Raw genomic sequence first — 56700 nt, forward strand, 5'->3', positions numbered from 1 at the left:
TCGTCGCCACCGCCGCCCTCAATCGTGTCCGCACCCGTGCCGCCGATGAGGATGTCATTGCCCTCGCCGCCGGAGAGCCAGTCATTGCCGTCGAGGCCGCTCAGCATGTCGTCGCCGTCACCGCCCGTCAGGACATTGGCCAGCGTGTTGCCCGTGCCGGTGAAGTCACCGGAGCCGTCGTAGGTCAGGTTCTCGACATGCCCACCCAGCGTATAGGCCGACAGCGTCGTGAACACCGTATCCGTGCCCGCCGACACCAGTTCCGTCACCACGTCACCGGTATTGTCGACATGGTAGCTGTCATTGCCGACGCCGCCCGCCATCGTGTCGGCGCCCGCCTCGCCATCGAGCAGGTCGTTGCCGATCCCGCCCACAAGGCTGTCATTGCCGAAACCGCCGTAAAGACGGTCATTGCCCGCCGCACCATCAAGCACATCCGCGCCGATACCGCCCGTCATCGTGTTGGCATCGGCACTGCCGACACCCTTGAAGGCTCCGGTGCCGACATAGGCCAGATTGTCGACATAGGCCGACAGCGTGTAGCTCGATGCCGTCACCCGCACCAGATCGGTGCCGCCGTTCACCGCTTCCGTGATCACGTCCTTCGCCGAATCGACAAAATAGGTATCGTCGCCCGCGCCGCCGCTCATCTGGTCGTTGCCGGTGCCACCGTCGAGGATGTCGTTTCCGTCGCCACCCAGCAGCGTGTCATCACCAGCAGCTGCGAGAAGGGTATCATCCCCGGCCAAGCCGCTAATCACATCGTTTCCGGCGCCAGCTTCAAGCCGGTTTGCCAGTATGTTGCCGGTAAGCCGGTCACTCCCGGCGCCAGTGATCGCATTTTCGATCCACGCACCGCGGGCAATCGAAATGTTCAATGTCATACTGTTGCCAGATGAGAAGGACCCCGGAGCCAGATTGACCACACTGGCAGCGCTCCAGCCGGACAGATTCAGTGTATCGTTGCCGTCGGCATCCCATATGCAGAGGATCGGGTTGCGATTCTGATTGAAATCGAAAATCGCGGCGACAGCCCCGGTGACATTGGAGCCGAAGCCATAGACGGTATCTCCGGTGCGCGTCGTCGTATCGGCGCCGTAAATGCTCTGAATGGCCATGATGTCATTCATCATGGGCGTCTGCGGACTGTAGAGCTTCTTGTCCGCACCGACCCAATCAGCCCAAGCCACAAGGCCCTCGCCATTCGCTTTTCCGCCCCCCCAAGACGGACCGAAGTAGGACATGATCGAGTAGACGGTCGAGTCCTGATAAGACGACGGCCTTGCTGCCGTACCGTTATAGTCGCCCATATGCTCTAGGCCGATCGCATGCCCGATTTCGTGGACGAAGGTGGCAAAGCCATGCGCCCCGATCGTCGGTGTCACAAGATCATCAGTGCCATATGCCGAGTCGTAGGTGCGGTTGAACCACACCGTTCCGACGCCAGGGTAGTAGGCATGAGCGTAATCGACGCCAAACGTTGCATTGCCGAACTCAATATCGCTCTCGTACCAGAAGCTGGCTGTATCGAGCTGCACGAAGCTTGGCGCGATCAACTCGTCCCAGAGGGTAAGCGCGAGCACTGCGGTCACCTGCTGGGTGGCATTCAGCGCCGAGAAACCGCCCTCGCTGTCACTAGGATAGACATACGTGCCCCAGACCGTGGTCGGGAACGAATAGGTGATGGTCGAACTGGTCCAGCGGTAACCCGAATTCAGCTGATCGATGACTTGTCGGTCGGTCCAGGAAGCGAGGGCCATAAATGTATTGTTCCAAAATCAATTGAGATCAACGGCTTCACGCACTGCAACAAAGTGCAGTCGACAGCCAAGAATTGCTTCGGAGACAAAGAAATGCAACCCTGATCACATCAGGGATAACAAATAAATCCATATAGCGAGGAAGAATGGCGCACCCGAAGAGATTCGAACTCCTGACCCCCAGATTCGTAGTCTGGTGCTCTATCCAGCTGAGCTACGGGTGCGTGCCAACTGACTGTCCGTCGGCGTGTGGCGATCCTCTAAAGCGGGACGATCAGGATTGCAAGCGCCCTTTTCGAAAAAAGAGTCATTTTCCTGTCATGCATGTCGCCGGGCAAGGTCAGGCGCGGGCGCGCCAGTCGTCCAGAGCCACTGGCCTGTCGGGGATTTCGACACGGAACATGGTGCCGGGGCCGGGCTTTTCCACAAGCGCAATTGTTCCACCATGGGCGATCACCAGTTCGCGCGCGATCGCCAGCCCGAGTCCCGTGCCGCCGGAGCGGGCCGAGCCGCGGAAGGCGGCAAACAGGTTTTCGCGCGCCTTGCGCGGCATGCCCGGCCCCGTGTCGTCAACGACGATCGCCACCACGGAGCCGGTACGCTGAGCCGACACGGTGATGCGCCGCACATGATCCGGATCGTCCGGCGTGAAGCTCGCAAGCGCCTGGACCGCGTTACGACAGATATTGTGAATGATCCGGAAGAGCTGCTCGCTGTCGGCATCCACCTCGATATCGACGCCGACGCTGTCAACGAATTCGATTTCGGCCTCCGGGCTCAGATGCAGGAGGTCTCTCACTTCCTGGCAGAGTTCGGACAGGAAGAAACGTCGGCGGCGCGGCTCTGCCTCGCTGGTCTGGCCATAGGAGAGAACCTCGCTGGTGTAGCCTACCGCCCGGTCGATGGTGCGCAGGAGCTTTGGCGCAAAGCTCTTGACGAGCGGGTCGTCGACATCGACCAGCCGGTCCGACATCAGCTGGGCCGAGGCCAGGATGTTGCGCATGTCATGATTGATCTTGGAGACGGCGAGCCCAAGGTCGGCAAGCGTCTTCTGCTGGCGAAGCGTCTTCTGCAACTGATCCTGCATGCGCGACAGATGACGTCCGGCGACGGCGATCTCGTCGTTGCCTAGGGTGTTGGGCAAAACACGTGTCGGGTCCTCCGGGTTTTCCGCAAAGACCTGCATGCTGCGAGCGAGCCGACGCACCGGCATGATCATCACCCGGTTGATCGCCAGGAACATCAGGAAGGCGGTGATCACCGATATGATCAGCGACACGACCAGAATGTTGCGCGCATAGCCAAGCATGGCCTTTCGCAACGGCCCCTCGTCCATGACGATTTCGACGATTACATCGGGATCCTCGCCAATCGGGCCATAGACCCGCAGCAGCCGGTCGCCGCCGAAGATCAGCGTGTAGAAGGCGTCGCGGATGGAACCCAGTTCTGAATAGTCCGCCAGATCGAAGGCGGCATCGACTTCGTTCGGCATCTCGGTGACGGCGAGCAGGCGCGACGTGCCGTCCTTGCGCAGTACGATCGCCTTGGTACCGGTGGTGGCGAGCGTATCTTCCTGAACGGCGCGCGGCAGTTCGAGCGGCTGCAGGCCATCGATCACCACGCCGGCAGCCGCCGCCGTATTCAGGCGGTCCTGCAGCCATCGCTGGCGCATAGTGGCGACCGAGGGCGCGAAGATCAGGATTTCGGCGAGCATGACGAAGGCGATCGTCAGCCAGAGAAGCTTGCCGGAGAGCCCCCGGATGCGGGACGGCATGGTGTAACCTCCGGAGAGGTCGGCCTGCAGATCGTTGTCCTGCCGGTCGTACATCAAGTCTCGTCCTGTCGTCCCTGTCCCCTGCCTGCCGATCCCGGTTGCCGAGGCATTTATCGAAGACCAGTCTATCGCAGTGCGGCAGCGCTTACCACGCTCAACGCACGAAGAAACATGAAAGTTTGGTCATGTAAACGAAGGAAAGCCTGTGGCGGATGTGTGCCGCCATACCATTTTTTCCAGGCAGTTGAAGGCATGTAACGCCTTCTGTCCCCGCTGATTGACTCGCGGCGCACCTGACACTATAAGCCGCGCACGTTCGGAAACAGGCGCCCGGCGGCGCTTACCCGTGCGACGAACCAAAACGCTGTTGCAATTTGCACATCCAAGAAGGGCCGCACACCGCGGTATTAAATAAATGTCGAAGCGTACTTTCCAGCCTTCCAAGCTTGTTCGCAAGCGCCGCCACGGCTTCCGTGCGCGTATGGCCACCAAGGGCGGCCGCCTTGTCCTCAACGCACGCCGCGGTCGCGGTCGCGCCAAGCTCTCGGCCTAAGGGCCGGATGAGCCCGACGAGATGACGGGCCCATGACGTCCACGGACTCCAAAAAACCTGTCGGCCGGCTGAAAAGCCGGCCCCAGTTCCTCGCCGTCAGGCACGGCGAAGCGCGCAAGGGTCGCACATTCCTGCTGGAAGTGCTTGATCACAACAATGATGCGCCGCCCCGCGTGGGCTTCACGGTCACCAAGAAACACGGCAATGCAGTGGAACGAAACCGCATGCGGCGCAGGCTGAAAGAAGCCGTGCGACTGAATGCGGCGTTTGCAATGCAGCCGGGACACGACTATGTCATTGTCGCCCGGCGCGAGGTGCTGGACATTCCGTTCGATCAATTGTCCCGGCAGTTGATCCACCGCATCGAAAACCGCCAGACGAACAACACCCGGTCCCACAAGACCGCTCCCAGGAAAGAGTGATGCAGAACAACCGCAACTATTTCATCGCGATTGCCTTATCGGTGGTGATCGTCCTCGCCTGGCAGTTCTTCTACATGAACCCGCGCATCGAGGCACAGCGCCTGGCGCAGGAAGCCCAGATCGCCCAGCAGCAGGCCCAGGCCGAGCAGCAGGCAACCAGTCCGGCGGCGACCGTGGAGGGAAGTCTGCCGGCGGGAGGAGCCGCCAATGCGGAAGCAAGCCGCGAAGCCGCCGTCGCCAAGACGGCGCGCGTTGCCATCGAGACCCAGGATCTGGCCGGCTCGATCAACCTGACCGGCGCCCGTCTCGACGATCTCAAGCTGAAGGAGTATCGCGAGACCGTCGATCCGACGAGCCCGATCGTCACGCTTTTCAATCCCGCCGAAACGCGGGATGCCTATTTCGCCGAACTCGGCTTTATCGGGGGCGAGAATGCCGGCTCGGTTCCGGGCCCCAATACCGTGTGGACTGCCCCGACCGATGCAAAGCTGACCGAGACGACGCCGGTCACGCTGACCTACACAAACGAAGCCGGCCTGACATTCAATCGCACGATCTCCGTCGACGAACATTACATGTTCACGATCGAGGACACGGTCGTGAACAACGGTACGGCCGCTGTGAGTGTTGCTCCCTATGGTCGCGTCACCCGCTACAACAAGCCTTCGACACCGTCGATCTTCGTTCTGCATGAAGGCTTCCTCGGCGTCCTTGGCACCGAAGGCAGTCTCGTCGAGCATGACTATAGCGACATCGAGGAAGCCGCGGTGACGAACGCCAAGGCAACCGGTGGCTGGCTCGGGATCACCGACAAGTACTGGGCTGCATCGCTCATCCCGCAGCAGACTCTGCCCTACGAGTCACGTTTCTCCTATTTCACCGATGGTCAGGCCCGCTTCCAGGCTGACTACAAGAACGATGCCGTCAGCATTCCGGCCGGCCAGAGCACCTCGGTCAAGACCCTGCTGTTCGCCGGTGCAAAGCAGGTTCCGGTCATCGATGCCTACGAGGCCAATCTGAACATCCCGAAGTTCGACCTGATGATCGACTGGGGCTGGTTCTACTTCATCACCAAGCCGATGTTCCACATGATGGACTACTTCTTCCATCTCGTCGGCAATTTCGGCGTGGCCATCCTGCTCACCACCATCGTCGTCAAGCTGCTGTTCTTCCCGCTTGCCAACAAGCAATACGCCTCCATGGCCAACATGAAGCGCGTTCAGCCGAAGCTCGAAGAGCTGAAGACCAAATTTGCCGACGACCGGATGGGCCTGCAGCAGGCTATGATGGCGCTCTACAAGGAAGAGAAGATCAATCCGGTCGCCGGCTGCTGGCCTGTCATCCTGCAGATCCCGGTCTTCTTCGCCCTCTACAAGGTCATCTACGTCACGATCGAAATGCGCCATGCGCCGTTCTTCGGCTGGATCCAGGACCTGTCCGCACCCGATCCGACGACCTTCATCAACCTGTTCGGCCTCCTGCCTTTCGAGGCACCGACCTTCCTGCATCTTGGTGTCTGGCCGATCATCATGGGCGTCACCATGTGGGTACAGATGCGCATGAACCCGACGCCGCCGGATCCGACCCAGGCCATGCTGTTCAACTGGATGCCCGTGATCTTCACCTTCATGCTCGGCACCTTCCCCGCCGGTCTGGTGATCTACTGGGCATGGAACAACACGCTGTCGGTTCTGCAGCAGTCGATCATCATGAAGCGCCACGGCGTCGAGATCGAACTCTTCACGAACATCGGCAAGCTGTTCCGGCGCAAACCCGCCCAGACCAAGTAAGCTCGAAAGCCCCGGTCCAGCCGGGGCTTTCTTTTTGTCGTCCGAGATAACATCATGACAAGCTCCCCATCCGCGACGACCCGTTCCTGGCTCGGCATCGCCCTCGTTCTCGGCGCCGCAGTCGCTTGGAGCTATGGCGGCGCGATCCAGCGCTTCATCGGGGTTACGGACGGCTGGACGATCGTCTTCTGGCGTTGCCTGTTTGCGGGGCTCTTTCTCCTCGCCTTCATGCTTGTCCGGGACCGCATCGACGGCACGATCCGTCTTTTCCGTGCCATGGGTTGGCCCGGTTTCTTCATCGCCGTCGGCTTCGCCCTTGTTTCCACCTTCTTCGTGCTGGCCGTGACGATGACGCCGGTCGCCAATGTCGTGCTGTTCATGGCGTCCATCCCGTTGTTTGCCGCACTTCTCGCCCGGATCGTTCTCGGAGAACCCATCACGCCGATCACCTGGGGCGCCATCGCTGCGGTGATCCTCGGCGTCGGCGTCATGGTCTCAGCCTCGATCGGCGAAGGCGGCTCGGTGCTCGGGCTAACGCTTGCCGCCGCCATCCCTGCGATCTTTGCCGGCATGACCGTGCTCACCCGCCGCTATCCCGGCATCCGGATGACACCGGCTGCCTGTGGCGGCTCGTTCATCGCATCCGCGATTGCCGCCACCCAAGCCGGCGCCTTTGCCGTCGGCGGGCAGGACCTTGCGCTTCTCTTCTGCTTCGGCGCGCTCAATCTCGGGCTCGGCATGGCGCTCTATGTCACCGGGGCGCGCATGATCCCCTCGGCGCTCGCCGCCCTCATCGGGACTGCCGAGATGATCCTCGCCCCGGTCTGGATGGTGATCCTGCACAACGAGATCCCCTCCGGTCGCACGATCCTCGGCGGCGCACTCGTCATGGCCGCCCTCTTCACCTATCTCATCAGCCACATGCGGCCTGCCCGCCCAGGCTCAAATCCGGCTGCGACTTGACTTTGCCGCGCAAAACCCGGATTTGACCCGTTCAAGAGAGGCCATTGCCATGCGCGACCCCAATCAGAGAAGTGACTATCCCTTGTTCGTCCGTCCGTGGATCTTCATCCGCGGCGTGCCATCGATGGAATTCCTGCCGCCGGAAGGTCCGCTCGAAGTCGCCTTTGCCGGCCGCTCGAATGTCGGCAAGTCGTCGCTGATCAATGCGCTGGTCGGCCAGGCCGGCCTTGCCCGCACGTCGAACACGCCCGGTCGCACCCAGGAACTCAATTACTTCGTGCCCGACGGCTTTTCCGGCCAGATCGGCGACCTGCCGCCCATGGCGCTGGTCGACATGCCCGGCTACGGCTATGCCCAGGCGCCCAAGGCACAGGTCGATGCCTGGACGAAACTGGTCTTCGATTACCTGCGCGGTCGCGCGACGCTGAAGCGCGTCTATGTGCTGATCGACAGCCGCCACGGCATCAAGGCGAATGACGACGAGGTTCTGACCCTGCTCGACAAGGCGGCCGTCTCCTATCAGATCGTGCTGACCAAGACCGACAAGATCAAGGAAGCCGGCGTGCCCAGGCTCATTGCCGAGACACTGGAAAAAATCAAGAAACATCCAGCTGCCTTCCCGGAGGTTCTCGCGACGTCTTCCGAAAAAGCAGACGGCCTCGAGCAATTGCGGGGCGCAATCACCGAGGCCGTCAAACTGGGCCAGTGACGCTTACGCGCCTGACCTGACATCCGGGGGCGTTGCCGCCCCGTCCGCCTTACATCTTCGGCAGGATCACCGCGTCGACCACGTGGATGACGCCGTTCGACTGCTTGACGTCGGCGATGGTCACGGTCGAGACGCCACCGTTCTCGTCGGTGAGCGTGACCTTGCCGTCGGCAGCCTTGGCCTTCAGCACGCAACCGCCAACGGTGGTCACATCGGCTTCACCGCCATTGTCGGAGATCATCTTGACCAGCGCCTCGGCCATGACATTGGCCGCGACAACGTGGCAGGTCAGGACCTTGGTCAGCTGTTCCTTGCTTTCCGGCTTCAGAAGCGTATCGACCGTGCCGGCCGGCAGCTTGGCAAAGGCGTCGTTGGTCGGGGCAAACACGGTGAACGGACCGGCGCCCGAGAGGGTTTCGACGAGGCCTGCTGCCTGGACGGCGGCGACGAGCGTCGTGTGATCCTTCGAGTTGACGGCGTTTTCGACGATGTTCTTGGTTTCGAGCATTTCACCACCGCCGACCATCGGATTGGCGGCATAGGCTGCGGCAGCGCCGGCCAGGATGGCTGCGGAGAATGCGAGCGGGCGAAGAGCGGTCTTGAACATTACGGTTTCCTCTTATCCTTGGTGTTCGCGATCGTGTCCCAGGTTTCGGGCGGGACATCGGGGGGCGTTCCTCAACGGGAACACCTCAAAGGACGGTGGGCCGTTCAATTAAGTTTCAGGCGGCTCGAAAAATTCGGCCGCCTGAAAATCAAACCTTTGATGTTATGAGATAGTTTATTCATCAGGGCCGTACTTCGCCGAGCGCCACCGGCGTGACGGCGAGGCGCCCGGAATTCCCGTCGTAACGGGCGTGCAGCGCGATCGCCTGATTCTCACCGGCAAGATCCGCCGTCAGCGCGACTTGAGGTTTCGGGCGGATGCGTTCGGCATAGTCGAACCCGACGAAGAGGCCGAGCGCCGCAATGGAGGCAAAACTTAAGCCCCGCCAGAGGATCAGCGAGTTCCACAGGCTGTCCTTGACGGCTGCGACGCTGGCCGGCGAGGCAAAAAGCCGATCCTCGATCCCGGAGAGCAAATGATCCGGGGCTGCGACTTCGGCGTAATCATCATTGAACTGGGTGAGATTTTCTTCCCAGCGCTTGACCATGGCGGCAAACGGCCTGTCGTGGCGCAGGCGCGCTTCGACCTTTTGTCGCTCGGTTCCGCCGAGGACGCCCAGGACATATTCGCCCGCGAGAACTTCGTCCCGCGACCGGTCTCCCTTGCTCTGGTCAGGCGTGCTCATCCATGCACTCTCTCAGTTTCAATAGGCTGCGCCGCAGCCATGTGCGCATCGTGTTCAGCGGAACGGCGAAATGATCCGCCAGCTCCTGATAGGACAGTCCCTCGACATAGGCCTGGCGAACCGCAAGCGCCCTGTCAGGATCCAATGCCTCCAGGCATGTGTCAATCCGGCCACCCTCGGATCGGAGCATCGCATGCTGCTCCGGATCCGGCGCCAGATCCGCCAGATCGATCGCCGCCTCGATGTCTTCCCCCTGCGGTCGACGCGCTCGGAGGCGATCGATGCAGTGGTAGCGAACGATGGCGCAAAGCCATGGATAGGCGTTGGCGCCGTCGCCCGTATAGCTGCCGGCCTTGTGCCAGATCTTGACGAACACATCCTGGAGCGCCTCTTCGGCCTCTCCCCTGTCTTTGAGCATACGGATGCAGATGGCGAAAAGTTTCGCCGAAATGCGACCATAGAGCAAGGAAAAGGCGTTCCGGTCCCGCAGGGCAACCCGGGCCAACAAACCGCCGATGTCGTCGCGTTCCATTCAGCCCCCTCACGCAGTCGGCCATGATATAGCGCGGCATCATCAGCGGACAATGCGACGAGAAGAAGAAGCTTGTCATGTGTCGCTTATATTGCCGCGCAATTATTCCCTCCGTCGCAGGGATGCGCTAAAAGGCCGCGATCCACAGTGAGGTTTCCCATGTCAGCTTCCGAAAGCGAAACGCAGGCTCGGCTTCTCGCCCAGGCCCTGCCCTTCATGCAGCGCTATGAAAACAAGACCATCGTCGTGAAATACGGCGGGCATGCCATGGGCAATCCCGAGCTCGGCAAGGCCTTTGCCGCCGATATCGCACTTCTGAAGCAGTCGGGCGTCAATCCGATCGTCGTGCATGGCGGCGGCCCGCAGATCGGCGCCATGCTCGCCAAGATGGGCATCGAATCACGCTTCGAAAACGGCCTTCGCGTCACCGACCAGAAGACGGTCGAGATCGTCGAAATGGTCTTGGCCGGGTCGATCAACAAGGAAATCGTCGCGCTGATCAACCAGACCGGCGAATGGGCGATCGGTCTTTGCGGCAAGGACGGCAACATGGTCTTTGCCGAAAAGGCGCAGAAGAAGGTCCGCGATCCCGACAGCAATATCGAGCGCGTGCTCGATCTCGGCTTCGTCGGCGAAGTTGTCGAAGTGGACCGCACGCTGCTCGACCTGCTAGCCCGGTCCGAAATGATCCCGGTCATCGCCCCCGTCGCCCCCGGCCGTGACGGCGCGACCTACAACATCAATGCGGACACCTTTGCCGGGGCCATTGCCGGTGCGCTCAATGCCTCGCGCCTGCTCTTCCTGACCGACGTACCGGGCGTGCTCGACAAGGACGGCAAGCTGATCAAGGAACTCTCGGTCGCCGAAGCGCATGCCCTGATCGCCGACGGCACGATTTCCGGCGGCATGATCCCGAAGGTCGAGACCTGCATCGAAGCCATCAAGGCCGGTGTCCAGGGCGTCGTCATCCTCAACGGCAAGACCGCCCATTCCGTGCTGCTTGAGCTCTTCACAGAGACGGGTGCGGGCACGCTGCTCGTTCCCTGAACTCGACAATCCAGGTCGCTGCCGGTCACTCGATCGGCAGCGGCCTTTCCAGCTTTTCGCTTCCTGGCGTCACCGTGCGCATGGAGAGAACGGCGATCAGCACGATCGCATAGGCGACAAAGTTGTAGATGAGGCCGAGCGCCAGACCCTCGGCATAAACGGCCTTGCCGCTAAGGCCTTCCGCCGCATTGCGCGCCAGATCAGAAAAGAAGATCTCGCTGACGATGGCAATTCCAAGTGCGCTGCCCACCTGCTGGATCGCCTGAAGCGCGCCTGATCCGCCGCCGGCATCCTGCGGCGGCACGCCAGCCAGGACGAGCTGGAACATCGGCGCAATCGCGATGCCCATGCCGAGCCCGCTGAGCAAGAACCAGGGCAGAAGCGCCATGCGGTCGATACTCTCGCCGACCGACTGGATCTCCGCCCGCAGCAGGCCCATACCGACGATAACCATCACCACGCCGACCACGACGCGTATGCGCGGGGTGATGTTGCCGAGACGACCTGAAATCAGCGAGGCGATGAAGATGCCGACGGAAAAGGGCACGGTGGTCATGCCCGATTGCAGGGGCGTCAGGCCATAACCCTGCTGCAGGAACATTGCGAGGATCAGGAAGAAGCCGGGCAAGGTTGAGAAGAAGGTCGCCGTCATCAGCGAGCCGATGACATAGTTACGGTTCTTCATCAGCGCGACCGGCAGAAGCTCCGGCGCCTTCAGCTGGTGCTGGCGCCGCTCCCAGAGGCCGAAGGCTACCCCAAATGGAATGGCCATGGCGAGCATCACGAAGCACCAGACGGGCCAGCCGAAGCCACGCCCCTCGATCAGCGGGAAGATGACGCAGAAGATAGTTGCGGCGGCGAGCGCTATCCCGCCGAAGTCGTTCTTGAGGCCGGGCTTGCCTGGAAGCGCGGGGATCAGCCTCCAGCCGAGCAGGATCGTGACAATCCCGACCGGGATATTGATGAGAAAGATCGGCCGCCAGCCGAGATCGAAAAGGTTGAGCGCAATCAGCCAGCCACCGAGGATCGGGCCTGATACGGCCGCGAGCCCGGCGCTCAACCCGAACAGCGAAAAGGCCGCCGCCCGTTCCTTCGGTGGAAACATCATCTGGGCAATCGCCAGCACCTGCGGCGTCATCACCGCGGCTCCCGCACCCTGCAGGAGACGGGCTGCCACCAGCCAGCGGATATCGGGCGCCAGGCCACACAGCAGCGATGCCGACGTGAAGGCCACGACGCCTGCCAGAAACACCTGCTTCTTGCCCCGGACATCGCCGAGGCGCCCGAACGGAAGCAGCCCGAGCGCAAAGACCAGCACATAACCGGCCACCACCCATTCGATCTGGCTCGAGGTCGCGCCAAGTTCGGATTGCAGGCTCGGCAGCGCCACATTGACGATGGTAACATCGAGCAGATTCATGAAGTTCGCCAACATCATCACCAGAAGCGCCGTCCAGCGTTTCGGGTATGGATGCGCGGCGTCGGCGCTGACCGTTGGTGTCGCGGGTGTCTTGGTGTGCACTTTTGTCTCCCCGCCCTCTGCGCGCTTGTGCCGTCCGGTGTATCGCGCAGCGGGATGGGTCGCAACGGGGCAAAGGGTGACCCCCATGGTGAAGCGGCGCGCGCGGGGTCCCATCTCCCCACCTGTGGGGGAGAAAGCGAAATCGAGGAATTAGCCCGATCAGGGCTAAACCTCAGATTTCGCAAGAGGGGGGCTCGGTAAGGTATTTCCAACCACACCAATCCCCTCACCGGGACAATCTGAAGTTTAGGCGGCTTTCGCTCGCCTAAGCCTTCGATTTTCCATCCTCTCCCGCAGGGGGAGAGGAAACTTGCCCTCACACCAGCACCAGCAACAGAACCCCGAACACGATCAACACACATCCGGCAATCTCGAGCCGGTTGATCCTCTCCTTGAAGAACAGCACTGACGACGCGAAGGTGAAGAGCATCTCGACCTGGGCGAGCGCCTTGACCACCGCCACCTGCTGCAGGGTCATCGCCGTGAACCAGCCGAAGGAGGCGGTGGCACCGACGAAGCCGACGAGGGCGCTGACTTTCCAGGCGGAACAGACGCGGGTGAGTTCCGCCCGGTCGCGCCAGGCCATCCAGACCAGCATCGACAGTGTCTGGATGGTGATGACAACGCAGAGCGTGTAGCCGGCCTGAACAAGTGCGTCGGGCACCGGAAGGCTCGGGGCGAGCGACAGCGAAGCGGTGCGGTAGGAGATCGCGGAGATGCCGAAGAAGAAGCCGGAGGCGAGGCCGATGAGGGCGGTGGGGCTTCCGACCGAGGTCAGCAGGCTTGCCGGCGTGAAGGTGGTGCGCGCAACCGAGATCAGCATCACGCCGAGGATCGAGACGAAGATGGCGGCTGCCGTGCCGAGGCTAATGGTTTCCCCGAAGAGGAGAAGAGCGATCAGCGCGGCCTGGGCCGGTTCGGTGCGGGAGTAAGCGGTTCCGACAGCGAAGTTTCGGAAGGAGAAGAGGTGGACCAACAGGAATGTTGCACTGATCTGCGCCAGCGCCCCGATGACGGCCCAGATTGCGAAGGTCAGGCCCGGGACCGGTAGTGGCCTTCCGAGGCCAAGATGCAGGATGGCGAGATAGAGGAAGGCGAAGGGCAGGCCGAAGCCGAAGCGGACAAAGGTCGCGCCTGTTGTGCCCATCCGGCCTTTCAGATGTTTTTGCAGCGTCGAACGCAGGTTCTGCAGGAAGGCACTGCCAATCGTGATGATGGCCCAGAGTTCCATGGGAGAGTGTCCAGAAAAGCCGCAGCGCGGGGATGTCGGCTTGCGGCGGAGTTGGGAAAGGGTGGCGGTTTGGCCATGAGCGCTTGGGGCGCGCGCGGGCCGGTTGGCTCAGCCCTGACGGTGGCGAATGGTGCCCGAGTGCACCGGATGGAAGCGCGCAGGCAGACGCTTGCGGTCCTGCAGGACCACGACCCGTTCCATTGCCGCAATCGACATCTTCTTTCCCATCTTTTCCAGATAACACTTCCCGAAGCAGCGACCAATGCTAATTAGAGGCCGAAGCGCATAGCGGCGGCCTGCATTCCGCAGCCGCCCAGCACTGCCCCAAGAGGACCTGATGAACAGCCCAGCCAAGATCCCCTCGCCCGCCGATTTTGCCCATGTGCGCGACTGGGTCTTCGACCTCGACAACACGCTCTATCCGCATCACATCAACCTTTTCGCACAGATCGACACGAACATGACCGCCTTCGTGTCCGAGCTTTTGCAGCTGGAGCCGGCCGAGGCGAAACTTCTGCAGAAGCGCTACTATCACGAACACGGAACGACGCTGGCAGGCCTGATGCTGCATCACAAGGTCGATCCGAACGCCTTTCTGGAACGCGCACATGCGATCGACTATTCGGCGCTTCTCCCCGACGAGGCGCTGGGCTCTGCGATCAAGCAGCTGCCGGGTCGCAAATTCATCTTCACCAATGGCACGGTGGCGCATGCGGAAGCGGCCGCCCGGGCACTCGGCATTCTCGACCATTTCGACGACATCTTCGATATCGTGGCCGCCGACTATGTGCCGAAGCCGGCGGGTGCCACCTACGACAAGTTCGCGAGCCTCAACCGGATCGACACGAAACATGCCGCGATGTTCGAGGATCTGCCGCGCAATCTGATGGTGCCGAAGGCGCTCGGCATGAAGACCGTGCTGCTGGTGCCGCGCAATCTGGGCACGGCGATCCTGGAAACCTGGGAGCGGGTCGAACATGTCGACGCAGAGACCGTCGATTATCTGACCGACGATCTCACCGGGTTCCTGCAGGCTCTCTTCCCTCAGCGCTCGTGAGCAAAAGCTTACGAAAGTTTCATGCAGCTTACCGAGAGTTAAGTAGGGCCTGAGCCTTGCCGCCGCTACGGTCATTCCATCGAAGCAGTTACTCGAAAGGATACCCGAATGAACGGCAAGACCCTGACGCTGGCCGCCGTGGCAGCCTCTCTCCTGATCGGCACGACCGCCGGCGGCGCGTTTGCGCAGGACCGCGGCGAGCGCCGTGGCGGCCCCGGCCGTGGCGGTCCGGAAGTGATGTTCGTGCAGATGCTGCAGCAGTATGACACGAACAAGGATGGCAAGATCAGCAAGGATGAGGCGACCGCCGCGAGCACCGCGCTCTTTGCCGCCGCCGACGCCGACAAGGATGGTGTGCTGACACCGGGTGAAATGCGCCAGCATCGTGAAGCCATGCGCGAAGAACGCAAGGCAGCTATGGAGGCCATGCGGGCGGAACGCCAGGCGGAGCGCGAAGCGGCGAAGGCCGATGCGCCGCCGCCACCCGGTGGCGCACCGCAGGAGCAGGCAATGAACGGCGACGGTCCCGGTCGGGATGGCCGAGGCCATGACGGCAAAGGACATGACGGCAAGCGCCATGGCTGGCATAACGAGCGCGCCGATCGCGGCGAGGATCGCGGTGGCCGAGACGGCATGCGCGGCGAGGGCCGGATGATGCGGGTGGCCGATACCGACGAAAACGGCCAGATCAGCCAGGCGGAAGCGACCGCCATGGCCGACAAGATGTTCACCCGGATGGACCGCAACAAGGATGGCGTCATCAGCGCCGACGACATGCCGAAGCGGCCGGTCATGTTCCGCTGATCGGAAGATCAGCACACCAGTGGAAGAAGCGAACGGCCCTTTATGGGGCCGTTTCGTCGTTCAGGTCGTAGAAGTCGGCGATGATCTTCCAGGCTTCTTCGGCTGTTTCGGCAAACTGGAAGAGGTCGAGATCCTCAGGCGCAATCGTGCCGAAGGCAGCGAGTGCTTCGAAATTGATGATATCCTCCCAGAAGGCACGGGAGAACAGGATCAGCGGGATCGGCGCCATGCGCTTGGTCTGGATCAGTGTCACCGTCTCGAAGAGTTCGTCCAGGGTGCCGAAGCCGCCGGGAAAGATCGTGATCGCCTTCGCCCGCATCAGGAAATGCATCTTGCGAATGGCGAAGTAGTGGAAGTTGAAGCTGAGCTCCGGCGTCACATAGGGGTTCGGCGCCTGCTCGTGCGGGAGCACGATGTTGAGGCCGACCGAGGGCGCGCCGACTTCAGACGCGCCACGGTTTCCGGCTTCCATGACGCCCGGGCCGCCACCGGTCACCACGACATATTCGTGGTAATCCATCTTCTTGGCCTGGGCCGAGCAGAGCTGGGCAAACTTGCGGGCCTCTTCGTAATAGATCGAGGCGTTTTCCAGGTTCTTCTTCTGAATGTCGTTCTTCGCTGCCCAGGCAGCCTGGCCTGGGGCAGGAATGCGCGCACCACCGAACATCACCACCGTCGACTTGATGTTGCGCTCGGTGAGGATCATCTCCGTTTTCAACAATTCGAGCTGAAGGCGAACGGGGCGGAGCTCCTCGCGGCAGAGGAATTCGTCATCGACATAAGCAAGCGTGTAGGAGGACGAAACTGATTGCGGGGTACGCGGAATGACCTCAGCCGTCTGCTTGTCGGTCGAGCTGTCCTTCAACGGATCCCAGGATCCGTCCTTGCGCCTGTGCTTGCCGTTCTTCCACCGTGCCATGCCTCTTCCTTTCCCAAGCCCAGAGCTCCGCCGGCTGTTTTCTTCCAGCCCTTTATGCGCTAGAGCTTTGCGCGAATTTTCGATCAGATCCTGATCGTTTCCATCCCCACGGTAGACAACGAAGTTTAAGGAATTCAGATGAGCGCCTCCGATCTTACCCAGCTCGAACACGTCATCGAAGCGGCTTTCGACAACCGCGATACGGTTTCGACCACCACCACGGGCGAGATCCGCGATGCGGTCGAAACGGCGCTCAACCTCCTGGACAGCGGCAAGGTTCGCGTCGCAGCCCGCGGCGAAGATGGCACCTGGACCGTGCATCAGTGGCTGAAGAAGGCCGTACTCCTCTCCTTCCGCCTGAACGACATGGAAGTCGTCAAGGGCGGCCCGGGCGCCTCGACCTGGTGGGACAAGGTGCCGTCGAAGTTTGAAGGCTGGGGCGAAAGCGAATTCCGCTCGGCCGGCTTCCGCGCCGTTCCCAATGCTGTCGTGCGCCGCTCGGCCTACGTTTCCAAGGGCGTCGTTCTGATGCCGTCCTTCGTCAATCTCGGCGCCTATGTCGGTGAGAACACCATGGTCGACACCTGGGCAACCGTCGGCTCCTGCGCCCAGATCGGTGCCAACGTGCATCTCTCCGGCGGTGTGGGCATCGGCGGCGTGCTCGAGCCGCTGCAGGCTGGCCCGACGATCATCGAGGACAATTGCTTCATCGGCGCGCGTTCGGAAGTCGTCGAAGGCTGCATCATCCGCGAAGGCTCTGTTCTCGGCATGGGCGTCTATATCGGCAAGTCGACCAAGATCGTCGATCGCGCCACCGGCGAAGTGATGTATGGCGAAGTGCCGCCCTATTCCGTCGTCGTCGCCGGCTCGATGCCCTCGGGCAATGCCGTCATGGCGAACGGTCTGCCGGCGCCGCATCTCTACTGCGCCGTCATCGTCAAGCGCGTCGATGAAAAGACCCGCTCGAAGACTGGCATCAACGAATTGCTGCGCGACTGATCCATCATGTCCGGACCGGGGCAGGAGACATCGGTCGGCTGGGCGCTCTTCCAATGGGACGGGCGCATCGGTCGGCGTGTCTTCATCCTCGGCTCGGCCTTCTGGATGATGGTGAATGCGGGCCTTGTCGCGCTCGCCACAGCGCGCGGTTCGGATGAAACGTTGACCATGGAACTGCTGTCGCTGTTCTTTGCCTCGATTGCACTCTCGATGGTGTCGCTGATCATGCTCGGCATCAAGCGGCTGCATGACATAGGCCTGCCGGGCATCGGGGCCGCGCTGCTCGTCATACCCGCCTTTTCACTGATCGTTTTCTTTCTTCTCTGTGTGTGGCCTTCGTCGGCCACATCCAATCGCTACGGCCCAGCGTCAAACGAGCGCGCCGGCTGAGCATCGTGCATGGGTGACAGGCCCGAGCGGATCGGCTAACACTCGCTGATCCTCAAGTTGCCCTTCCGGTCCTGAACCGGCATGCGGCCATTCCCGTATCAGTGTCCATGACCGCTACAAATCCCGTCGACGTTCTCCAGGCCCTCATCCGCTGCCCATCCGTCACGCCTGCCGAGGCCGGCGCGCTCGATGTGCTCGAAAACCTCCTGTCCCAGCTCGGCTTCACGGTCGACCGGATGGTGGCGAAGGACCAGGACACACCCGACATCGAAAACCTCTATGCGCGCGCCGGAACGGATGGACCGCATCTGATGTTTGCCGGCCATAGCGATGTCGTGCCCGTTGGTGCCGAGACGGACTGGAGCGCTGGCCCGTTCTCCGGCGATATCAGAGACGGCATGCTTTATGGCCGTGGCGCGGTCGACATGAAGGGCGGGATCGCCTGCTTCATCGCCGCCTATGCGCGACTGGTCGAAGCCGGCAAGGTACCGAAGGGCTCGGTCTCGCTGCTGATCACCGGCGACGAAGAGGGCCCTGCCGTAAATGGCACGGTCAAGCTGCTCGAATGGGCAGCGGAGCGTGGCGAACGCTGGGATGCCTGCCTGGTCGGCGAGCCGACCAATCCAGATAGCCTCGGCGACATGATCAAGATCGGCCGGCGCGGCTCAGTTTCGGGCACAGTGACGGTCAAGGGCGTGCAGGGTCACGCAGCCTATCCGCATCTTGCCGACAATCCGGTGCGCGGCGCGCTGTCGCTGGCGAAAAGCCTGATGTTCCCGGCCTTCGACACTGGCACGGAGAACTTCCAGCCGTCGAACCTCGAAGTCACCACCATCGACGTCGGCAATGCGGCGACGAACGTCATTCCGGCTTCGGCGCGCTTCAAGTTCAACATCCGCTTCAACGACGTCTGGACTGCCGATAGCGTGAAGGCAGAAATCATTCGCCGTCTCGATGCGGCTTCCGTTGATCCCGAGCTGCGGCCGGACCGGGCTGCGATCGGCTACGACATCATTTGGTCGGAACGGCCGAGCCATGTTTTCCTGACCCGCAACAATGCGCTGATTGCCTCACTGTCGGGCGCAATCGAGACGGTGACCGGCAAGACGCCGAAGCTCTCGACAACAGGCGGCACGTCGGATGCACGGTTCATCAAGGATTACTGCCCGGTCGTCGAATTCGGCCTGGTGGGGCAGACCATGCATATGGTCGACGAGCGGGTCGCCGTCTCGGATCTGGAAACGCTGACCGTGATCTACCAGACCTTCATCGAGCAGTGGTTCGCCCATGCCGACGCTTAAGGAGGTCGAGTTCTATCTCAAGGGCCTCTGGCTGCTGTTCAAGCAGGATCCATCAGGCTTTGCCTATCTCGACTTTACCGATCGGGGCGCGATGCGCTCCTTCTGGGCGATCCTCTGGGCGCTGCCCGCGATCCTGATCTCCTTTGCCTGGTGGCGCCTGCTCTATCTGCAGGGCCTGCCGGAGGGCACGGAGACGGGCGCCCTGTTCTTCTTCCGCCTGGCGCTGGTCGAGGCGTCCAACTGGCTTTTCCCGCTGATATTGCTCGGCATTCTGTGCTGGATGGTCGGGATCGGCGAGAAATACGCATCGATGGTCGTGGCGATCAACTGGCTCGCCGTGCCGGTATCCTATTCCTACGGCCTGCTGGTGCTGTTGATGATGTTCTTGCCAGCGCTTGCCGGTGTCGTGGCATTCCTGTGGCTCTTGTTGATGATCACGCTGATCGCGGCTCTTTTCCGCATCGTCAGGATGATCGTAGGCGACCAGTTGCTGATGGTCTCGACCATCATCATGGTGCTACTCGTGCCGTCGATGATCATCGCGGAAGTGCTGGAACGCTATCTCGGCGTCTATCCAGGCTGAAAATGCATCTCAGCCGCGGAACGGCTCGTCGCCTGGATAATCCACCCTCATGAAGAACAGCCCCTCGGGCGGCGCGACCGGTCCGCAGGCCGCACGGTCGCGGGCGTCGAGTGCTGCGCGCACATCTGACGGTGTCATCTTGCCCTCGCCCGCCAGCTTCAACGTGCCGGCGAAGGAGCGGATCTGGTTGTGCAGGAAGCTCTGGGCGGTTGCGCGGATCTCGATGAGTTCACCGGAGCACGTGACATCCAGGCGATCGAGCGTCCTCACCGGGCTCTTCGCCTGACAGTGGGCGGAACGGAAGGTGGTGAAGTCGTGGTGACCGACGAGCTGCTGGGCAGCTTCGTGCATGGCCTCGGGATCGAGCGGCTTCGGCACCCACCACGCGCGCTTGTCCTCCAGCGCCAGGCGCGCCGGACGGGTGATGATGCGGTAGAGATAATGGCGGCGGAGCGCCGAGAAGCGGGCGTCAAACTCGTCCGGCACCGCCTGGACATCGAGCACGGCGACCTGTTCGGATGCCATTGCCAGGTGGGCATTCAGCGCATTGCGCAGCTTGTGTGGCACCCAGTCGCGGGAGAGATCGGCATGGATCACCTGGCCCATGGCGTGCACGCCGGAATCGGTGCGGCCGGCACCCCGGATGACCACGGTCTCACTAGTCAACGACAGGATCGCCTGTTCGAGGGCGGCCTGGATGGAATGGCCGTTCTCCTGGCGCTGCCAGCCCACATAGGCCGAGCCATCATATTCGACGGTCATCCGAAAGCGGGGCATCAGGCGATCACCGTGCCCTTGGGTAAGGGCGTGCCGCGCAGGAATTCCTCCGCGCTCAACGCCTTGCCTCCGGCCTTCTGGAGACGCACGAGGCTGACCGCGCCCGCACCGCAGGCGATCGTCAGATGATCGTCAAGTGCCGTCCCCGGAGCGGCGAGCGTCCCCTCCCCTTGAACCAGATGCGAGGCAAGAAGCTTGACCCGCTCAAGCTTGCCGCCGACCTCAATCTCGGTCCAGGCGCCCGGAAAGGGAGAGAGGCCATGGATGTGGTTGTGGACCGCAGTGGCCGGGCGGGAGAAGTCTACACGGGTCTCGGCCTTGTCGATCTTGGCGGCATAAAGCACGCCCTCTTGCGCCTGAACGACCGTTTCCAGCGTACCGGCTTCGAGCCTCGCCATGGCCTCGACCATGGCTTCGGCGCCGACAATGCTCAAGGCGTCGTGCAGTTCGCCGGCAGTCATATCGGGGCCGATCGCGACCTTGCGGGTGAGCGCGACGGGGCCGGTGTCGAGGCCCTTGTCCATTTTCATCACCATCATGCCGGTTTCGGCATCGCCGGCCATGATGGCGCGCTGGATCGGTGCTGCACCCCGCCAGCGCGGCAGCAAAGAGGCATGGCCATTATAGGCCCCGAGCCGCGTGCCGTTGAGGATCGCCTCGGGCAACAGAAGGCCATAGGCGACGACGACGGCGACGTCGGCGCCCAAGGCGACGAAAGCTTCGCGATCGGCGGGATCACGGAAATTCAGAGGGTGACGAACCTCTATGCCGAGGTTTTCGGCCGCCTGATGAACCGGGGATTTCTGCAGGTCGAGGCCACGGCGACCACCGGGACGGGGCGGCTGCGAATAGGCCATGACAATCTGGTGGCCCGCCGCATGCAGCGCTTTCAGGGTCGCGACGGAAAAGTCCGGCGTGCCCATGAAGATGATGCGAAGTGCCATCGTGTCTGCCTTCAAGCGCGGGTTAAATGACGCCCAGAGCATTCCCGGCGAAAACGGAGACGCCGTCAATGCTCTATCATTTTGTTTTTACGCAATTCCGAACGCAAAACCGCTTCGCACTTTTGTTGGATTTGCTCGATATCAGATCTTCTGACGGGCGGCCTTGGTGAACCTCTTGATCACCATCTCGCGCTTCAGGCGGGAGATGTGATCGATGAAGAGCACGCCGTTCAAATGGTCGATCTCGTGCTGAAGGCAAGTGGCGAGCAGGCCGTCAGCCTCCGTCAGCTGTTCCTTGCCGTCACGACCGATCGACTTCACCGTGATTGCGGCCGGGCGTTCGACCTCGGCATAATAGTCCGGGATCGACAGGCAGCCTTCCTCATAGACCGAGCGCTCGTCGGAGCTTTTCAGGATCTCGGGATTGATGAAGACGAGCGGCTTTCGCCCCTCGTCCTCCTTCGACAGATCAATGACGAGAAGCCGGCGCGGCACGCCGACCTGTATTGCGGCCAGGCCGATGCCGGGCGCCTCGTACATGGTTTCGAGCATATCGTCGATGAACTGCTCAAGCTCGGCGTCAACGCGCTCGATGGGCGCGGACACCTGGCGCAGCAGGGGATCGGGCAGGATGATGAGAGGCTTGATGGTCATGGCCTCCCTTAGCGCAAGTTCCAGACGGAGGAAACGGAAAAAACGCTTCCGTTTCCTCGTTTCTAAGCCCGGTCAGGCGACGCGGCGCTCCATCTGGCGGCGCGCCGGTGGCGCGGCGTCGGCACGGGTGCGGATCTGTGACAACTGCTCGACGAGGCCCGCAACCTCGGCACGCAGGCGGCGCGTCTCGTCCGAGGTACGATCGACCATGTCGCTGTTCTCATGGGTCAGCAGATCCATGCTGCGGGTCGCCTGATTGACCTCGTTCACGCCGATCGCCTGGTCCTTGGCGGCGGTGGCGATGTCGGAGACGAAGGTGTCGATGGCATCGATGCGGGCGATGATATCGTTCAGCGCCTCGCCGGTGCCGGTGACGAGGCCGACGCCTGCCTTGACCTGATCGGAGCTCTGCGAAATCAGTTGCTTGATTTCCTTGGCGGCATCGGCGCTGCGCTGGGCAAGCTGACGAACTTCCTGGGCAACGACGGCGAAACCCTTGCCGGCATCACCGGCACGCGCGGCCTCGACGCCGGCATTCAACGCCAGCAGATTGGTCTGGAAAGCGATCTCGTCGATGACGCCGATGATCTTGGAGATCTCGGTCGATGACTTCTCGATCGCGCCCATGGCGGAGACGGCCTGTGAGACGACGGTTCCGGAGCTCTTTGCCTGCTGCTGGGTATCGCGGACGGCCAGCGAAGCGCGCTCGGCATTGGCTGCCGTCTGGCTGACGCTGACGGAGAGCTGTTGCAAGGCGGTCGAGCTTTGCTGGACACCGCCGGCCTGGCGGGTGGTGCGGCTGGCAAGCTCGCTGGATGCGTGGGCGATCGCATCGGTGCCGTTCAGGATTTCTTCCGAGGCGCGGCGGATCGCGGCGAAGGAGGTATTCAGGCGGTCGACCGTGTCGTTGTAATGGCCGGCCATCTCCTTGAAATTCTCTGGCAGGTCGGTGGTCATGCGGGCTTCGAAATCACCCTGGGCAAGCGATTCCAGGCCACGCCGCAGATGCTCCATGGCAATCGCCTGGTCAGCCTCGAAACGGGCGCGCTCCTCTTCGAGCGCCTTGCGCCTTGACTCAAGCTCTTCGAGATAGACGGAGATCGAATAGTCCATATCGAGCATGGCGGCCTTCACGACCGCTCGAAGCTTCTCGCCGAGCGAAATCGCATGCTGCTTGCCGAAGGGGAAAGGCCAATGCTTGACGAGGACGCCAGAGAGAAGCTCGCCGACCAGCATCGAATAGCCGCCGATATACCAGCGCGGCTCGAGACCGATCCGGGCATGGGCCTTGCCGACGGCGGTGACGCCCTTGACGTAGTTCTCGTCGAAATTGCCACCGGCGACCTTATCCCAGTGGCCGATCTGGGCGTTCTTTGCGCCGTTCATATGGGCGCCGTCGCGGAAGTGGCCGGCGATCTTTCCGGTCTTCGTCACCTTGGCGTAGAACTTGTCGAGCGCGCCACCCAGCACCTCCCTGATCGAAGGACGCAACTCGGCAAGCGTGCTGCGCGTCTTCTGATCGATCTCAAGAAATTCGAGACGTTCGGACAGATCGGTCTGGGATTTTGTGGTCATGATGCGACGCCGACTCTTGGTTTGACTGTTATCAATCAGAACTGTCACGGTTTGCTGAACAGATTCTAAACGCACGGCGACAAATGGTGCCGCCGTGCGGTGATCCCGTCGGTTTAGCCCGCCATGCGGTAGGCTGCCTGGCTGGCGTTTTGCGACCAGCCGCCTGATGTCTTGAAGCCGTGCAGGGCATGGACCAGCCGACCGGCCTCCTCGCGGAGTGTCGCCGTCTGGGCCGAGCTCTCCTCGACCATGGCGGCGTTGCGCTGCGTGATCTGGTCCATGGACTGAACGGAGGTGTTGACCTCGCGCAGGCCGCCCGACTGGTCGGCCGCAGCCGAGGCAATCTTGCTGACGATCTCGTTGATCTCGCCGATGCGGACGATGATCTTGCCGAGGGCATCGCCGGCATTGTTGACGAGGCCGACACCTGCCTCGACCTGGGTCGAACTCTGGGAAATCAGATTCTTGATCTCACGGGCGGCATTGGCGCAGCGCTGGGCGAGTTCACGGACTTCCTGGGCTACGACGGCAAAGCCGCGACCGGCCTCGCCGGCACGGGCCGCCTCGACCCCGGCGTTGAGAGCGAGAAGATTGGTCTGGAAGGCAATCTCGTCGATGACGCCGATGATCTTGGAGATCTCCTCGGAGGATTTCTCGATGGCACCCATGGCATCAACGGCCCGTGACACGACCTCTTCCGAGACGCGGGCCTCGGTCAGGGCGACGCCCACGACTTGGGATGCCTCCTTGGCGCCGTCGGCAGTCAGCGTGACGTTCTGGGTGAGCTCATGCAGGGCTGCCGTGCTCTCTTCGAGACCAGCGGCCTGCTGCTCGGTGCGCTGGGCGAGATCATCGGTGGCATCTGAGATGGCAGCCGTCGACTTGAAGATCTCGTCGGCGGAATGGCGCACGATGACGATGGTCGAACGCAGGGCTTCGACGGAGGCGTTGTAATCGGTTGCCATCTGGGCAAAGTTTGCCGGAAGATCGGTCGGCAGGCGGGAATCGAGATCACCGGCTGACAGTTTGGCGAGTGCGCCGCGCAGGGCGGCCAGTGCGGTCGCCTGCTCGGCCTCGGCCTGCAGCCGTGCATCCTCTGCAGCCTGACGCTGCTCAGCCAGAATCTGGAGGTAGACCGAGATGGAATAGTCCATGTCGAGCAGGGCGGCCTTGACCACCACCGAGATTTCCTCGGCGAGCTGTTCCGATTTCTGGCGGCCGAAGCGGCTCGGCCAGCGCTCGCGCGTGACCGCGTGCACAAGCTGTTCCAGAACCAGCGCATAGCCGCCGATATACCACCGAGGCTCAAGACCGATGCGGGCATGGGCCTTGCCGACCTTGGTGACGCCCTCGACATAGCTGTCGGTGAAGTCAGCGGTGCCAACGATGCCCCAATGGTCTTCCTGGCGCTTCTTGGCGCTCTTCATGTGATCATCGTTGCGGAAGAAGGCTGCCGTTTCCGGCACCTTGCGCACCTTTTCGTAGAAGATATCAAGCGCGCCGCCGATATTCTTGCGGATCAACGGACCAAGCCGGCGCAACGTTTCTCGTCCACGGTCGTCAAGCCCCAGAAAACGGAGGCGGTTCTTCAGATCTGAGTTCTCGTTTTGCGACACCATGTCCGGCATATCACTTTCCTGGCTCCAAACATCAGCGATCACTGATGGACGAATCTCAGGGAATTCTAAAATGGTAAAGGTTCGGTTGCCTCTTCGGAGCGTTTTTTAGCTTTTTCAGAGAAGGACCGAACGCCATGAACGGAAAACATCCATGTTTCCGCGCTTCTCTTGATTATCGTCATATACTAAAGGCGCGAAATAAAGTTGGTCGCGCAACCTCAGGGCATGGATTTGAGCGCGACCGTTCACTCTTTGATCTGTTGTCAATGTCCGAATCAGCTATCATCAATCCATGACGAATCTCGACATTTCGGCGGTGACCATCGGCTCAGTCACCCTTTCACCCGCCTTCCTGCTGGGGCTTGCGGCGGTGGTTCTGCTGCTCCCGATCCTCACCGTCGTGATCGTGGCGCTGAGGGCGGCGCGGGCGCGCGCCGAGATGCGGGAAGACGCTCTGCGGCGCGACGAAGCGGCGGAAGCAAGGCTCGCGGAACTCCTCAAGGCTCAGGCCGAGATGCAGGGACGGCTTGCGACCATGGCCGAAGTGTTCGGCAGCCGGCAGGCGGAGCTCAACCAGTCGATCAGCCAGCGGCTCGACGGCATGACGCACCGGCTCGGCGTGACGATTACCGAGCAGACCAAGTCGACGCATGACAACCTGCGCACGCTGCAGGAGCGGCTGGCCGTGATCGATGCGGCGCAGAACAATATCCAGTCGCTGGCGAAGGATGTGGTGGGCCTGCAGGCAATCCTTTCCAACAAGCAGACTCGTGGTGCCTTCGGGCAGTCGCGGATGGAGACGATCGTCGCCGACGGGCTGCCAATGGGCGCCTATGCTTTCCAGACGACGCTGTCGAACGGGTCGCGTCCCGACTGTACCATCCGGATGCCGAATAACTCGCCGCCACTCGTGGTCGATGCAAAGTTCCCGCTGGAGGCCTGGAACACAATCCGCGACACCGACAATTCGGACCACAAGAAGGCTGCGTCGCAACAGTTTCGCCGGGACATGGAGGTGCATATCCGTGACATCTCGGAGAAGTACCTGATCGCCGGTGAAACCCAGGACATGGCCTTCCTCTTCGTGCCGTCCGAGTCGATCTTCGCCGAGATCCACGAGAACTTCGAAGGCATCGTGCAGAAAGCGCACCGGCAGAAGGTAGTCATCGTCTCGCCCTCCCTGCTCATGCTATCGATCCAGGTGATCCAGGCGGTGCTGAAGGATCAGCGAATGCGCGAGCAGGCGCATCTGATCCAGGGCGAAGTGATCCGACTGATGGAGGACCTCGGCCGCCTCGACGACCGGACGCGCAAACTGCAGAGCCACTTTCTCGCGGCCCAGAAGGACGTCGAGCAGATCCTCACCTCCTCGGACAAGCTGGCCAAGCGCGGCGCCAAGATCGAGGCGATGGAGTTCGAGGCCCCCGGCGGACGCGTGGACAGCGAGGAGGTTCCCTCCCGGGCCGTGGAAAACCGGACAGGCCTGCTCAAGCTCAGAGTTGTTGACGAGGACTGAGCCCCTGGTCCAAAAGGACGGAGAACCCTAGGGAGGCCCCTCGCTCATGATCACCGTCTTCGGCTCCATCAACATGGATCTCGTCGCCACCACGCCCCGCCTTCCGAAACCGGGCGAAACCGTCCCGGGCACAGGCTTTGCCACAGCGGCCGGCGGCAAGGGGGCAAACCAGGCACTGGCCGCGCGGCGTGCCGGCGCGAGCGTCCGGATGGTGGGCGCGGTGGGTCGCGACGAATTCGCCGCCCCTGCCCTCGACCTGCTCGAGAAGGCCGGAACGGATCTTTCCGGCGTCGCGCGCATGGACGGACCGACGGGCACGGCGCTGATCCTGGTCGGTGGAGATGGCGAGAACATGATCGCGGTGGTCCCGGGTGCAAACGGCACGGTGAGCCCGGACCAGGCCCGGGCGGCGCTTGCCGAGACTGCGGTCAACAACATCCTGATGCTGCAGCTCGAAGTGCCCGTGGCGTCCGTGAAGGCTGCACTGGAGAGTGCCAGGAAGCATGGCGTGCGCACCGTGCTGAACACAGCGCCTCTGATCGAGGAGGCGGCAGCGCTGGCGCAGCTTGCCGATATCGTCATCGCCAACGAAACAGAATTCGTGCGTCTGGTCGGCCGCGACAGCCTGAGCGCCGAGCTCAGAGAAGACATGCTGCTCGATATGCACAGGAAGACCGGCCAGGTGCTGATCATCACACTCGGAGCGGACGGAGTGGTTGCTGCCGAAGGCGGCACCCTGCATCGTACCCAGGGGCTGAAGATCGAGCCGGTGGACACCGTGGGTGCAGGCGACACCTTCTGCGGCTACCTCGCCGCCAGCCTCGATGCCGGCCTGCCATTCGACAAAGCGCTGCGACGCGCGGCCGTCGCCGGTTCCCTCGCCTGCCTCAAGGCCGGGGCGCAACCGTCAATCCCCACCGCCTCCGAGGTCGACACTGCCCTTTGACCGGACACGGTGGCAAAAGGGCTTCATAGGCCATTAATCAATGCTCAATAAGCTCACCCTCAACAGGGTGTGCGATTGCGTGCCCGGCCGCGCCATGAGGGCGCGGAAGGTGTGCTCCTGCGTCCAGATCCTCACTTGCCGAGGCTCCCATGTTCGCCTTCTTTTCCCGATCGATTGCCGCAAAGCTTCTCGTGGTCACCGGTATCGCCATCGGTCTCGTGCTGTTTCTCTCGAACCTCGTCCTGATTTCCCAGACGCGTGACCGCGTTCATTCGCTGACGATGGAACAGGCAGATGCGGAAGCCAAATCGATCGCACGCGAAATCGCCGGCGACATCGGTGAACTGGCGAGTGCAGCGCGCACCATGTCCGGCGTGATCGGACGCGGCCATGAGGGCAAGTCGCTGGATCGCATGGGCATCACCAATGTGCTCAAGGCGAACCTGGAGCAGAACCCCTTTGCCTTCGGCAGCTGGATGGCGGAAGAGCCCCGCGCAATCGACGGCCAGAAGGACGACATCAAGGGCAAAACGGACCTTTCGGCCAATGACGATGGCGACTTCACGCCCTACTGGTCGAAGAACAAGGATGGCGCGATCCAGTTCTCCACCTTCCGTGCCGACTATCCGGCCGAATGGTACGCACTGGCCGCCAAGAGCGGCAAGGGGGCGATCACCGCACCCTACTTGGCCGAAGGAACCGACGTACCCACAACGATGAGCTCGATCGCCTATCCCGTCTTCTCCGGCGGCAAGATGATCGGCGTGACCGGGGTCGACATTTCGCTGTTGTCGCTGTCCGACAAGCTCAAGGCATTGAAGCCGTTCGAGACAGGACGCGTGCTTCTGGTCGCCCAGGGGGCGCAATGGCTCGTCGCTCCGACGGACGATCTGCTGATGAAACCCTATGAGGTGGAAGGCACCGAGGCTCTGAAGACCGCCCTGTCCAGCGGCACAGGAAGCGTCGTACCGGATCTCGCAAACGATGCCGGTGAAGGCTTCGACCGCCTCATCTACCCATTTGCCGTTCCCGGCGTGAACACCACCTGGGCCGTTATCATCGACATCCCGCATGCCGCGATCAACGCGCCGGTCGAGGCCCAGACCATGATGATGATCGTGGGCGGCGTGATCGTGCTCGGCGCCGTGATGATCGCGCTGTTCCTTGCCGTGCGCTCGCTGGCGCAGCGCCCGCTGCATGGCCTCGTGGGCGATGTCGAACGCATGACCAAGGGCGATTATGCAAGCGATGTTTCCAACCAGCATCGACATGACGAGATCGGCCTTGTGGCCAAGGCCCTGGACGGCTTCCGGCACAAGCTGGCCGATAGCCACACGGTGGCCGCGGAAGCGGACGCCCAGCGCAAGGCTGCCGAAGGCGAACGCCGCCGCAACGAAGAGGAACGCAACGCCTCGGCTTCGGTGCAACAGCATGTGGTCACCGCGCTTGGCAGCGGTCTGGCCCAGCTTTCGCATGGAAACCTGGCCTATCGCATCGCTGACGAGTTCCCGGGCGAATACGCTGCGCTGAAACGGGATTTCAACGATGCCGTGGCAAGCCTCGAACAGGCGATTGCCTCGGTAAACGGCAGCGTGGTCAACATCGCGGCCGGCACCAGCGAAATCTCGGAGAGTGCGGCAGATCTTTCCAAGCGCACCGAGCAGCAGGCAGCGAGCCTGGAGGAGACGGCTGCGGCTCTGAACGAGCTTACCGAGCAGGTCAATTCCAGCGCCGACAATGCAGGGACGGCCGCGAACACGGTCTCCGTCGCGGTCAAGGATGCGGAAAAATCCGGCGAAGTCGTGCAGAGGGCTGTCGCCTCCATGCATGGCATCGAACAGTCGTCGCAGGAAATCTCCCGCATCATCGGCGTGATCGACGAGATCGCCTTCCAGACGAACCTTCTCGCCCTTAATGCAGGGGTCGAGGCGGCGCGTGCCGGTGAAGCCGGCAAGGGCTTCGCGGTTGTCGCACAGGAAGTGCGCGAACTGGCGCAGCGCTCGGCCACGGCGGCGAAGGAAATCAAGGCACTGATCAATGCTTCGGCCGCGCAGGTCAAGGACGGGGTGGAACTCGTCGGCCAGGCCGGGCAGACGCTCGAAAAGATCTCCCAGCAGGTCATGCAGATCAACGGCCTGATCCGGCAGATCTCGGCTTCGGCCAGCGAGCAGGCTTCGGGCCTGAAGGAGGTCAATTCCGCCGTCAACCAGATGGACCAGGTGACACAGCAGAACGCGGCCATGGTGGAAGAGACCACTGCGGCGAGCATGGCGCTGCGCAACGAATCCGACACGCTGCGCGGTCTCGTGGCGAAGTTCCAGGTCGGCGGCGCCTCGGCTCCGGCTTCTGCCCTGCGGGCAACCGCCGAGACGATGCGCGGCGCGATATCCCGGCCGGCGCCGAGTGTGCGGGCACCAGCCCATGCGCCGACCCATGCGCCGGCTCCGCGGAAGGTGGCGGCAGCAGGCGGCAGTTCCGCCGCCGGCGGAGACAATTGGGAAGAATTCTGAGCAGACAGGCGCCAGACGCCTCTGAATTGGGGGGCGCTGCGATGCAGCGGCCCCCAATCTTTTTTGCCTAGAGGCGTGCCAAACGTTCGATCAACAGGTCGAAGAAGCCATCGGCATCGACATGACGCATGACGGTCGCGTTCGGCTGGCGGCCGGAGACGCGCCACCAGTCGACCACCGTCATGCCAACTGTCAGTTCCGACTGCAGCTCGATCTCGACGTTGCAATGGCGCCCACTGAAGAGCTCCGGCTTCAAGAGGTAGGCGACAACAGTAGGATCATGCAGCGGTCCGCCGTCGGAGCCATACTTCTCCTCGTCGAAGCGCTCGAAGAATTGCAGCCATTCCACCATGGCCCTGGCCGGCTTCGTGCCGATCTCCGCGATGCGGGCAACTCGGGCCTTGGTGGTCATCAGCTGGTGCGTGACGTCAAGCGGCATCATGGTGACAGGTATGCCCGAGGCAAAGACGGCGGCGGCGGCATGCGGATCGACGTAGATGTTGAACTCGGCAGCGGGCGTGATGTTGCCGCCTTCGAAGAAGCCGCCGCCCATCATCACCAATTCCTTGACGCGCGGGGCAATGTCCGGTGCCTTTTCGAGTGCAAGGCCGATATTGGTGAGCGGGCCGAGCGTGCAGAGCGTGACGGTGCCAGCCGGCTCGTTGCGCAGCGTCTCGATGATGAAGTCGACGGCATGCTGGCCCTCGACCGCCATTGTCGGTTCCGGGAGCACAGCCCCATCGAGACCGGTCTTGCCGTGGACGTGTTCGGCGGTGACGAGCGGACGCACCATCGGGCGATCGGCACCCTCGAAGACCCGACGGCCGGTTTCGCCACAGAGCTCGCAGACGACACGGGCATTGCGGCTGGTCAGCCGCAGCGGCACATTGCCGGCGACCGTGGTGATGCCGAGAAGCTCGACGTCGTCAGGGCTTGCGAAGGCGAGCATGAGGGCGGCGGCATCGTCCTGACCGGGGTCGGTGTCGATGATGATCTTGCGGGGTTCTGTCATGGGGCGATCCTACAGTCGAAAGGCGGAGGCTTGGAACGCGCCTCGGCTTTTGTCAAGCAAGAGAGTGCTTGTCGGTCGTGATGAGATTTCCCATATAGTTGCCGAGAGGACGGCTCTCCCGAGGGCCGGACAAGGGACCGAAATGACGCGCAACAGACTGCCCACGGAAGCCTTCATCATCACGTTTGACACCAGCGACGGTGGCGCCTTCCGGCGCCCGCGGGGCAGCGACGGCTATCCACCCTACGACATCGAGAGATTGCCCCCACAAAGGGGCGTGGAACGGCTGCGGGTGACACTCGCCGTCGCCGGTTTCGACGAAAGCGAGTTGGATGTCAGCGTCGAGGCCAACCAATTGGTGATCCGGGGCAAGCAGGCAGAACGGGAAGAGGCCGACTATCTGTTTCGCGGTATCGCCTCGCGGCAGTTCCAGCGCGTCTTCGCCATCGAAGACGGCATGGAGGTGACCGGGGCCTCGCTGCGCAACGGGTTGCTTTCCATCGAGATCATCCGCCACGATCCGGTGCATCTGGTAAGGAAAATTAACATCTCCACCGCAGAATGAACGTTGCGGCAATGTTCGGCCGCCTCTCCCTCATTCGCGGAGGATCGGAATGTTACTGAAAGAAGCCTCAGCCCGCCTGACGAAATCCGAACTGGCGCATCTTGGCGCCGGGGAAGTGGGCTATATCCGCAAGATGAAATCGGACGAAGTCTCGCGATGCTTTCCGGAAGCACCGGAAATCGATCCTACCCTTGATCTCTGGGCCCTGTTTGCCGCAGACGGTACGCCCATTCTGCTGACCGACAACCGGTCCAGCACCTTCTTCAAGGCAGCAGAAGACGATCTGAAGACAGTCTCGCTGCACTGAACGGTGCAGCGTATCCTTCGCATCGGCGAGCCGATGCGAATCAGCGCTTGCGGAAAGTCAGATAGGCCGAAGAGCGGCCTTCGCGCCGGGCCTTGGCCTCGTAGCGTGTTCCCGGCCAGCCTTCATAGGGCGTGAGCCAGTCGGCAGCATTGCGGGCCGTCCATTCGAACCCACCATGATCACGGCAGTGCTGCAGCGTCCAGTTGACATAGGTGTCGATGTCGGAGGCAAAGCAGAAGAGACCGCCCGGCTTTAGCACCTTGTGAAAGCGCTCGAGGTTCACCTGGGAAACGAAACGGCGCTTCCAGTGGCGCTTCTTCGGCCAGGGATCGGCGTAGAGGAGGTCGATCTGGTCAATCTGGCCTTCCGGCAGCCAGTCGAGCAGCTGGGTGGCGTCGTCGTCATAAACCCTGATGTTCTGCAGTCCCTCTGCCTCGACGACCGCGAGCAGCTTTGCCATGGAATTGACGAAGGGCTCGACGCCGATGAAGCCCGTCGAGGGATTGGTGCGGGCGCGGTGAACGAGATGCTCACCGCCCCCGAAGCCGATTTCGAGGCGAATCTTGTCGACGGGCACGGGGAAGAGCGATTTCAGGTCTGCAGGGGTGGTCGAGGCCAAGTCGACCTTCAACTCGGGCAGGATGGTTTCCATGCGCCCGACCTGCTGCTCGCGCAACGGTTTGCCCTTGCGTCGACCGAAGAAGGCTTCGGTCGACCTCGTCTTGCGTTCCGCGTCCGTCATTTCACCTTCAAGCCTTGAGCGCATCCTTGAGCGGCTTGACCAGATCGAGCTTCTCCCAGGAGAAGGAGCCGTCGCGGCCAGCCTTGCGGCCGAAATGGCCATAGGCCGAGGTCTTAGCATAGATCGGCTTGTTCAGGTCAAGATGGCGACGGATGCCCGATGGGGACAAATCCATCGTCTTGCGGATGGCAGCCTCGACCTGGTCTTCCGTGATCGTGCCGGTGCCATGCAGATCGACATAGATCGACAGCGGCTGGGCGATGCCGATCGCATAGGAGATCTGGATGGTGCAGCGTTCGGCAAGACCGGCGGCCACGACGTTCTTGGCGAGGTAGCGGGCAGCATAAGCGGCGGAGCGGTCGACCTTGGTCGTGTCCTTGCCGGAGAAGGCACCACCGCCATGGGGGGCGGCACCGCCATAGGTGTCGACGATGATCTTGCGGCCGGTAAGGCCTGCGTCGCCATCCGGGCCACCGATGACAAACTTGCCGGTCGGGTTGATGTACCAGTTGCAGTCGTCGGCGATATTCAGCTCACCCAGCGCTTCGCGGATGAAGGGCTCGACGACCTGACGGACCTTCTTCGAATCCCAGCTGTCATCAAGATGCTGGGTGGAGAGGACGATGGACGTCACTTCAGCAGGCTTGCCGTCGACATAACGGACAGTGACCTGGCTCTTGGCGTCTGGGCCGAGCTTGCCGACTTCGCCCTCACCCTTCTTGCGGGCGGCAGAGAGGAGCTGCAGGATCTTGTGCGAGTAGTAGATCGGCGCCGGCATCAGGTCCGGCGTTTCCTTGCAGGCATAACCGAACATGATGCCCTGGTCGCCGGCGCCCTCGCTGTTGGAACTGTCGGCGGCCTTGTCGACACCCTGGGCAATATGGGCAGACTGCGAGTGCAGCAGCACGTCGATCTTGGCGGTCTTCCAGTGGAAACCGTCCTGCTCATAGCCGATGTCGCGGATGGCCTTGCGCGCGGCGGCCTTGAATTTTGCGGGGTTGATGACCTCATTGCCATTCTTGTCGGTCTTCATCAGGCTGGGCGGAAGACGAACTTCACCGGCGATGACGACGCGATTGGTGGTGGCAAGGGTTTCACAGGCGATGCGCACGGTCCAGGGATCGACCCCGGTCTTGGCCGCTTCACGATAGACCAGATCGACGATCTCGTCGGAAATGCGGTCACAAACCTTGTCCGGGTGACCTTCGGATACGGATTCGCTGGTAAAGAGATAGTTCGCACGCATCGGGATTCCCCTCAAAGAATGAATGGAGGCATCGTTACTCAGTTCGAGATTCAATGACAAGCACACAACCACATAAATATATCTTTATGTGAGTAAACTTTTCCCACTGCAGGCATAAAAAAAGCGGCCCTGCGGCCGCTCTCTTGGTCAGGACTGCGATCCGGTCACTCGGCGTCCGCTTCGGCGGCAAGTGCCTTGACGAGATCGACGATCTTGCGGCGCACCTTGGGATCACCGATCTTGACGAAGGCGCGGTTCAGCTGCAGGCCCTCGGACGAGGACAGGAAGTCGACAACGTAGTTGGAGCTGGAAGCTTCCGCCATACCGCTGGCGTTGGACGCGTTTTCGCCCGGGGCGTCTTCGAAGAAGAAGGACACCGGAACGGTCAGAATATTCGAGATATTCTGCAGCCGGCTGGCGCCAACGCGGTTGGTGCCCTTTTCGTATTTCTGGATCTGCTGGAATGTGATTCCGAGGCTCTCACCAAGCTTCTCCTGGCTCATGCCAAGCATCGTACGACGAAGGCGAATCCGGCTACCGACATGGATGTCAATGGGGTTCGGCTTCTTCTTGTTCTCGATCATTAATGTCGTCCTGACAAATTGTTGGCGTTCCGACCATAACCCCATGCCCGCCCAACCATAACGATACGTTGTACTCGCCGTAGATGATCTTCCAGCATACTTGCAGATTACCGGTCGCGGCCACTATGCAATTTTAGGGGTTTTTGGTCAATTCTTCCGCCTAATAAAACCCAGACTAGAAACCGCTGCCAGGAAAGTCAGAGTTCCCAGCACCAACCAAAAGTTTAAATCACGATTGAAACCGTTCCATATTGGCACAGTTTCAACACCAACAGTTGCATCCAGGGCCCCAACGGTGTTCAAAGACAGGCCATCAATAATCTGCCCGAAGGGATTAATGGCGGCCGAAATGCCGTTGTTGGCGGCCCGGATCAGCGGAACACCGGTCTCCACGGCCCGCAACCGGGCCTGCAGGAAGTGCTGGTAGGGGCCGGGCGTCGCTCCGAACCAGGCGTCGTTCGTGACGTTCAGGAGCAGGTTTGCCCCACCAAGATCAGTGGGAATTTCTGCCGGGAAGATCGCCTCGTAGCAAATCAGGGGATAGAAGCCGATGCCCGAGGGTAGCTTCAGCGCCGTTCTGCTCGCTGCGGCAGTGAAGCCTCCCGGCAGACTGATCAGCTCCTCGATGCCGAACCGACGCAGTAAAGTTTCGAAAGGGACATATTCGCCGAAGGGTGTGAGGTGAACCTTGTCGCTGGCGCCAAGGATCTGGCCCTTGTCGTCGATCATGTAGACCGAGTTGTAGTAGAGCGGCGGCTGACCCGCGCCACGCTCCTCGGCCCTGACGGCGCCGGTCAGGAGGATTTGGCCATCTTGCAGGACATCGCCGATGCGCACGAGCGCATCGGGGTTCTCCGTCAGAATGAAGGGGACCGAGGTCTCCGGCCAGACGATCACGTCAGGCCTCGGCCTGCCCTCTTCGGTCGGCGCCGCCGTCAAGGCGAGATGCTTTTCAAAAATGCCGATGCGATCGGTGTTTTCCAGCTTCTGCGACTGGTCGATCGAGGGCTGTACAAGCCGGAAGGTAACGGTCTTCCCGCCCTCGGGCGGCGGGTCGAGATAGAGACGCCAGGCCCCATAGCCGAAATGCGCCGAGAGCAGCAGGCCTGACAGCAGGAGACCCGGCAGGGCACCCTTCCGGGTTCCGAGCAGGGCAGGAGAGGCAAAGACAAAGACGGCAAGCGCCGAGATCGCCAGAATGCCAAGCACATGGCTTGACTGCATCATCAGCGGGATGGGCATGGCGGCATAACCAATGGCATTCCAGGGAAAGCCGGTGGCCACGATGCTGCGGAGCCATTCGGCAAAACCGAAGCCCGCGGCAAGGGCCGCTACACGGCCCATGCCATCCGACCAGAGAAGGCGGGAAAGCGCGGTTGCGAACCCATAAAAGAGGGCGAGGACGGCGGGCAGGCCGAGCACGGCGAGCGGCAGAGCCCAGGCGAACTCCTCGGCTTCCAGCAACAGGGCATTGCCCAGCCACCACAGGCCGCAGACGAAATAGCCAAAGCCGAACCACCAACCGATCCAGAAGGAGGACGACAAGCCGGCTCTGCCCGTCTCGGCATTTCCCGTGGCGCCGTCGAGCAGCCAGACGAGCAAGGTGAAGGAGACGAACATCGCCGCGAATATGCCGAAGGGCGGCAGGGCCAAGGCCCCGATCGCTCCTGCGAGAACAGCGAGGCCGGCACGCCTCACGCCCCACAGCAGCAGGATCCTCGCTGCCAATGCCTGCATAACCACCCCTCAGAATCGCGAATCAACAGCCGGCAGTCTCCCAAAAAACAGGGGCTGTGTCGCGTTTTTACCGGGGATGACAGGAACCGTTCAGGCCGTGGTCTGTTCCGCCGTGTCGGGCTGCTCTCGGGCGGCGTCGTTTGCCGGTTCGGCCACCGCTGCAGGTGCAGATTTTGCCTGACGTGGCTTCGCCGGTGACTTCGAGCGGCTCTTCGCGGGCGCGCTCGCACTCTCCGAAGCCGTCTTGACCTTGGTCTCGACCTCGGGATCGCTTCTGACCTCGGGCTCTCCCTTGACCGTCGAGCGGCGGCGAGCGGCTGCACGCTTTCGCGTGACGCGGACGCGCTTGATGCGGCGGGGGTCGGCGTCGAGGATGTGGAACTCGAAGCCGGACAGGGCCTGTACGACTTCGCCACGGGCAGGAATGCGGCCGAGCGCAGAGAAGATCAGGCCACCCAGCGTATCGACGTCCTCGAGACGATCCTTGATATCGAAATCAGGGCCAATCGCCTCGGCGATCTCCTCAAGCTCGACGCGCGCGTCGGCGACGATCACGTCGTCTGAGACGCGGCTGAACATGACTTCTTCATCGTCGTGCTCATCATCGATGTCACCGATGACCATCTCGACGATGTCTTCGTGGCTCACCAGACCGTCGGTGCCGCCATACTCATCGATGACCAGAGCCATCTGCGTACGGGCGGCCTGCATGCGGGTCATCAGGTCAGAGGCCAGCATCGAAGGGGGGACGAAGAGGATGGAGCGGATGATACCGGCTTCGGCGACCGTCTTGCTGAGGTCGATGCGGGCGAGATCGAAGTCCATCTTGGGCTTTGCTGGCGACTTTTCGACCTTTTCCGTCTTCTCGGCACCATTCGGGGCCACAGCGGGCTTGGCAACCCGCTTGCGGCTGCGGGCCTGCTTGGTGACATAGGACAGGAGGTCGCGGATGTGGACCATGCCGCGCGGGTCATCCAGCGTCTCGGCGTATACCGGCATACGCGAGCGGCCGGAGACATCGAAGATGGTCATGAGTTCACCTATGGTGACGCTCTGATCGACCGCCTCGATATCGACGCGCGGGACCATGATGTCCTCGACGCGCACTTCCCGGAAGCGCAGGATGTTGTGAAGCATCGCCCGCTCTTCGGGCGTGAAGGCCTCGCCCAAGCTCGCATCGGCTTTCAGCGCGACGGTTAAGTCCTCGCGCAGGCTGGTGGAGGAGGAAGGCTTCAGGATACGGCCCAGGCGGGCCCAGAAGGAGGGTTGTTGTCGGGCCGAGCTTTCCGCTCGGGAAGGACTACTGCCCTCTTCGGAAGACGCTCCCTCGTTACCCTCTTTGGCCTCGGGGGCCGTTCTCGTCGCAAAATCGGTCATTGTTCCAAACTATCAGATCGGGTCGTGTCCCGCATAGGGGTCAGATAGGCCAAGTTCCGCCAGAATGCGAGTCTCCAGCGATTCCATTTTCTCTGCATCGTCAATTTCGATGTGATCGTAGCCGAAGAGATGCAGGAATCCGTGGACCATCAAATGGGTCAGATGGTCCTCGAAACTCTTGTCGAGTTCGACTGCCTCGCGCTCGACTGTCTCTCGCGCGATGATGATGTCGCCAAGCATCGGACCGGGCATCTTGCCCGGTGTCATCGGGAAGGCGGGGAAGGACAGCACGTTGGTCGGCTTGTCCTTGTTGCGCCATTCGGCATTGATCTCGCGGATCATGTCGTCATCACCGAAGACGAGCGAGACCTCTGTCGGCTGCTTCGGGAAGGGCTGGCCTTCCTTCGCCGCCATATAGGTTTCGGCCACGCCGAGAACGCGAAGGGCCAAAGCCTCCAGCGCGGTCTCGTCTGCCCAACCGTCTGCCTCGACGGCGATCTGTATGTCCAACTGGCTCATCGTTTGATCGCAGATCGGGCTCAGTGCTCGCTCTGCTCGCTCTCGTCCTGTACCTTGTACTTGGCGTCATAGGCCTGCACGATGCGTCCGACAAGCGGGTGGCGCACCACATCCGTATCCTTGAAGCGCACGACCGACACGCCCTCCACGCCCTTCAGTACCTGCAAGGCCTCGACGAGGCCCGAGGTTACGCCGCGCGGCAGGTCGACCTGGCTTGGGTCACCGGTGATGATCATGCGGCCGTTTTCGCCAAGACGGGTCAGGAACATCTTCATCTGCATGGATGTGGTGTTCTGTGCCTCGTCTAGGATTATGGCAGCATTGGCGAGCGTGCGACCGCGCATGAAGGCGAGCGGTGCGATTTCGATGACGCCGGCCGTGATCGCGCGTTCGACCTTGTCGCCGGGGATCATGTCGTAGAGCGCGTCATAGAGCGGGCGGAGATACGGATCGACCTTTTCCTTCATGTCGCCGGGCAGGAAGCCCAGGCGCTCACCGGCTTCCACGGCTGGACGGGACAGGATGATCTTGTCGACGATGCCGCGTTCCAGAAGCTGGGCCGCATGGGCAACCGCGAGATAGGTCTTGCCGGTGCCGGCGGGCCCGACGCCGAAGACCAGCTCGGAACGCTCCAGAGCGCGCATATAGGCGTCCTGGGTCGGGGTGCGGGCGGCGATCGTCTTCTTGCGGGTGGAGATCTGCGCCATGGAGAGCTTGGCCTTGCGTTCCAGCGTCGGCAGCGTGAGCTGGTCGTCGGCGGCCACTGCCATGCGGATTGCGCCCTCGACATCGGAGGCTTCGACCGAGCCGCCGCTCTGGAGACGGGCATAGAGGAAATCGAGCGCACGGCGGGCCTGGTTGGTCGCCTGGAGTTCGCCTGTGATGGCAACGGAATTGCCGCGGGCATGGGCCTCGATCTGGAGTCGCTGCTCAAGCAGTTTCAGATGCTGGTCGAATTGTCCGAAGAGCTCGCTCGCAAGCCTGTTGTTCTCGAACGTCAAGATGAAGTGATTGGCGTCGGTCGCAGGGTTGCGGACATTGCGCGAGGGTGAAGAAACCACTTCTGTTGCGTTCAAGCGATCAGGCTCCTGTTGCGATCAGGTTCAGGCCCTCACTCTAACCCTCTGCCACCTCGGCAAACAAGCTGTTTGGGCCGGCTGCGGTGATTCGTACCTGTATAATGTCACCGATTTGCGATGACATTGCATCAACATTCACAGACTGCAGCCAAGGCGAGCGTCCAATCAGCTGTCCCGGCATGCGGCCCGGCTTCTCCAGGAGCAGATCCATGGTCTTGCCGACCATCGACTGCATGAAGGCCTGCTGCTGCTCGAGCAACAGCGCCTGGAGCCGCGCCAGGCGTTCTGTCTTCACATCCTCGGCCACGTGATCGGGCAGATCGGCACCGGGTGTTCCGGGACGTGTCGAATACTTAAACGAATAAGCCTGCGCGTAGTTCACTTCGCGCACGAGGGCCATCGTGTCTTCGAAATCCTGATCGGTCTCGCCGGGGAAACCGACGATGAAATCGCCCGAAAGGGCGATATCGGGACGGACGGAGCGGATGCGCTCGATAAGGGCGACATATTCGGACGCCTTGTGGCGGCGGTTCATCGCCTTCAGGATCCGGTCGGAGCCAGCCTGCACCGGCAGATGCAGATAGGGCATCAGCATACGCAGGTCGCGATGGGCTTCGATCAGGCGATCGTCCATGTCGCGCGGGTGGCTGGTGGTGTAGCGCAAGCGGGCAAGGCCCGGGATTTCAGCCAGCTTGTAGAGGAGGTCGCCAAGGCCGATCGCCCTGCCCTTCTCGTCTTCGCCATGCCAGGCATTGACGTTCTGGCCGAGCAAGGTCAGCTCGCGTACGCCTGAAACAACCAGGCGACGGGCTTCCGTCAGAAGCTGGGAGAGCGGGCGGGAGACTTCCGAGCCACGGGTATAGGGCACTACGCAGAAGGTGCAGAACTTGTCGCAGCCTTCCTGAACCGTGAGGAAAGCGGTGACCGAGCGCGGCTTGCCGATGACCTTTGTCGGATCCGGCAGGTGCTCGAACTTGTCTTCAAGCGCATATTCGGTATCGACCACGCGCTCTCCGGCGCGGGCCTTGTGCAGGGCCTGCGGCAGGCGGTGATAGGTCTGCGGGCCGATGACCACGTCGACGGCAGGCTCGCGGCGGGAGATTTCCTCGCCTTCAGCCTGGGCCACACAGCCGGCAACGCCGATCATGAATTCCTTGCCTTCCGCCGCACGCACCTTCTTGTGCTCGCGCAGGCGGCCCAGCGCTGAATAGACCTTTTCGGCAGCCTTTTCGCGGATATGGCAGGTGTTGAGCAGGACGAGATCGGCCTCTTCCATGACCTCGGTCGGGGCATAACCATCTGCCGCCAGGGCATCAGCCATGCGTCCGCTGTCATAGACGTTCATCTGGCAGCCATAGGTCTTGATGAAGACCTTGCGCGTGTTGGCGCCCGGCGCCGGGGTATCGGTGAGGCTCGCGGTTTCCTGGGTCATGGCGCGCTATTTAGTGGTTTTCGGCCCGTGATTAAACTGAAAAATTGCCGGAGGCTTCTAGCGACCATGTCGGCCGCGAAGATGGGCGAGCAGCATGGCGCGCAACTGTTCCTCTGTGCGGATGGCGAGCGTCTTGCGGCTGTCGCCCTTTTTGAACTCCACCGTCTCGCCAAAGGTGACATCGACATCGAGCGCGCCGGCGCGCAACACGCCGATCAGGTGCTCCATGAGGCCCGTATCGCCTGGCCAGCCGGCGATCGGACGATAGTAGCGGCCCATCGGCATGCCCTGGACACGGGTATAGGCGATGGCGACGGGCTGGACGTGGACGACACCATCCTCATCGTTCGGCAAAGCAGCGGCAGCGGCGCCGAAGAGCGAAGACTTGATGCCGAGAATTCGATTGCCGTCTGATGTCGTGCCTTCCGGGAAGAGCACGACGATTTCGCCATCCGCCATGCGAGCGGCGATCTCGTTGACCTGCTCGCCGGTGCGCCGCTTTTCTTCGCGCACCACGAAGATCGTCTTCTGCAGCCTGGCCAGGAAACCGAAGACCGGCCAGGAGGCGACTTCGGTCTTGGCGATGAAGGCGACGTCGGCCAGCGAGCCGAGGACGAGGATGTCCTTCCACGAGGCGTGGTTGGCGGCGATCATCAGCGGACGGCGCGTTTCAAGCGTGCCGTGGACATGCACGCGAACGCCGAGGAACCGGAGCGCCAAGCGATGCCAGTAGCGCGGCAGGCGGCGGCGGAGTGGCCAATCGAAACGCAGTGCGAGAAGCTGAACGGGGATCATCAGGCCGGAGACGACCAGCAGCACCAGGAGGAAAAAGCCAACCCTCAGCCAGTTGATCACGCGGGCCTCACAGGCGTGGCGGGCATTGGCTCACTTCTCGTCTTTCGACAGCGGGATGCCATAGAGCTCGAGGCGATGGCCGACGAGTCGGAAGCCGTGTTCGCGGGCAATGCGCTCCTGGAGCGCTTCGATTTCCGGCGAATGGAATTCGACCACGGTGCCGGTCTTCAGGTCGATCAGGTGATCGTGGTGCTCTTCCGGGACGGTCTCGTAGCGCGAGCGTCCATCGCGGAAATCGTGGCGCTCGATGATGCCGGCATCTTCGAACAGCTTGACGGTGCGGTAGACGGTCGAGATCGAAATCTTGGCGTCGATCTTGGAGGAACGACGATAGAGTTCTTCCACATCGGGGTGATCGTCGGAGTCATCCAGGATGCGGGCAATGACGCGGCGCTGCTCGGTCATGCGCATGCCCCGTTCGGCGCAGAGCGTTTCCAGCGATTTCAGGGCGTCATTCATAGGCTCAGCATATCCGCAGATGGTCGGTTCGTCCAACGGACCGGTTAGCGAAGATCGCGACGCATGACAAGCGCGGAGGACCGGCGACCATTTTCATCGGTGTAATAGGCCGGACGCTCGCCGGCCTTCTCGAAGCCGAGCTTGCGGTAAAGGCCAAGGGCTGCGTGGTTGCCATCATCGACTTCGAGGAACATGGATTCGCCACCCCTGCCCTTTGCCTCGCGCAGGGCCGCCTGCATGAGCCGCCAGCCGAGACCGAAGCGGGCGACCTTCTCACCGACGGCAATCGTCAGGATCTCAGCCTCGCCGGCCACTTCTCGGGAGAGGACAAAGCCGGCCAGAGGTGCCTTGAAGATCAGCGTGTTGGTCTGCCAGGCGGCAAAGCCGAAGCTGTTGGGCTGGAGCAGCAGGCTGAGGAACTCACCATCGCCCCAGGCGCGCGGGAAGCGCTGGCCATGCAGTTCGGCGACTGCACGGCAATGGTCCGAGGTCATGGGGACGATTTCGAATTCGGGCTGGCGGTAGAACAGGCTGTCGCGCATGTCAGGCTCTCGATACGGCAAACCCGGTCTGCGGTTTCGCATCCGGTCCGCGCAGATAAAGCGGCTTCGGCTTGCCCTGAGCTTTCGCCGTTGCTGAAATGCGGGCGACGATCTCGATGGGATAGTGATCGGGACCGGTTTCGGCATTCCGGTCTGCGGCGAGCGAGGAGGCGGAGCCGACGAGGACGGTCCCGGCAACAGCGGCGCGGGCGAGGTAATCGTCGAGTTCGAGCAGCAGCGGCTCACCAACGGGAACGCCGGCCTCGAAGCCCTGGGCATAGACTTCGTCGCGATGGGCGTTGATGGCGGCGAGAACAGGTTTATCAGTTCCGGATGTGGTCTGTGCCAGCACTTCCAGTGTCGAGACGCCGACGCATTCCACGCCGAGCGCAAGAGCCAAGCCACGTGCTGCGGCGACGCCGACGCGGATGCCGGTGAAAGAGCCGGGGCCGACGGTTACGCCGATGCGGCCGATATCGGTGAGCGAGAGGTTGGCCTCGACCAGCGCCTCGTCAATCATCGCCATCAGGCGCTCGGCATGGCCGCGGCCGATGGTTTCGCTGACGCGGCCGAGCAGCTTGCCACTGCCGGAATCAAAAACGGCGGCTGCGCAGTCCACACCCGCCGTGTCGATCGCAAGAACGATCATGTCGTCTCCAGTCCGGTCCAATCAGACCGCTTCGACTTCCTGCACTTCCGGAACGAAGTGGCTGAGCAGGTTCTGCACGCCGTGCTTCAGGGTTGCCGTCGAAGACGGGCAGCCGGCACAGGAGCCCTTCATGTTCAAGAACACCTTGCCGTCCTTGAAGCCGCGGAAGGTAATGTCGCCGCCATCCTGGGCAACGGCCGGGCGGACGCGGGTTTCGAGCAGTTCCTTGATGGTGGCAACGATGGTTTCGTCGCCGGCATCGAAGAATTCTTCGTCACCATCGACCTGCGCCGAGGTGGAGGCCGAGCCCATAACCGGGGCGCCGCTCATGAAATGCTCCATGATCGTACCGAGGATAGCAGGCTTCAGGTGCTGCCATTCCGGGCCATCCTTGGAGACGGTGACGAAATCGTAGCCGAAGAAGACGCCGGTGACGCCGGGGATGGCGAAGATGCGCGCGGCGAGCGGCGAAGCGCTGGCGCTTGCTTCGTCGCGGAATTCGGCGGTGCCGGTTTCCATGACCACCTTGCCGGGGAGGAATTTCAGGGTCGCCGGGTTCGGCGTGGCTTCGGTCTGGATGAACATATTGGCCTCCGGGCGGCGAAGACGCCGCTAAAGATTAGAATGTTTCAAAAATAGACCCTGTGGGTCGCATCTTCAAGACGCGATCGACAGGATGTTGAAATTAGCAGAGCGCGTCGATTTCCTCATTGGTCAGCGTGTCCGGCAGGACTGTGACCGGGATCGGGAAGGCGGCACCCCGTCCGGCGATCATCGAGACCAGCGGGCCCGGGCCTTCCTTTGTAGAGCCGGCGGCGAGAACCAGGATCGCGATGTCGCGGTCTTCCTCGATCAGGCCATTGATCTCGGCAAAGGAACCGCCTTCGCGGATGACGATCTCCGGCTCGATGCCGATCGTATCGCGGACGGTCTGCGCGGCCTTGGCCATGATGGCTTCCGCCTCTTCGCGGGCCTCGGCCCGCATGATCTCCTCGACGCCCAGCCATTGCTGGAAGTCACCATCGGGGATCACGTAGATCAGCACCAGTCCGCCATTGGAATTCTTGGCGCGGCGGCCGGCATAATGAACCGCGCGCGAGCATTCCGGGGTGTTGTCGATCACCGCCATGAACTTGCGGCGGTGACCTTCAAGACGTGACAGACGCGCTGAAACCATGGAGAACCCCGCCGCTGAAAATGGAGCCTGATGTCATGGACAGGCCCGCTGAAGGCCTGCCCACGGGATGACCTTATCGCACGAAGCCGATGATGTCGCGGACTTCGTTCATGGTCTTTTCGGCACGCGTGCGGGCACGCTCACCGCCGTCGCGAAGGACGGCATCGATGTGGCCGGGATCTTCCATGAGACGGCGCATCTCGGCATTGATCGGGGCCAGAACCTCAACCGCGAGATCGATCAGCGCCGGCTTGAAGACCGAGAACTGCTGGCCGCCGAATTCGGAAAGCACATCCGCCTTCGACTTGTCGGCGAGTGCGGCGAAGATGCCGACGAGGTTGTCGGCTTCCGGGCGCCCCTTGAGGCCATCGACTTCGCTCGGCAATGCATCCGGATCGGTCTTGGCCTTGCGGATCTTCTTCGAGATCGCGTCCTGGTCGTCCATCAGGTTGATGCGCGAGAGATCGGAGGGATCCGACTTCGACATCTTCTTGGTACCGTCCTTGAGGCTCATGACGCGCGGGGCCGGACCATCGATCAACGGTTCGACCATCGGGAAATAGGCATGCACGGGCTCTTCACCGACCTTGATGTCGATGCCGAGGCCCGTCGGGCGGATCTTCTCGTTGAAGTCCATGTTGAACTTCATCGCGATGTCGCGGGCGAGTTCCAGGTGCTGCTTCTGGTCTTCGCCAACCGGCACATGGGTCGCACGGTAGACGAGGATGTCGGCGGCCATCAGGCTCGGATAGGCGTAGAGACCGAGCGAGGCCTGTTCGCGGTCCTTGCCGGCCTTGTCCTTGAACTGCGTCATGCGGTTCATCCAGCCGATACGGGCGACGCAGTTGAAGATCCAGGCGAGTTCCGCATGCTGCGGGACCTGCGACTGGTTGAAGACGATGTGCTTCTTGGGGTCGATGCCGGCGGCGAGGAAGGCGGCGGTGATCGAGCGGATCTGGGTCGCCATGTCCTCGTGGACCAGCTGGGCCGTCAGTGCATGCAGGTCGACGACGCAGTAGATGCAGTCGTTGTTCTCCTGCAGCGCGACGAATTTTCTGATCGCACCGAGATAATTGCCGAGATGGAGGTTGCCGGTGGGCTGAACGCCGGAGAATACCAGCGGCTTGAACTCAGTCATGGTTGTCCTCAACAGGCTGGTGGAGGGCCCGATCTTTTGATCGTGTCGGTCACGGCTTATGCACGGCGGGCGGGGTGCAATCAAGCGCTCACTTCGACGGACGCGAGCGTTCAACTGCGCGCCGGCTCGATCAGGTCCCAGAGATTGCCGTAGAGGTCCTCGAAGACGGCGACTGTTCCATAGGGCTCGTGGCGCGGTGCCTCGCGGAAGAGGACGCCTGCGCTCGAAAAGCGGGCATGGTCGCGGGAGAAATCGTCGGTTCGCAGGAAGAAGCCGACACGGCCTCCGGTCTGATTGCCGATGGCCGCGCGCTGGGCCGCATCATTTGCCTCGGCGAGCAGGAGCGATGCACCGTCGCCGCCCCTCGGACGAACCACCAGCCAGCGCTTGCCATCAGGCATTGCCGTGTCTTCCACGCAGTCGAAGCCGAGGGTGTCGCAATAGAAGGTCTTGGCACGATCATAACTGTCGACAACCAGGCTGACGAGAAAGAGGCTGTTTCGGCTCATGAAATCGCACTTTCGGTTCGATGTGTGACTAAGAGGCTTTCGATGTCACGCATAAGGAAATTTCCTCCCAGAATCGAGGGGTTTAGGGAATGAATTCGCGAGGTGCGGGAACGCACAATTCACGGCCGGACGAGCCGCTGAAGACCAAAAGTGAGCAAAGCGCACCAAAATCGCCACATTCTCCGGAATAAAAACCCGCCGCAAGCGATCTGGATCGCTCATAAGAACAATCCCATTCCAGAAGGTCACTCATGCGCACTTTGTTTCGCGTCGCGCTCGGCTGCGTTCTTTCGATCTGTCTTCTCTCTCCCGTGGAGGCCGTCGAAAAGAAGAAGCAACACTTTTTCATGAAGCACGACACCGCTGTCGCCTACACGCTGCAGCGCGTCAGCGTCAAAGCCACTTGCTTCCCTGATGAGCTGAAGGGCATCCTCGCCCATATTGCAAAGAAGACCGGCAAGAAGCCGATCGTCACGTCCGGTCATCGTCCGCGCTCCGGCCGTTCGCAGCATAGCCACTGTTATGCGGCCGATATCCGGGTTCCCGGCGTTTCCGAAAAGACGATCGTTGCCGCAGCGGCCAGTGCCCCGGGCATTGGCGGCATCGGTCGCTATTGCAACGGCATCGTGCATGTCGATATCGGGCCGAAGCGCCGCTGGACCTATTGCTGATCACCTTCGCCGCCTGACGCGGCCTGGTCTTCCGTCGATTTTGCCTTCCGCTTGAGGTTGCGGCGGATCATGCCGATATCGGCGCCACCGATCAAAAAGGCGATGGCGAAATAGACCGGCATGGCAATGGCAATCAGGCCACCGAGTGCGAGCAGTTGATCGAACAGCGGACTCTGCGGTGAGAGCCAGGCGGCCCAGCGTTGCGACAGGTAAACGAGCAGGCCTGCCATGATGGCGGATGCGATGATCAGGCGCAGCGTTCGGGTTATCAGTGCGCGCTCGACAGCGAGATGGCCGCGCCAGAGCAGAACCGAAAACAACAGGATGGCATTGATCCAGCCGGCCGAGGCTTCGGCAATGGCAATGCCGCTTTCCTCGAAAATCGGAAAAAGCGTGATGGCAAGGCCAGTGTTGAGCGCCACCGAAACCATGGTGAAGCGCATCGGTGTCTTGGTGTCCTCGCGGGCGTAATAACCCGGCTGCAGGGCCTTGATCAGCACGAAGCCGGGCAGGCCAATGCCATAAATGGCGAGGATAGAGGCGACGACGGCGGTATTCTGCTCGGAAAAGGCACCGCGCTCGTAGAGCACGCGGATGACTTCGTCAGAGAGGACCCAGATGGCGGCAGCGGCCGGCAGCGTCAGGAAGAGGACAAACTCGATCGAACGATTCTGGAGGGTGCCAGCCTCCTTCATGTGCCCGCCCTTGAGCGCGCGCGCCAGCTCCGGCAGGAGCACGACGGCCACGGCGATACCGACGACGCCGAGCGGCAGCTGGTAGATGCGATCAGCATATTGCAGGGCCGAGATCGCGCCTTCCTTGGTGGAGGCGATCGCCTGACCGATCAGCTGATTGATCTGGGTGATACCACCGGTCACGGCAGCAGGCACGGCCAGCACCAGCAGGCGCTTGACGTTCGGGGTGAAGCGCGGACGTTTGAAGCCGATGCGGATGCCGGCATGGCGGACGCCGAGATAGACGACGGCCATCTGCAACAGACCGGCACCGAGTACGGACCATGAGAGCGCCCAGGCCGTGGCGGCGGGATCGGCACCGGTCCACAGCGCCCAGCCGAGCGCGCCGATCATCAGCACATTGAGGAAAACCGGGGCGATGGCGGCTGCGAAGAAGTGATGCAGCGAGTTCAGCATGCCGCTCAGCATGGCAGTCAGCGACATGCACATCAGATAGGGGAACATGACGATTGCAAGCCGCACCGTCAGGTCGAACTTTTCCGGATCGTCGGCAAAGCCCGGCGCAATGATCCATTCAACGAGCAACGGCATTGCAAGCTGCATGCCGATGGTGAGGATCATCAGCACCGAGAAGAGAACGCCGAAGACTTCCTCCGAAAAACGCTTGGCGCCGTCGAGCCCGTTCGCCTCGATCTCCTTGGCGAAGAGCGGCACGAAGGCCGCGTTGAAGGCGCCCTCGGCAAAGAGGCGGCGGAAGAGATTGGGGAAGCGGAAGGCGGCATAGAAGACGTCGGCGACGGGGCCAGTGCCCAGCGCCGCCGCCATCAGGGTTTCCCGAGCGAAGCCGAAGATGCGGCTACCGAGCGTGGCGCCGCCGACGGTCATGAATTTCTTGACGAGGCTCATTCCTCAGGCCCGTGCCTTCTTCGCCACCGGGGCAGCGCGCGGTGGCTGTGCGATGATGCCGGACGGCATGTTGTCGCGCAATTCATCCGGCTGGTCGACCATGACCGATTTCAGACGATTGGCAACATTGGCCTGACGATTCTCATTGGTGATTTTCTGACCGACGAGATCGGTGACATAGAAGGTGTCGATGACCTTTTCACCGAAAGTGGTGATGCGGGCCGAATGGATGTCGAGCGAGAGATCCGACAGAACCGCCGTGATCTCTGCCAGAAGACCGATACGGTCGAGGCATTCGATCTCGATGACGGTGAACTTGTTCGACAGGGCATTCGACAGACGGACATCCGGCTGGACCGGGAAGGTCTTGTTCTTCTTCTTGCCCTTAGAGCGGGTGGCGATGACTTCGGGCAGGCGCTTGCGGCCTGACAGGACGTCCTCGATCATCTTGGAGATGGTGGCCCCCCGGCGCATCTCGTCCTCGTCAATCGGGAATTCGCGGTTGATCAGGATCGTATCGAGCGCCCGGCCGTCTGATGTCGTGAAGATCTGCGCGTCAGCGATGTTGGCGCCGGCAGCGGCACAGGCACCGGCGATGATCGAGAGCAGGCGCGGATGGTCGGGCGAGAGCACGGTGATCTCGGTGATCGCATGGAACTGGTGGGTACGCACCATGGTGGCGAGCGCCTGATCGGCCTTGTCAGCCTGGCGGATGAAATGCGCGTGGCGGATCTGGTCTTCGAGGTCGACGGAAAGCAGGTAGGGCTCGTAGTGGAGCTTGGTATAGGTGCGCTGGTCCTTCTGGCTCCAGCCTTCGAGCGCCTTGGTGAGCTGTTCGGCGGCGTGCTTTGCGCGGTCCTTGCGGGAGACCTGGGAGAAGCCACCCGAGAGCAGGAGTTCGGTCTCGTAATAAAGCGTGCGGAGAAGCTGGCCCTTCCAGCCGTTCCAGACACCGGGGCCAACGGCGCGGATATCACAGATCGTCAGGATCAGCAGCATCTTCAGGCGGTCGAGGGACTGTACCTTTTCGGCAAAGTCGGTGATCGTCTTGCGGTCGTGCAGGTCACGCGTCTGGGCGACCATGGACATCAGGAGATGCTGGTCAATCAGCCAGGCAACCATTTCGGTCTGCTTCGGCGAGAGGCCGAGACGCGGGCAGAGCTTGCGTGCCACCTTGGCGCCGGCGACGGAGTGATCCTCCTGGCGGCCCTTGGCGATATCGTGCAGGAGGATTGCGACATAGAGGGTCTGCCGATCCTCAATTTCCGGCATCAGCTTGTTGGCGAGCGGATGCGCCTCCTCGGCCTTGCCCTTGTCGATTTCCGACAGGACCTCCACCGTGCGCAGCAGGTGCTCGTCAACGGTGTAGTGATGATACATGTTGAACTGCATCATCGAGACGATCTTGCCGAATTCGGGAATGAAACGACCGAGGACGCCGGCTTCGTTCATGCGACGCAAGATGAAGCCCGGATCCTTGCGCGAGGTGAGGATCGACAGGAAGAGGCGGTTTGCCTCCTCGCTCTCGCGGAAATCATTGTCGATCAGCGACAGCGAACGGGTAACGGCTTTCAATGCGTCGGGGTGGAATTCCAGGCCATTCAGATCCGCCACATGGAAGAGGCGCATGATCGACATCGGATCCTTCTTGAAGACGCCGGGATCGGCAAGCGCGATGCGACCACGGTCATCAATGAATTCGCTGGCGCCGGCAATCTTGCGCGGGCGGTTGGCGAAACGGCCGATCATGCCGCCGATGCCCGGGGCGGCCTTGGCCTGCTGGTCTTCAAGGGCCGCCGAGAAGATGCGGGTCAGATCGCCGACGTCCTTGGCGACAAGGAAATAGTGCTTCATGAAGCGTTCGACAGCGGAGAGACCCGGGCGGGCTTGGTAACCCAGGCTTTTGGCGATCTCCGGCTGGATGTCGAAATAAAGCCGTTCTTCCGGCTTGCCGGTCAGGTAATGCATGTGGCAGCGGACGGCCCAGAGGAAATCGTCGGCCTTTTGGAACAGGCGCCATTCCTGGCGGGAAAGCACGCCGAGGCGCACAAGCTCGCCGGTGTCGCGGATATGGTAGTTATACTTGGCGATCCAGAACAGGGTCTGCAGATCGCGCAGGCCGCCCTTGCCTTCCTTGACATTCGGCTCGACCAGATAGCGGCTGTCGCCGGCCTTGCGGTGGCGCTCGTCGCGCTCTGCAAGTTTCGCTGCAATGAATTCGGGGGCGGTGTTGGTGGTCACCTCGTGGTCAAAGCGGTGCTGCAGGTCGGTGACCAGCGTTTCGGCACCACAGAGGAACCGCGTTTCGAGGATCGCGGTGCGGATCGTCATGTCGGATTTCGACAGGTTGATGCATTCCTCGACGGTGCGGGTGGCATGGCCGACCTTGAAGCCGATGTCCCAGAGCAGATAAAGGACGAATTCAACCGCCTTGTGCATGGTGGGCGCGGCCTTGGGCGGCAGGAGGAAGAGCAGGTCGATATCCGACCCCGGCGCCAGCGTGCCACGGCCATACCCGCCGACAGCTGCGACGCAAAGACCCTCGGTCCCCTTGGGATAGACATGGATGCGGGCGATATCGAAGATCACCGAAATCAGCCGGTCCTGAATCCAGGAAATGCGGTTGGCGCAATTGAGGCCACTGCCATCTTCAAAGAGCTTCAGCCGCGCCTGCTCGCGGGCGTCGGCGCTGGCCTTCTTGAGGACGGGCAGAAGCCTGGAGCGGATTTCCAGGAGATTGCCGGTCTGGGCCCGGGCAATCGTCTCGCAGGCCGCCTTCAGGGCTTCGACGTCAAGGAGATGGTCAAAGGCAAGTTCAGCGTGGGCCATGGGCGCAGCATGCTCTCTCAGTCGTCGGGAATCAGCCCGGTTTTGGTGGCGCTATAGCGCTTTTCGGGCGCGTTTGACAGGCACTCTACCGGTCAAGACTTGCCAAGTTGTTTCTTGAGATCATAGAGCGCATCCAGCGCCTGGCGAGGCGTGAGGTCGTCAAGATCGAGTGAGCGCAAGGCCTCCTCGACCTTCGACGCGCCGGATTTCTGTATCTCCTCACGGCGCACGGCGACCTGGAAAAGCGGCAGATCGTCGATCAACTGGGCGGCGGGGTTCTTGCGGTCGCTGTCTTCGAGGCGGGTCAAAACCTCCCTGGCACGCGACACCACGGCTGCCGGCAGGCCGGCGAGACGGGCGACCTGGATGCCGTAGGAGCGATCGGCGGAACCGGGGCCGACCTCATGCAGGAAGATGACGTCGCCGTCCCATTCCTTGACGCGCATCGTGACGTTCGACATGCGGGCGAGCTTTTCCGACAGCGCCGTCAGTTCGTGGAAATGGGTGGCGAAGAGCGAGCGGCAGCGGTTGGCCTCATGCAGATGCTCGACGGCAGCCCAGGCGATCGAGAGACCGTCGAAGGTTGCGGTGCCACGGCCGATTTCATCCAAGATGACCAGCGAGCGATCGGTCGCCTGGTTGAGGATGGCCGCCGTTTCGACCATCTCGACCATAAAGGTGGAGCGGCCGCGCGCCAGGTCATCCGAGGCGCCGACGCGGGAGAAGAGGCGATCGACGATGCCGATATGAGCGGCACCCGCCGGCACGAAGGAACCCATCTGGGCGAGGATGGCGATCAGCGCGTTCTGGCGAAGGAAGGTCGATTTACCGCCCATGTTGGGGCCGGTCAGCAGCCAGATGGCGCCGGGGCCCTTGGTGTCGTTGGGCGAGAGATCACAGTCATTGGCGATAAAGGGGCTGGCGGCCTGACGGCGCAGCGCCTGTTCGACGACCGGATGGCGGCCGGCGGTGATAGTGAACATCCTGGAGTCATCAACCAGAGGCCGGCAATAGCCCTGCTCTTCGGCCAAGGCTGCGAGGCCTGATGCGACGTCGATCACCGCGAGTGCGCGGGCAGCGGCCTTGATCGGTTCTGCGGCTGCGACGACCTCAGCCACCATACGATCGAAGGCAGCGAGTTCCAGCGACAGCGCCTGGCCGGCGGCGTTTGCAATCCGGCTTTCGAGATCGGCAAGTTCAGTCGTGGTGAAGCGCATGGCGTTTGCCATGGTCTGGCGATGGATGAAGCGGGCCTTGGCCTCGTCACCCTCGATCATCGGGCCGGCATTGCCTGCGGTGACCTCGATGAAATAGCCGAGCACATTGTTGTGCTTGATCTTCAGCGACTTGATGCCGGTTTCCTCGGCATATTGCAGCTGCAGGCCAGCGATGACGCGGCGGGACTGGTCACGCAATGCGCGCAACTCGTCGAGTTCGGAGATCGCACCATCACGCAGGAAGCCGCCGTCGCGCTTGAGAAGCGGCAGTTCGTCGGCGAGCATGGTGGCCAGGCTGGAGCCAAGATCTGCGGGCAAGGCTGCGAGGTCTGCGAGCGCATCTGACAGTTCTGCCGGCAGGTTGGATGGATCAAGCAGGCGGCCAACCTCGGCGGAGGCGGCAAGACCGGCGACGATGGCACCGAGGTCACGCGGGCCGCCGCGATCGAGCGCAAGCCGGGAGAGCGCACGCGGCATGTCGGGCACGCGTTTCAGGGCGTCGCGCAAGCGGTCGACGAGCAGGCCATCGGCGAGAAGATGGGCAATCGAGTCCTGGCGGTCAGAGATCGCTTCCGGGTCTGTCAGCGGCGACATCAGGCGCTCAGCCAGCAGGCGGGCGCCGCCACCGGTGACGGTGCGGTCGATGGCCTTCAGGAGCGAACCGTTGCGTTCGCCCGACAGCGTCTTCACCAGCTCCAGATTGGCGCGGGTGGCGGGATCGATGAAGAGGGTCGAGGCGGCGTTCTGGCGCTCGGGCAGGCCGAGCGGCGGGCGCTCGGAGATCTGGGTCTTTTCGACATAGGCGACGGCAGCAGCGGCGGCGGCAATCTCGGCGCGGGAAAAGGCGCCGAAGCCATCGAGCGTTCCGACGCCGAAGTAACGGGCGATGCGACCTTCGGCGCTGGCGCTGTCGAAAAGCACGCCCGGCTGGGGCACAACGACACGGCCGAGCACGTCGAAGGCGGGCTTCAGGTCTTCGTCATGGAAGAGCGTATCCGGCACGATCAGTTCGCGCGGCTCGATGCGCAGGATGTCGGCGAGCAGGCGGGTCTCGGTGGTTTCCGCAAGACGGAAGATACCCGTTGAGATATCGATCCAGGCGAGCGCCAGTTGCGGGGCGGAGCCGCCACGGATGCGGGCGAGCGCCATCAGATAGTTCGATTCGAAGGGCGAGAGGAGCTTGTCCTCGGTGATCGTTCCGGGCGTGACGAGGCGCACGACGTCGCGCTTCACCACCGATTTCGAGCCGCGTTTCTTGGCCTCTGCCGGATCTTCGATCTGTTCGCAGACGGCGACGCGAAAGCCGAGCGAGATCAGCTTCTGCAGATAATCATCTGCCGCATGCACCGGCACACCGCACATCGGAATGTCCTGGCCGAGATGCTGGCCACGCCTCGTCAGCGTGATGCCGAGCGCACGCGACGCATCGACGGCATCCTCGAAGAAGAGCTCGTAGAAATCGCCCATCCGATAGAAGAGCAGGCTGCCCGGATTGGCCGCCTTGATCTCGATGAATTGCTCCATCATCGGAGTGGCCGTCGCGCGGCTTTCCTCTGAGGTCAGCTCGGCGACGTTCAGGACCTCGTTCTGGGTGGCTTGATTTAGCGTCACGGGCTCAATGTTTTCTTGAAAAAGAAGTTGTGCAACACTAACGACTTAAGTTGAGGAAAAACAACCAGGATGGGCCGGTGAAGGCCCGCTGCCCACAACTAGGTGAGGGGAAGCATGGCAAGCGAGAACAAGACCGGCCGGACGAAAGTCTCGGTGACGGAGCAGGAAGCTCTGGACTTTCACTCCCAGGGGCGCCCCGGCAAGCTGGAGATTACCCCGACCAAGCCGATGGCGACGCAACGCGACCTGTCGCTTGCCTATTCGCCCGGCGTCGCCGTTCCGGTGAAGGCCATCGCCGCTGATCCGGCAACCGCCTACGATTACACGACGCGTGGCAACATGGTGGCCGTCATCTCCAACGGCACGGCGATCCTGGGTCTCGGCAATCTCGGGGCTCTCGCCTCCAAGCCGGTCATGGAAGGCAAGTCCGTCCTCTTCAAACGCTTTGCTGACGTGGATTCGATCGATCTCGAAGTCGACACGGAGAATGTCGACGAGTTCATCAACTGCGTGCGTTATCTCGGCCCGTCCTTCGGCGGGATCAATCTCGAAGACATCAAGGCGCCCGACTGCTTCATCATCGAAAGTCGGCTGCGCGAGCTGATGGACATCCCTGTTTTCCACGACGACCAGCACGGGACTGCGATCATCGCGGCGGCGGGGTTGATCAATGCGCTGGAACTGACCGGCCGCGACTTCAAGACGACAAAGCTGGTGTGCAACGGCGCAGGCGCTGCGGCCATCGCCTGCATCGAGCTGATCAAGGCCATGGGCTTCAATGGCGAGAACATCATTCTCTGCGACACCAAGGGCGTGATCTTCCAGGGGCGCACCGAGGGCATGAACCAGTGGAAGAGCGCGCATGCGGTGAAGACCGACCGGCGGACGCTGCGCGAAGCCATGGTGGGGGCCGACGTGGTTTTCGGCCTTTCCCAGAAGGGTGCCTTCGCCGCCGACATGATCGCCTCGATGGCTGACAATCCGATCATCTTTGCCATGGCCAATCCGGACCCGGAAATCACGCCGGAAGAGGTCGCCGAGATCCGCTCGGATGCGATCATGGCGACCGGGCGCTCGGACTATCCGAACCAGGTCAACAATGTTCTCGGCTTTCCCTACATCTTCCGGGGTGCGCTCGATGTGCGCGCCAGCCAGATCAACGACGCGATGAAGATTGCCGCAGTCAGGGCGCTCGCCGATCTCGCGCGCGAGGATGTGCCTGATGATGTGGCGGCGGCCTATCAGGGCGAGCGGCCGCGCTTCGGACCGCAATACATCATCCCCGTGCCCTTCGACCCGCGCCTCATTTCGGCAATCCCGGTTGCCGTCGCCAAGGCCGCCATGGAAACGGGCGTAGCGCGCAAGGAGATCGAGGATCTCGGCGCCTATGCGCATGAGCTTTCCGCCCGCCGCGACCCGATTGCCGCCGCGACGCAGCGGATCTACGAGCATGTACGCAGCCACCCCAAGCGCGTCGTCTTTGCCGAAGGCGAAGAGGAGCAGGTGATGCGCGCGGCGATCACCTTCGTGAACCAGGGGCTTGGCACGGCCATCCTGCTTGGCCGCGACGAGCCACTGAAGGCGACCGCCGAGCGGGCCGGGATCGATCTCGACCGTCCCGGCATCGAGGTGGTCAATGCGCGCCTCTCGACCCGCGTCGATGCCTATACCGAATATCTCTATGCTCGGCTGCAGCGGAAGGGCTACCTGCATCGCGATGCGCAGCGACTGATCAACACCGACCGCAACCATTTTGCCGCCTGCATGGTGGCGCTGGGCGATGCGGATGCCATGGTAACGGGCACGACACGCAACTATTCGACGGCACTCGAAGATGTGCGCCGCTGCATCGACACCGCCCCCGGTCACCGGGTGATCGGGGTCTCGCTGGCGCTGGCGCGGGGACGCACGATCGTGGTGGCGGATACGGCCGTGCATGACATGCCGACGGCAGACGAACTGGCCGACATTGCAGAAGAAGCAGCCGGCGTGGCCCTCAGCCTGGGGCTCGAACCACGCGTGGCGCTACTCGCCTACTCCACCTTCGGCCATCCGACGGGTGAACGCTCGGAGCGCGTGCGTGAAGCGGTCAAGATCCTCGACCGGCGCGGCGTCTACTTCGAATATGACGGTGAGATGGGGGCGGACATTGCGCTCAACCATCACCGAATGGAGCAGTATCCGTTCTGCCGTCTATCGGGCACGGCAAACGTGCTGGTCATGCCGGCGATCCATTCGGCGGCGATCTCGACCAAGATGCTGCAGGAACTGGGTGGCTTGACCGTGATGGGGCCGCTGCTCATCGGGCTCGAAAAGTCGGTGCAGATCGCCCAGATGGGCGCCAAGGACAGCGACATCGTCAACATGGCGGCGATCGCGGCCTATAACGCGGCGGGTTAAGCGAAGACCGGAGCGGCTTTTGCGAGCCGCTCCATGTCTTCTTCGATTTCGCGCTTCAGCCAGCGCTTGAACTTTTCCACCTTGTCGGAGCGACGTGCATTCTCTGCGGTCACGAAGTAGTGGCCGAAGCCGGTCTTTACCGCCGGGCCGAAGGGCGCGACGAGCTGACCGTGCTGCAATTGGTGAGAGGCGATCGTCTGCCAGGCGAGCATCACCCCCTGCCCCGCAATGGCCGCATCGAGACACAGCGACG

53 protein-coding genes and 1 tRNA gene (1 of these 54 only partly in view) are annotated in these 56700 nt (G+C 62.1%); 19 read left to right on the forward strand and 35 right to left on the reverse strand.

Going from position 1 to position 56700, the window contains the following annotated elements:
* The 3 genes from J2045_RS05150 to J2045_RS05160 all read right to left on the reverse strand — a co-directional run.
* The coding region (locus J2045_RS05150) for a M10 family metallopeptidase (RefSeq protein ID WP_307370121.1) at positions 1-1760 on the reverse strand (1760 nt) is incomplete at its 3' end.
* 147 nt (positions 1761-1907) lie between these two features.
* Positions 1908-1984, reverse strand: a tRNA-Arg gene (locus tag J2045_RS05155).
* Positions 1985-2100: 116 nt separating this feature from the next.
* Positions 2101-3534 carry a HAMP domain-containing sensor histidine kinase gene (locus J2045_RS05160; RefSeq protein ID WP_246699950.1) on the reverse strand — a complete coding sequence of 478 codons (1434 nt, stop codon included), beginning with the start codon at positions 3532-3534 and terminating at the stop codon, positions 2101-2103.
* A 415-nt stretch (positions 3535-3949) separates the two neighbouring features.
* On the opposite strand from J2045_RS05160, the gene rpmH reads away from it, so the two are divergent.
* From rpmH to yihA, 5 genes are read left to right on the forward strand one after another with little or no spacing between them, the layout of a single operon-like run.
* Entirely contained in the window at positions 3950-4087 is a 138-nt protein-coding gene (rpmH, locus tag J2045_RS05165; protein ID WP_102020813.1) for a 50S ribosomal protein L34, read from the forward strand.
* A 32-nt stretch (positions 4088-4119) separates the two neighbouring features.
* Positions 4120-4509 (forward strand): ribonuclease P protein component, encoded by a 390-nt coding sequence (gene rnpA, locus J2045_RS05170; RefSeq protein WP_166602541.1) that lies wholly within the window; start codon positions 4120-4122, stop codon positions 4507-4509.
* Positions 4509-6299: a membrane protein insertase YidC gene (yidC, locus tag J2045_RS05175; RefSeq protein ID WP_370872993.1), complete on the forward strand. Its 1791-nt coding sequence runs from the start codon at positions 4509-4511 to the stop codon at positions 6297-6299. Before rnpA ends, yidC begins: the two co-directional genes overlap by 1 nt.
* Positions 6300-6353: 54 nt before the next feature.
* Positions 6354-7262 (forward strand): DMT family transporter, encoded by a 909-nt coding sequence (locus tag J2045_RS05180; RefSeq protein ID WP_307370128.1) that lies wholly within the window; start codon positions 6354-6356, stop codon positions 7260-7262.
* A 49-nt stretch (positions 7263-7311) separates the two neighbouring features.
* Positions 7312-7971, forward strand: a complete 660-nt coding sequence (gene yihA / locus J2045_RS05185) for a ribosome biogenesis GTP-binding protein YihA/YsxC (RefSeq protein WP_307370131.1) — start codon at positions 7312-7314, stop codon at positions 7969-7971.
* Between the two features lie 49 nt (positions 7972-8020).
* On the opposite strand, the gene J2045_RS05190 is transcribed toward yihA, so the two are convergent.
* The 3 genes from J2045_RS05190 to J2045_RS05200 all read right to left on the reverse strand — a co-directional run bounded on the left by J2045_RS05190 (position 8021) and on the right by J2045_RS05200 (position 9795).
* Positions 8021-8578 (reverse strand): fasciclin domain-containing protein, encoded by a 558-nt coding sequence (locus J2045_RS05190; RefSeq protein ID WP_166602537.1) that lies wholly within the window; start codon positions 8576-8578, stop codon positions 8021-8023.
* 181 nt (positions 8579-8759) lie between these two features.
* Complete coding sequence (locus J2045_RS05195) at positions 8760-9263, reverse strand: anti-sigma factor (RefSeq protein WP_307370135.1); 504 nt, start codon at positions 9261-9263, stop codon at positions 8760-8762.
* Positions 9250-9795 carry a sigma-70 family RNA polymerase sigma factor gene (locus J2045_RS05200; protein ID WP_307370138.1) on the reverse strand — a complete coding sequence of 182 codons (546 nt, stop codon included), beginning with the start codon at positions 9793-9795 and terminating at the stop codon, positions 9250-9252. Before J2045_RS05200 ends, J2045_RS05195 begins: the two co-directional genes overlap by 14 nt.
* A 159-nt stretch (positions 9796-9954) precedes the next feature.
* Here J2045_RS05200 and argB point away from each other — a divergent pair, with 159 nt between their 5' ends.
* Complete coding sequence (gene argB, locus J2045_RS05205; protein ID WP_307370141.1) at positions 9955-10842, forward strand: acetylglutamate kinase; 888 nt, start codon at positions 9955-9957, stop codon at positions 10840-10842.
* A gap of 25 nt (positions 10843-10867) precedes the next feature.
* On the opposite strand, the gene J2045_RS05210 is transcribed toward argB, so the two are convergent.
* Together J2045_RS05210 and J2045_RS05215 are read right to left on the reverse strand one after the other, a co-directional pair.
* Positions 10868-12364 carry an MFS transporter gene (locus J2045_RS05210; RefSeq protein ID WP_307370143.1) on the reverse strand — a complete coding sequence of 499 codons (1497 nt, stop codon included), beginning with the start codon at positions 12362-12364 and terminating at the stop codon, positions 10868-10870.
* A gap of 316 nt (positions 12365-12680) precedes the next feature.
* Complete coding sequence (locus tag J2045_RS05215) at positions 12681-13595, reverse strand: EamA family transporter (RefSeq protein ID WP_307370145.1); 915 nt, start codon at positions 13593-13595, stop codon at positions 12681-12683.
* 337 nt (positions 13596-13932) lie between these two features.
* On the opposite strand from J2045_RS05215, the gene J2045_RS05220 reads away from it, so the two are divergent.
* Entirely contained in the window at positions 13933-14652 is a 720-nt protein-coding gene (locus tag J2045_RS05220) for a pyrimidine 5'-nucleotidase (RefSeq protein WP_307370148.1), read from the forward strand.
* A 108-nt stretch (positions 14653-14760) separates the two neighbouring features.
* The gene (locus tag J2045_RS05225) at positions 14761-15456 is read left to right on the forward strand and encodes an EF-hand domain-containing protein (RefSeq protein ID WP_307370150.1); all 696 of its coding nucleotides are present in this window, start codon (positions 14761-14763) and stop codon (positions 15454-15456) included.
* 40 nt (positions 15457-15496) lie between these two features.
* On the opposite strand, the gene J2045_RS05230 is transcribed toward J2045_RS05225, so the two are convergent.
* On the reverse strand, positions 15497-16375 hold the full coding sequence (locus tag J2045_RS05230) for an LOG family protein (RefSeq protein ID WP_307370153.1): 879 nt from the start codon (positions 16373-16375) through the stop codon (positions 15497-15499).
* Positions 16376-16513: 138 nt separating this feature from the next.
* Between J2045_RS05230 and dapD the strand changes: the two genes are divergently transcribed.
* The 4 genes from dapD (at position 16514) to J2045_RS05250 (ending at position 19648) form a co-directional block, all read left to right on the forward strand.
* Positions 16514-17374, forward strand: coding sequence for a 2,3,4,5-tetrahydropyridine-2,6-dicarboxylate N-succinyltransferase (dapD, locus tag J2045_RS05235; protein ID WP_307370155.1), 861 nt, complete (start codon positions 16514-16516; stop codon positions 17372-17374).
* Between the two features lie 6 nt (positions 17375-17380).
* Positions 17381-17764 (forward strand): DUF805 domain-containing protein, encoded by a 384-nt coding sequence (locus J2045_RS05240; protein WP_166602527.1) that lies wholly within the window; start codon positions 17381-17383, stop codon positions 17762-17764.
* A 107-nt stretch (positions 17765-17871) separates the two neighbouring features.
* Positions 17872-19065, forward strand: a complete 1194-nt coding sequence (gene dapE, locus J2045_RS05245) for a succinyl-diaminopimelate desuccinylase (protein ID WP_307370159.1) — start codon at positions 17872-17874, stop codon at positions 19063-19065.
* Positions 19052-19648: a hypothetical protein gene (locus J2045_RS05250; RefSeq protein WP_307370162.1), complete on the forward strand. Its 597-nt coding sequence runs from the start codon at positions 19052-19054 to the stop codon at positions 19646-19648. The genes dapE and J2045_RS05250 overlap by 14 nt, the downstream gene beginning before the upstream one ends.
* A 9-nt stretch (positions 19649-19657) precedes the next feature.
* Here J2045_RS05250 and truA read toward each other — a convergent pair whose 3' ends face one another.
* From truA to J2045_RS05275, 5 genes are all read right to left on the reverse strand, one after another.
* Positions 19658-20425: a tRNA pseudouridine(38-40) synthase TruA gene (truA, locus tag J2045_RS05255; protein ID WP_307370164.1), complete on the reverse strand. Its 768-nt coding sequence runs from the start codon at positions 20423-20425 to the stop codon at positions 19658-19660.
* Entirely contained in the window at positions 20425-21369 is a 945-nt protein-coding gene (gene fmt / locus J2045_RS05260; RefSeq protein WP_307370166.1) for a methionyl-tRNA formyltransferase, read from the reverse strand. The genes truA and fmt overlap by 1 nt, the downstream gene beginning before the upstream one ends.
* Before the next feature lie 141 nt (positions 21370-21510).
* Positions 21511-22023 carry a peptide deformylase gene (gene def / locus J2045_RS05265; RefSeq protein ID WP_307370169.1) on the reverse strand — a complete coding sequence of 171 codons (513 nt, stop codon included), beginning with the start codon at positions 22021-22023 and terminating at the stop codon, positions 21511-21513.
* A gap of 72 nt (positions 22024-22095) precedes the next feature.
* Positions 22096-23598, reverse strand: coding sequence for a globin-coupled sensor protein (locus J2045_RS05270; protein ID WP_307370171.1), 1503 nt, complete (start codon positions 23596-23598; stop codon positions 22096-22098).
* Between the two features lie 113 nt (positions 23599-23711).
* Positions 23712-25217, reverse strand: a complete 1506-nt coding sequence (locus J2045_RS05275; protein WP_370873023.1) for a methyl-accepting chemotaxis protein — start codon at positions 25215-25217, stop codon at positions 23712-23714.
* A 292-nt stretch (positions 25218-25509) separates the two neighbouring features.
* Here J2045_RS05275 and J2045_RS05280 point away from each other — a divergent pair, with 292 nt between their 5' ends.
* From J2045_RS05280 to J2045_RS05290, 3 genes are all read left to right on the forward strand, one after another.
* Positions 25510-26733 carry a DNA recombination protein RmuC gene (locus J2045_RS05280; protein ID WP_307370177.1) on the forward strand — a complete coding sequence of 408 codons (1224 nt, stop codon included), beginning with the start codon at positions 25510-25512 and terminating at the stop codon, positions 26731-26733.
* Positions 26734-26779: 46 nt separating this feature from the next.
* On the forward strand, positions 26780-27679 hold the full coding sequence (locus tag J2045_RS05285; RefSeq protein WP_307370180.1) for a ribokinase: 900 nt from the start codon (positions 26780-26782) through the stop codon (positions 27677-27679).
* 149 nt (positions 27680-27828) lie between these two features.
* Positions 27829-30189, forward strand: coding sequence for a methyl-accepting chemotaxis protein (locus J2045_RS05290; protein ID WP_307370182.1), 2361 nt, complete (start codon positions 27829-27831; stop codon positions 30187-30189).
* A 67-nt stretch (positions 30190-30256) separates the two neighbouring features.
* On the opposite strand, the gene J2045_RS05295 is transcribed toward J2045_RS05290, so the two are convergent.
* A complete protein-coding gene (locus J2045_RS05295) occupies positions 30257-31201 on the reverse strand; it encodes a nucleoside hydrolase (protein ID WP_307370184.1) in 945 nt (314 codons plus the stop codon).
* Between the two features lie 142 nt (positions 31202-31343).
* Between J2045_RS05295 and J2045_RS05300 the strand changes: the two genes are divergently transcribed.
* Both J2045_RS05300 and J2045_RS05305 read left to right on the forward strand, forming a co-directional pair.
* A complete protein-coding gene (locus J2045_RS05300) occupies positions 31344-31766 on the forward strand; it encodes an Hsp20 family protein (protein WP_307370187.1) in 423 nt (140 codons plus the stop codon).
* A 49-nt stretch (positions 31767-31815) separates the two neighbouring features.
* Positions 31816-32073: a BQ00720 family protein gene (locus J2045_RS05305; RefSeq protein ID WP_166602517.1), complete on the forward strand. Its 258-nt coding sequence runs from the start codon at positions 31816-31818 to the stop codon at positions 32071-32073.
* Positions 32074-32113: 40 nt separating this feature from the next.
* Here the strand turns inward: J2045_RS05305 and trmB are convergent, their stop codons facing one another.
* The 16 genes from trmB to J2045_RS05385 form a co-directional block, all read right to left on the reverse strand.
* The gene (gene trmB, locus J2045_RS05310) at positions 32114-32815 is read right to left on the reverse strand and encodes a tRNA (guanosine(46)-N7)-methyltransferase TrmB (protein WP_307370190.1); all 702 of its coding nucleotides are present in this window, start codon (positions 32813-32815) and stop codon (positions 32114-32116) included.
* 7 nt (positions 32816-32822) lie between these two features.
* On the reverse strand, positions 32823-34061 hold the full coding sequence (gene metK / locus J2045_RS05315; protein WP_307370192.1) for a methionine adenosyltransferase: 1239 nt from the start codon (positions 34059-34061) through the stop codon (positions 32823-32825).
* Between the two features lie 164 nt (positions 34062-34225).
* Positions 34226-34645: a helix-turn-helix domain-containing protein gene (locus J2045_RS05320; RefSeq protein WP_166602514.1), complete on the reverse strand. Its 420-nt coding sequence runs from the start codon at positions 34643-34645 to the stop codon at positions 34226-34228.
* 147 nt (positions 34646-34792) lie between these two features.
* The gene (gene lnt / locus J2045_RS05325) at positions 34793-36382 is read right to left on the reverse strand and encodes an apolipoprotein N-acyltransferase (RefSeq protein ID WP_307370195.1); all 1590 of its coding nucleotides are present in this window, start codon (positions 36380-36382) and stop codon (positions 34793-34795) included.
* Positions 36383-36472: 90 nt separating this feature from the next.
* Positions 36473-37759, reverse strand: a complete 1287-nt coding sequence (locus J2045_RS05330; protein ID WP_307370198.1) for a hemolysin family protein — start codon at positions 37757-37759, stop codon at positions 36473-36475.
* 12 nt (positions 37760-37771) lie between these two features.
* A complete protein-coding gene (ybeY, locus tag J2045_RS05335) occupies positions 37772-38278 on the reverse strand; it encodes an rRNA maturation RNase YbeY (RefSeq protein WP_307370200.1) in 507 nt (168 codons plus the stop codon).
* Positions 38279-38298: 20 nt separating this feature from the next.
* The gene (locus J2045_RS05340; protein ID WP_307370203.1) at positions 38299-39354 is read right to left on the reverse strand and encodes a PhoH family protein; all 1056 of its coding nucleotides are present in this window, start codon (positions 39352-39354) and stop codon (positions 38299-38301) included.
* Positions 39355-39394: 40 nt separating this feature from the next.
* Positions 39395-40789 carry a tRNA (N6-isopentenyl adenosine(37)-C2)-methylthiotransferase MiaB gene (miaB, locus tag J2045_RS05345; RefSeq protein WP_307370206.1) on the reverse strand — a complete coding sequence of 465 codons (1395 nt, stop codon included), beginning with the start codon at positions 40787-40789 and terminating at the stop codon, positions 39395-39397.
* Between the two features lie 57 nt (positions 40790-40846).
* On the reverse strand, positions 40847-41644 hold the full coding sequence (gene olsA, locus J2045_RS05350; RefSeq protein WP_370872994.1) for a lyso-ornithine lipid O-acyltransferase: 798 nt from the start codon (positions 41642-41644) through the stop codon (positions 40847-40849).
* A 30-nt stretch (positions 41645-41674) separates the two neighbouring features.
* Positions 41675-42103: a Fur family transcriptional regulator gene (locus J2045_RS05355; protein WP_307370209.1), complete on the reverse strand. Its 429-nt coding sequence runs from the start codon at positions 42101-42103 to the stop codon at positions 41675-41677.
* A 44-nt stretch (positions 42104-42147) separates the two neighbouring features.
* Positions 42148-42645 (reverse strand): GNAT family N-acetyltransferase, encoded by a 498-nt coding sequence (locus tag J2045_RS05360; RefSeq protein ID WP_307370210.1) that lies wholly within the window; start codon positions 42643-42645, stop codon positions 42148-42150.
* A gap of 1 nt (position 42646) precedes the next feature.
* Positions 42647-43294 carry a tRNA (adenosine(37)-N6)-threonylcarbamoyltransferase complex dimerization subunit type 1 TsaB gene (gene tsaB / locus J2045_RS05365; RefSeq protein ID WP_307370212.1) on the reverse strand — a complete coding sequence of 216 codons (648 nt, stop codon included), beginning with the start codon at positions 43292-43294 and terminating at the stop codon, positions 42647-42649.
* Between the two features lie 21 nt (positions 43295-43315).
* Positions 43316-43879 carry a NifU family protein gene (locus tag J2045_RS05370; RefSeq protein ID WP_307370214.1) on the reverse strand — a complete coding sequence of 188 codons (564 nt, stop codon included), beginning with the start codon at positions 43877-43879 and terminating at the stop codon, positions 43316-43318.
* Between the two features lie 100 nt (positions 43880-43979).
* The gene (locus tag J2045_RS05375) at positions 43980-44471 is read right to left on the reverse strand and encodes a universal stress protein (protein WP_166602505.1); all 492 of its coding nucleotides are present in this window, start codon (positions 44469-44471) and stop codon (positions 43980-43982) included.
* Between the two features lie 73 nt (positions 44472-44544).
* A complete protein-coding gene (trpS, locus tag J2045_RS05380) occupies positions 44545-45609 on the reverse strand; it encodes a tryptophan--tRNA ligase (protein WP_166602504.1) in 1065 nt (354 codons plus the stop codon).
* Positions 45610-45719: 110 nt separating this feature from the next.
* Positions 45720-46118, reverse strand: coding sequence for a VOC family protein (locus J2045_RS05385; RefSeq protein ID WP_307370217.1), 399 nt, complete (start codon positions 46116-46118; stop codon positions 45720-45722).
* A 251-nt stretch (positions 46119-46369) separates the two neighbouring features.
* Between J2045_RS05385 and J2045_RS05390 the strand changes: the two genes are divergently transcribed.
* A complete protein-coding gene (locus J2045_RS05390; protein ID WP_166602502.1) occupies positions 46370-46789 on the forward strand; it encodes a YcbK family protein in 420 nt (139 codons plus the stop codon).
* On the opposite strand, the gene murJ is transcribed toward J2045_RS05390, so the two are convergent.
* From murJ to mutS, 3 genes are all read right to left on the reverse strand, one after another.
* The gene (murJ, locus tag J2045_RS05395; protein ID WP_307370219.1) at positions 46780-48390 is read right to left on the reverse strand and encodes a murein biosynthesis integral membrane protein MurJ; all 1611 of its coding nucleotides are present in this window, start codon (positions 48388-48390) and stop codon (positions 46780-46782) included. The genes J2045_RS05390 and murJ overlap by 10 nt on opposite strands.
* A gap of 3 nt (positions 48391-48393) precedes the next feature.
* Positions 48394-51219, reverse strand: a complete 2826-nt coding sequence (locus J2045_RS05400) for a [protein-PII] uridylyltransferase (protein ID WP_307370221.1) — start codon at positions 51217-51219, stop codon at positions 48394-48396.
* Positions 51220-51311: 92 nt separating this feature from the next.
* On the reverse strand, positions 51312-53963 hold the full coding sequence (gene mutS / locus J2045_RS05405) for a DNA mismatch repair protein MutS (protein WP_307371122.1): 2652 nt from the start codon (positions 53961-53963) through the stop codon (positions 51312-51314).
* 198 nt (positions 53964-54161) lie between these two features.
* Here mutS and J2045_RS05410 point away from each other — a divergent pair, with 198 nt between their 5' ends.
* Positions 54162-56447, forward strand: a complete 2286-nt coding sequence (locus J2045_RS05410) for an NADP-dependent malic enzyme (RefSeq protein ID WP_166602498.1) — start codon at positions 54162-54164, stop codon at positions 56445-56447.
* Here J2045_RS05410 and J2045_RS05415 read toward each other — a convergent pair.
* Positions 56444-56700, reverse strand: the end of a protein-coding gene (locus tag J2045_RS05415) for a LysR substrate-binding domain-containing protein (RefSeq protein WP_307370225.1). It continues 661 nt past the right edge of the window; only the last 257 of its 918 coding nucleotides appear in the window; its start codon lies beyond the right edge, outside the window; the stop codon is at positions 56444-56446. The genes J2045_RS05410 and J2045_RS05415 overlap by 4 nt on opposite strands.

This window comes from Peteryoungia aggregata LMG 23059 (assembly GCF_030814435.1).
Lineage (GTDB): Bacteria > Pseudomonadota > Alphaproteobacteria > Rhizobiales > Rhizobiaceae > Allorhizobium > Allorhizobium aggregatum.

What these genes read in the sequence shown, in the direction of transcription:
- J2045_RS05195 (WP_307370135.1), bottom strand. Translation starts at nt 9,263, where the DNA reads ATGAGCACGCCTGACCAGAGCAAGGGAGACCGGTCGCGGGACGAAGTT.
- J2045_RS05295 (WP_307370184.1), bottom strand. Translation starts at nt 31,201, where the DNA reads ATGACAGAACCCCGCAAGATCATCATCGACACCGACCCCGGTCAGGAC.
- fmt (WP_307370166.1), bottom strand. Translation starts at nt 21,369, where the DNA reads ATGGCACTTCGCATCATCTTCATGGGCACGCCGGACTTTTCCGTCGCG.
- murJ (WP_307370219.1), bottom strand. Translation starts at nt 48,390, where the DNA reads ATGAGCCTCGTCAAGAAATTCATGACCGTCGGCGGCGCCACGCTCGGT.
- J2045_RS05270 (WP_307370171.1), bottom strand. Translation starts at nt 23,598, where the DNA reads ATGACCACAAAATCCCAGACCGATCTGTCCGAACGTCTCGAATTTCTT.
- J2045_RS05390 (WP_166602502.1), top strand. Translation starts at nt 46,370, where the DNA reads ATGCGCACTTTGTTTCGCGTCGCGCTCGGCTGCGTTCTTTCGATCTGT.
- J2045_RS05290 (WP_307370182.1), top strand. Translation starts at nt 27,829, where the DNA reads ATGTTCGCCTTCTTTTCCCGATCGATTGCCGCAAAGCTTCTCGTGGTC.
- J2045_RS05375 (WP_166602505.1), bottom strand. Translation starts at nt 44,471, where the DNA reads ATGGTTTCAGCGCGTCTGTCACGTCTTGAAGGTCACCGCCGCAAGTTC.
- J2045_RS05410 (WP_166602498.1), top strand. Translation starts at nt 54,162, where the DNA reads ATGGCAAGCGAGAACAAGACCGGCCGGACGAAAGTCTCGGTGACGGAG.
- J2045_RS05400 (WP_307370221.1), bottom strand. Translation starts at nt 51,219, where the DNA reads ATGGCCCACGCTGAACTTGCCTTTGACCATCTCCTTGACGTCGAAGCC.
- J2045_RS05200 (WP_307370138.1), bottom strand. Translation starts at nt 9,795, where the DNA reads ATGGAACGCGACGACATCGGCGGTTTGTTGGCCCGGGTTGCCCTGCGG.
- ybeY (WP_307370200.1), bottom strand. Translation starts at nt 38,278, where the DNA reads ATGAGCCAGTTGGACATACAGATCGCCGTCGAGGCAGACGGTTGGGCA.
- J2045_RS05360 (WP_307370210.1), bottom strand. Translation starts at nt 42,645, where the DNA reads ATGCGCGACAGCCTGTTCTACCGCCAGCCCGAATTCGAAATCGTCCCC.
- metK (WP_307370192.1), bottom strand. Translation starts at nt 34,061, where the DNA reads ATGCGTGCGAACTATCTCTTTACCAGCGAATCCGTATCCGAAGGTCAC.
- J2045_RS05190 (WP_166602537.1), bottom strand. Translation starts at nt 8,578, where the DNA reads ATGTTCAAGACCGCTCTTCGCCCGCTCGCATTCTCCGCAGCCATCCTG.
- J2045_RS05220 (WP_307370148.1), top strand. Translation starts at nt 13,933, where the DNA reads ATGAACAGCCCAGCCAAGATCCCCTCGCCCGCCGATTTTGCCCATGTG.
- truA (WP_307370164.1), bottom strand. Translation starts at nt 20,425, where the DNA reads ATGCCCCGCTTTCGGATGACCGTCGAATATGATGGCTCGGCCTATGTG.
- J2045_RS05370 (WP_307370214.1), bottom strand. Translation starts at nt 43,879, where the DNA reads ATGTTCATCCAGACCGAAGCCACGCCGAACCCGGCGACCCTGAAATTC.
- rnpA (WP_166602541.1), top strand. Translation starts at nt 4,120, where the DNA reads ATGACGTCCACGGACTCCAAAAAACCTGTCGGCCGGCTGAAAAGCCGG.
- J2045_RS05300 (WP_307370187.1), top strand. Translation starts at nt 31,344, where the DNA reads ATGACGCGCAACAGACTGCCCACGGAAGCCTTCATCATCACGTTTGAC.
- J2045_RS05230 (WP_307370153.1), bottom strand. Translation starts at nt 16,375, where the DNA reads ATGGCACGGTGGAAGAACGGCAAGCACAGGCGCAAGGACGGATCCTGG.
- J2045_RS05275 (WP_370873023.1), bottom strand. Translation starts at nt 25,217, where the DNA reads ATGGTGTCGCAAAACGAGAACTCAGATCTGAAGAACCGCCTCCGTTTT.
- trmB (WP_307370190.1), bottom strand. Translation starts at nt 32,815, where the DNA reads ATGACGGACGCGGAACGCAAGACGAGGTCGACCGAAGCCTTCTTCGGT.
- trpS (WP_166602504.1), bottom strand. Translation starts at nt 45,609, where the DNA reads ATGACTGAGTTCAAGCCGCTGGTATTCTCCGGCGTTCAGCCCACCGGC.
- tsaB (WP_307370212.1), bottom strand. Translation starts at nt 43,294, where the DNA reads ATGATCGTTCTTGCGATCGACACGGCGGGTGTGGACTGCGCAGCCGCC.
- J2045_RS05250 (WP_307370162.1), top strand. Translation starts at nt 19,052, where the DNA reads ATGCCGACGCTTAAGGAGGTCGAGTTCTATCTCAAGGGCCTCTGGCTG.
- J2045_RS05285 (WP_307370180.1), top strand. Translation starts at nt 26,780, where the DNA reads ATGATCACCGTCTTCGGCTCCATCAACATGGATCTCGTCGCCACCACG.
- J2045_RS05355 (WP_307370209.1), bottom strand. Translation starts at nt 42,103, where the DNA reads ATGAATGACGCCCTGAAATCGCTGGAAACGCTCTGCGCCGAACGGGGC.
- J2045_RS05330 (WP_307370198.1), bottom strand. Translation starts at nt 37,759, where the DNA reads ATGACCGATTTTGCGACGAGAACGGCCCCCGAGGCCAAAGAGGGTAAC.
- def (WP_307370169.1), bottom strand. Translation starts at nt 22,023, where the DNA reads ATGACCATCAAGCCTCTCATCATCCTGCCCGATCCCCTGCTGCGCCAG.
- lnt (WP_307370195.1), bottom strand. Translation starts at nt 36,382, where the DNA reads ATGCAGGCATTGGCAGCGAGGATCCTGCTGCTGTGGGGCGTGAGGCGT.
- J2045_RS05320 (WP_166602514.1), bottom strand. Translation starts at nt 34,645, where the DNA reads ATGATCGAGAACAAGAAGAAGCCGAACCCCATTGACATCCATGTCGGT.
- J2045_RS05160 (WP_246699950.1), bottom strand. Translation starts at nt 3,534, where the DNA reads ATGCCGTCCCGCATCCGGGGGCTCTCCGGCAAGCTTCTCTGGCTGACG.
- mutS (WP_307371122.1), bottom strand. Translation starts at nt 53,963, where the DNA reads ATGATGGAGCAATTCATCGAGATCAAGGCGGCCAATCCGGGCAGCCTG.
- J2045_RS05280 (WP_307370177.1), top strand. Translation starts at nt 25,510, where the DNA reads ATGACGAATCTCGACATTTCGGCGGTGACCATCGGCTCAGTCACCCTT.
- J2045_RS05240 (WP_166602527.1), top strand. Translation starts at nt 17,381, where the DNA reads ATGTCCGGACCGGGGCAGGAGACATCGGTCGGCTGGGCGCTCTTCCAA.
- dapD (WP_307370155.1), top strand. Translation starts at nt 16,514, where the DNA reads ATGAGCGCCTCCGATCTTACCCAGCTCGAACACGTCATCGAAGCGGCT.
- argB (WP_307370141.1), top strand. Translation starts at nt 9,955, where the DNA reads ATGTCAGCTTCCGAAAGCGAAACGCAGGCTCGGCTTCTCGCCCAGGCC.
- J2045_RS05215 (WP_307370145.1), bottom strand. Translation starts at nt 13,595, where the DNA reads ATGGAACTCTGGGCCATCATCACGATTGGCAGTGCCTTCCTGCAGAAC.
- yidC (WP_370872993.1), top strand. Translation starts at nt 4,509, where the DNA reads ATGCAGAACAACCGCAACTATTTCATCGCGATTGCCTTATCGGTGGTG.
- dapE (WP_307370159.1), top strand. Translation starts at nt 17,872, where the DNA reads ATGACCGCTACAAATCCCGTCGACGTTCTCCAGGCCCTCATCCGCTGC.
- J2045_RS05180 (WP_307370128.1), top strand. Translation starts at nt 6,354, where the DNA reads ATGACAAGCTCCCCATCCGCGACGACCCGTTCCTGGCTCGGCATCGCC.
- J2045_RS05305 (WP_166602517.1), top strand. Translation starts at nt 31,816, where the DNA reads ATGTTACTGAAAGAAGCCTCAGCCCGCCTGACGAAATCCGAACTGGCG.
- J2045_RS05225 (WP_307370150.1), top strand. Translation starts at nt 14,761, where the DNA reads ATGAACGGCAAGACCCTGACGCTGGCCGCCGTGGCAGCCTCTCTCCTG.
- yihA (WP_307370131.1), top strand. Translation starts at nt 7,312, where the DNA reads ATGCGCGACCCCAATCAGAGAAGTGACTATCCCTTGTTCGTCCGTCCG.
- rpmH (WP_102020813.1), top strand. Translation starts at nt 3,950, where the DNA reads ATGTCGAAGCGTACTTTCCAGCCTTCCAAGCTTGTTCGCAAGCGCCGC.
- miaB (WP_307370206.1), bottom strand. Translation starts at nt 40,789, where the DNA reads ATGACCCAGGAAACCGCGAGCCTCACCGATACCCCGGCGCCGGGCGCC.
- J2045_RS05385 (WP_307370217.1), bottom strand. Translation starts at nt 46,118, where the DNA reads ATGAGCCGAAACAGCCTCTTTCTCGTCAGCCTGGTTGTCGACAGTTAT.